The sequence below is a fragment of the Pseudoalteromonas sp. 31A1 genome (assembly GCF_011378815.1).
Taxonomy (GTDB): domain Bacteria; phylum Pseudomonadota; class Gammaproteobacteria; order Enterobacterales; family Alteromonadaceae; genus Pseudoalteromonas; species Pseudoalteromonas arctica.
The window spans coordinates 1-57,671 of the sequence record NZ_WTKY01000018.1; the positions used below are offsets into that span (position 1 = coordinate 1).

The following is a 57,671-nucleotide window of genomic DNA, read 5'->3' on the forward strand; positions in this document are numbered from 1 at the left end:
AGAAAACGGCCCAAAAGTAGGACCGTTCGAATTTCAAAAACTCGGTACACCATTAAGTCAAAACATGCTTAACTGAATGGTGTTAGCTAGTTAGCGGCTCTTTTTGTATTTACTATTTAAAGTATAGATTAACCAGCGGTTTGCGCTGTTGGTTGCTGTTTGTTTAGTTGTAAGTAACTTAGTAGCCACATACCCAAACCACCTAAAAATAATGCAGCTGCTACGTAACCTGTTTGATTAGGTGCAGCACCTTGCGCTATTGCAATTCCGCCGACCCACGGGCCTATAGCATTTGCGGTATTAAATGCGCACTGTACAAGAGCACCGATCATAGCGTGACCTTCTGGAGCAACATCCATTAATAGCGTTTGAATAAGTGTTGCCAAACCCACACTACAGCCAATAAAAAAGATGACAGCATAAAGCATCCAAATATTATGGCTTGCTGTTACATAAGCAAAAGCAAATACAATGGTGCATACAAGCGCAAGGCCAGTGGTTTTAATTGCAGATTTATCGGCAGCTTTACCCAGTACATAGTTACCGAGTGTACAACCAATACCAAACATCACCATAGCAATAGAAATAGTATAAGGCGCTGTTTTTGTTACTACTAAGATGGTGTCGGCAATGTAAGTATAAATACAAAACACCCCGCCAAAGCCAATAATTACAATACCCAAAATAGACCAAACCAGTTTGTTTTTAAGTACGCCAAACTCGTTTAGTAAGTTAGAAGGCTTAGCGTTATCTATATTTGGAACTACTTTGTAAACAAAAATAAAAGCAATAAATGCAAGCACTGCAGCGCCGGCTAAACAGTACCGCCAACTAAGGTTTTGACCCACAAGTGTTACAACAGGCACACCAACAATAGTGGCCACAGTTAAACCCATAAACACCTTAGACATAAAGCTAGCACGCTTACCTTTTGGGGCAATATCCGATGCTAATAAAATAGCCGCGCCAAAATATGCACCATGAGGTAAGCCACTTAAAAATCTAAATATTACAAGTTGCTCAAGCGACGTTGCCATCGCGCTTAATCCGTTTGAGACAAACATTAAGCTTATAAATATGAGCAATGCTTTGCGCTTTCTCATATTAGCAGTGGTAAGCATTAAAATAGGGGCACCCACTACAACACCAATGGCGTAAGCACTAATTGCATAGCCACTTTGTGATGGCGTTGAGCCAAATGTTTCGCTAATTAGTGGCAGCATAGGCATCATCGAAAACTCAGATAATCCTAAAATAAATGTGCCTAGCGCTAATACGAGTAAAATAGCGGTTCTGTTAAGTTGACTAGATGCCGACGTTACATCTGATGTCATAGATGATCCCTTAAGGTTTAATTTTAAAAATGAAACTGCACAATAGATCTTGAATAGGACATATTATGTGTATGCTTAAATTTTGGTGTGAGAGGGTAGTCTGTGAGGGCGCTATTTTAAGTTAAAAAAAGTACAGAGTCATGCATAAATTAGTGGTTTTATTAGGTTTTTAAAATGTTAATTAGAAGAAAATACTACTTAACATTTATAAAATAAAAAAACTATTTATAAAGCATATATATATAAGATATTAAATATTAGCCGAAAGGTTATTTAAAGCTTATATTTACAGTACAGCTACATATTGATATCACATTAATTTGCTAATTTTTGTACTAATTTACTCCTTAAGGTTTTTATATGTTTGGTATTTCTAAAAGAAACGCAAAAATTGAAGAAATGGAGCTTCAATTAATTCAAAAACAATCTATTTTATCGGCAATTAATAAGCACGTTGCTTATATAGAGTTTACACCTGATGGAATAATATTAGACGCAAACCAGTTGTTTTTAAAAACGATTGGGTATAGCAAAGAGAAAATAATTGGTAAGCATCATCGTATGTTTTGCGAACCTGAATATGCAAAGTCAAACGAATATAGTCAATTTTGGCAAGCATTGAAAGCAGGGAATTCTAAAGCAGGCTCGTTTTTAAGGTACAAAGCTAATGGCGATAAGCTTTGGCTTGAGGCAACTTACTTTCCTGTAGAAGAGCGCGGCGTAGTCACCAAAGTTATTAAAATAGCCTCTGATATTACAAACAGTTACATACAAAGAAAAGCGCAAGAAGCTATTGCAAATGCACTCGACAAAGCCTTGGCTACAATAGAGTTTACCCCAGAGGGTAATATTTTAAAGGCGAACCAAAACTTTTTAGCAACAATAGGTTATAGCTTAAAAGACATTGTAGGCAAGCATCATAAAATGTTTTGTACTAAATTGTTTTATGAGAAAAACCCACGCTTTTGGAGTGAATTAGCGCAGGGGCAGTTTAAGTCAGGAAAATTTAAACGTATTGCCGCCGACGGTTCAGAAATTTGGTTAGAAGCAACTTATAATCCAATTTTAGATAGCAAAGGTAATGTAATTAAAATAATTAAGTTTGCATCAAATATTACCGATCGAATTAACAATAATAGTGCAGTGACAGAAGCCGCTGCAATAGCACATGAATCGGCGGTAGCTACTGCTACAACCGCTAAAAAAGGCTCTGAAATACTACAAAGCTCTATAGCGAACTCCGACGCCATTGTAAGCCAAGTACTTAAATCGGTAGATTTAATAAAAAATCTTAATGAACAGTCTGCGGTCATAGGCTCCATTGTTTCGACAATTAGCAGCATTGCGGATCAAACTAATTTACTGGCACTTAATGCCGCAATAGAAGCAGCGCGTGCTGGTGATTATGGTCGAGGTTTTGCTGTAGTAGCTGATGAAGTAAGGCAGCTTGCAGCCAGCACGAGTCGCTCTACTAATGAAATAGCAAGTGTTGTTAAAAATAACCAAGAGCTCACTAATGATATATCAAAGCAAATAACGTCAGTTTCAGACTCATCAAAACAAGGAAGAGAGCTTATTGCTAATGTGTCTGAGGTCATTAAAGAGATTGAACGTGGAGCCGATATTGTTTCTCAAACGGTAGCTAAGTTAAATACTTAGTTAATTGCATGTTCCTATGTTTAAAGCTGCCTTCTTATGTGCTCAAACACACCTAACAACATTTTAAATTGATAAAGTGCGACAATATGTCGCGCTTTTGCTTTTACAACTCACACTATAATTACGCCAATTATTACAGTGGCATAAATTAACAATGGTTTATAAAAGCAAAACTCAAAAAACATATTTACTAACGCCTGTCGCACTTTTTATTAGTAGCGTGCTATCTCCTTTAGCATTTGCCGACGACACACCTTTAGAAGTGATAGAAGTTCACGGACATGCTCAAAATAAGCATTTAGCACTTGGTTCGTCAGAATCGTTATTAAGTGATTTAGGTGTCGATTTTTCAGCAGCGGGCGGCGTATCTAACTTACCTATTTTAAATGGTTTAATGGGCGACAGAGTTAAAGTGTTAGTTGATGGTGCAGATGTAACCGTTGCATGCGCTAATCATATGAACCCGCCACTTTCGTATATTTCGGCTAATCAAATTACGTCTTACAATGTGGTTGCAGGCGTGTCGCCAGTAAGCGCGGGCGGCGATAATATTGCGGGTGTAATAAGCGTTAATTCTATTTCACCACAGTATAGCGATAGCAATGAATTAGGTTGGCACTCAGGTTATGTGTCAGCAAAGTACAGTAGCGTTGATAACGGACGTAAACTTGGCGTTGGTGCACGTTTAGCAAGTGACACGTTTAGCCTTAATTATCAGGGTTCGTTTAGTGACGCAGATAGTTATGAAGACGGTAACGGCGATGTAGTATTAGATACATTGTATCGAGCACAAAATCATAGTTTAACCGCAGCTATGCGCGATGATAAGCAGCAATTAGTTATAAAGCTAACGCATCAAAAAATCCCGTATCAGGGATTTGCAAATCAGTATATGGATATGACCGATAACACCAGCTACGGTGCAATAGCTCAATACAAACGCTCCTTTGAAAACAGCGAGCTTGAAGGGCAAGTTAACTGGCATAGCGTAAAGCACGAAATGGGTTTTTTCAGTGAAGAAAAAACAGGCATGATGCGAATGAAAACCGATGCACAAGATATAAGTACGCAGCTTAAATGGCGTATCGCGCTTGATAAAAACAGCAGTATTTTACTCGGTCAAGAATATTACAATTACAGTATTGATGATTGGTGGCCAGGTATTGAAGGCTCAACCATGATGGGACCAGACAATTACGTAAATGTAAATAACGGTAAACGAGAGCGCATAGCGGCATTTGCAGAATTTGAGAGCCAAATAAATACAAAATTATGGTTAAACGCAGGCGTACGTATTGAAAGTATTAATACCCACGTTGGAGAGGTTCAATCTTACAACGATGACATGAGTATGATGGATATGGACGATATGAGCGATATGACCGATATGAGTAGTATGGAAAGTATGACCATGAGCGATACGTCTACAGATAATACCATCGCTGCACAGAACTTTAATGCTGGCGACAGAGATAAAACCGACACTATAGTTGATGCTAACTTATTAATTAACTACCAAATAACAAATTATGATGAGCTGCAATTTGGTCTTGCCCGTAAAAACCGAGCGCCTAATTTATACGAGCGATACAGTTGGGGTGTAAGTACCATGGCAACCACCATGATTGGTTGGTATGGCGATGGTAATGGTTATATTGGTAAGCCTGATTTAGACGTTGAAACAGCGCATACAATAAGTGCTACTTATATTAAATTGGCTAAAGATGACCGTTGGCGATTAAGCACCAATGTTTGGTATACAGATGTGAGTGACTATATTGATGCTGATATTGTAAGAAGCTTCAATAGTTATGATTTGGACAACACTGCGCGTAACATTTTTCAGTTTACTAATGTAGATGCTATTTTATATGGTGCAAAAATAGATTTAACAGCCAATATTTATGAATCTAAGGATTTAGGTAACTGGCAGTTACACGCTAATGTTGCTAATACGAGAGGCAAGCGCGACGATACTAATCAGCCACTTTATCAAATTAAACCACTGCAAACTCAGCTAGGTATTAGCCAGCAAATAGGTCGATTTGAAAATGCGTTATCTTGGCAGTGGGTCGATACTAAAAGCCGTGTAGATAATGATCGTTTTGAAAACCAAACAGACAGCTACAGCCTGGTTAATTTAAGCTCTAAAGCCACATGGGATTCATTAACGCTAAGTGCTGAAGTGAGTAACGTGTTTGATGAGTACTACCAACTCCCGCTTGGGGGGGTAAGTATTGCGGCACTTAAACAAGATAGCAGTAACGGGTTTGAACAACTTGCAGGGCAGGGTCGTTCATTTAATGTAAGCGTTAGTTACGCGTTTTAATTAACTTCATATTCAAATTTAAAAATAAAGCAAAAGCCATAACTGTGTTATGGCTTTTTTTGCGCTTTAATAATTAAGCCGTAAACTTATTTTTATGAAATGTTTGTATGCAAAAAGCGTTCTATTAAGCACGCTTGTATTAATTTACAGCGTTATTTTAAGGCAATGCAGTAAAAAGCAGTAACTTGTTCATCACCCAATGATTAGGAAATACAGTGTTTAAGCAATTTAAAAATAAAGTGATGGTGGCGCCAACAGCTATGGCCGGTTTAGCTTTGGGTATTGCTAGTATGGGATGGACATGGGAAAACGTTTTTAATTTAAACTCCCAAGGGCAATTTTTGGGAGCGGTACTAGCTGGCGTATTAGTTTTACTTTTGGCTGCTAAGTTTTTACTACACCCTCATTTATTAAAAGCCGATTTAGCACACCCAGTTGCAGGAAGTGTGATCCCTACATTTGCAATGGCTAATCTTGTTATTTCAAACTCAGTTGGGCAATTTAACTCATTAGCTGGCGACATTATGTGGGTTTTAGCTTTTGTGCTGCATCTCACATTTTTGGTGAGTTTTTTATACCAGCGAGCAAAAAAGTTTAACTTTGAGGATATGGCGCCCAGCTGGTTTGTGCCGCCAGTGGGGATAATTATTGCAGATGTTACTTTTTCGGGAAATCCGACATTAGCGTGGTTAGCTTATAGCGCACTGGTGATTGGTATATCAACGTACAGTATTATGCTGCCAATTATGTTTTATCGTTTTTTATTAGCATTAAAAAGTGACTACGAAATACAGCCAACACTTGCCATTTTAGCTGCGCCTGCCAGTTTAACATTAGCGGGGTATTTTCATATTGTAGCTAATCCATCACTTGTTATAGTGGGGGGATTATTTATATTAGCGATAATAAAAACACTGATTGTTTATGTGTTATTTATAAAGTTATTACGCAGACCTTTTACGCCGAGCTACGCTGCTTTTACATTTCCAATGGTTATTGGGGCAACTGCATTATTTAAAATGAAAGACTGGATGCAAAGTATAAACCTCGCAATGCCATATGTAGATACAGTTAATTACTTAGCTACGTTTGAACTTATAGTTGCCACGGCAGTAGTTGGTTATGTAAGTGGTCGGTACTTTTGCCACTTTAAATTATCAAAGCAACGGGTAGCGTAGAGTTACTCTTGGATTACCTCTGGCTCATTACTTTCTTGTTCAGCTAGTTTTTCGCGCTCAGCTTTTGACACATAACCAGGTTTGTTGCTTTTATGTAGTTTAGCGTTAGTGCGTTTATCTTTCTTTTGAAATTTAGTGACGATTTTTTTACGACGGTTCACAATTAAATACCCTGTTAATTTTAAGTCGCGCATTATACATTCATCCTCATAAAAGCTGCTATATAAATATTCAGCTTAAGTTACCTGTGTGTTTAGCGTAAAGAGCTATAAGTAAGCGCTTCATAGCGTTATAATTACCGCTCTTAGTTATTAATTAAATGGGAATTGTTTTGAAAAAGTTAGCTTTAGCCAGTATTGCTTTATTTGCGTTTGGTGCTCATGCGCAGTTAAATAAAAATATTGATAGCGTTGCCGATTACGCAGTAAATACCTACCAAAATGCTCAAATACACACACTAACTAACTTAGTGGCTTTTCCGACCGTTAATAAAAGCGACATTACAGCCCCTCAAAATCCCGATTTTATTGGCTTTAAAGCACTGTTAAAAATGAAAGCCGCAGAGCTTGGTTTTGACTACCAAGATTTAGGTTATACCGTATTAATAGGTATGGGCGAGCAAAACGAAAAAGTAACGGTAGTAACGCACGGCGACGTGCAACCTGCTAATGCTAGCAAATGGAAACAAAGCCCTTTTATTATTGATACGTCTGAACCTGGTAAATTAGTTGGTCGTGGTACTGAGGATGATAAAGGCGCAATAGCGACAGCGCTTTACGCCATGAAGGCAATTAAAGATAAAGGCATAACGCTTAATAACCGTATTGAGCTGATGATTTATCTTGCTGAGGAGTCTGATTGGGGTCCGCTAACTAAATTTATGAAAACGTATGAGCAACCAAAATATGCAGTAACGATTGATGCATCATATCCTGTAGTGGTTGCCGAGAAAGGCTGGAGCTTAATTGCTCCTACCTTTAATGCAACATCGCCACAAACGGGTTTATATGTAAAGGATGTAACTGGCGGTGCGTTTAGAAGCCAAATTCCAGAAGACGCCAGCTTAGTACTTCACAATGCAGACGCTGCACTTATTAATACATTAAAAGCAAAAGCCAAAACATTAAATAAAGTTGAGTTTAACTTTAGTGAAAAAAGTAATGGTTTAGCAATAAGCGTTAAAGGTATGTCGGCGCATTCATCAGAGCCGGAGTCGGGTATAAATGCGATTGCGTATTTAGCTGAGTTATTTAAAGGCGTGGAGCTTGAAAATAACAGTGACGGCGAGCTAATCGACTTTGTAAATCAGTTAATTGGTTTAGATATTCACGGTAAACAGTTTGGCGAAATAGCCTATAAGCACGACTTTATGGGCCCGATGACAGTGGCACCAACTGTTATTGAGCGCGATGGTAATGCGCTAACACTTGCTGTAAATGCACGTCGCCCTATGGGTAAAGACGAAGCTGTATTACAAAAGCAAATTGATGATGCGCTCGCTAATTGGCAAGCCACTAACAATGTAACGCTTGCCAACATAGAAACAATCATTGGCACACCTATGCTGCTTGATAGCGCGCCGCATGCGCAAAAGCTGCTTGATATTTTTAAGCATTTTACGGGCGACGAAAAAGCTGACTTTGTATCAATAGGTGGTGGCACTAACGCAAAGCTGTTTGATAATGCGGTATCGTTTGGTCCTTCAATGCCAGGCAAGCGCTACACCGGTCACTCAGAGCATGAATTTATGACACTTGAGCAACTTAAGCTTAATTTACGTATGTACACAGCGATGATGATCGAGCTGGGTAATATGTAGTTTAAAGTTGTTTAGAAAATGCCGCCTTGTTTAACTGAACTGACCCAGCAAGGCGGCTTTTTTGTGTTTATTAAAATTGGGCTACAAAGCTAAGATTATATACATCATAGTTATCATTATCAGTGTAATTAGCTGTGAAGTAGTAGCTATCATTAATAAAGTACTTACCTTCAATAACTAAATCAGAGTCGTTTGAGCCAATACCGACTGCAACATGTTTATTAAAGTAATAGTTTGCGAGCACATTAAAAACTGAGTCGTCGCCAACATCTAGGTAGTCAACATTTATAGCAAAATAACTGTCATCGTAAAGATGGGCAAAGTAACGTGATGATAGGTCCCATGACTCTGTTTCATCATCTGTTTCAACAGTAAAACCAATGTAGTCGGTGTCATTAATTTCATGATTATATTGAGCTTTAAATAAATAAACTGTATCGCTATATTCATAATCTAACATACGAACAGATACTTTTAGTGAATCAGCAAATAAGTAACCTAAACCAAGTGAATAGTTGTCGGCATCACCAATATTAGGTAGTTCAAAAGTTGCAAAAGCATTGCCGTAAAAGCCTTCTCCAAAAATACCTTTTCCACTATAACCATCTGAATTAAAATAATTTAAGCCTATATTACTATCTGTATCCAAGTAGCCATAATCATCCCACACACCTGAGTTTTGCTGTTCCTCAAAGTAATAGTGAGTTGATAACCCGTACACATTATCACTGTAATAATCAGAATCAATTTTTGCGTAGTTTATAGAGTTAAACCATTGTTTTGATTCTGACTGCTCGACGTTTGCAGACGCTGTACAGCTAAGTGCGAGTAAAGTGAGTGGCATTAAAAAGCGCATAAGTATCCCTTCTTATAATTAAGTAAATTTGTTACTAGAATGGGTATTATATTTATGAGGTTTTATAAGGCAATTAAATGATTGTAATAAAGTGTTTGGGTATTGTAGATTTTCCTAATTAAAAACGTAGGTTACCTCAGGCAAGTTTTCAAAGCTTGGTTTGGCAAATAAATACCCTTGCATAAGCTCAACACCTGCGTTTTTAAGCCATGTATATTCTTCTACTGTTTCAATCCCTTCAGCCAGTGCGATAATATTTAAATCGCGAAACATATTTAAGCAATGAGTTACTATTAATTGGCGTTTTTTGTCGTTGCTTATATCGCGTATTAGCGCCATATCCAGCTTAATAATATCTGTTTGAAAGTCAGCCAGTAGATTTAAACCAGAATAACCTGCACCAAAGTCATCGGTGGCGGTTTTAAATCCGAGAGACTGATAGTAATCAACAACGCGCTTTATGTGTGCGGTGTCTTCTATTTTTTCTACTTCAGTAAATTCAAACATAATATTTTGAATTGGGAAGTTATACTTTTTTGCCGCTTCTAGTGTGGTGCGTATACATCGCTCTGGTTTATAAATAGCATTAGGTAAAAAGTTAATGCTTAGCATTGATGTTATGCCCAGCTTTGAGGCTAGTTGAATGGCTTTAATACGACAAAGCTGATCAAATGCATAGCGGTTGTCTTCATTTACTTTTGAAATGATTGAATAAGCAGACTCGCCATTTAAACCCCTAACTAGTGCCTCATAGCCATAAATAAGATTAGTTTTACAGTTTATAATCGGTTGAAAAGCCATAGAAAAATCAAATTCGAGATCGTTAGCGTCAGCACAGTTACTACACGTAACTTTTTCACAATCTTTTGATTTTTCGCTCATTTAGCTCATCCTCTTATGTTTATTTGTTTAGGTTAGTTGAGATTAGATTCTAACACAAATAGATTAAAGTATTGTTTTTTATGTTTTTATACATAATAAATAACTATGTAATTAAATGAAAAGTGATGACTAATGTCAGATCACTTAGTGACATTTAGCAGGTGTGTACGTTGCTTATTAAAACAATAATAGCGACATACATTACTTGGAGAATATAAATGAGCAATACAGTGACATTAGGCAAAAAAATTAAAGGATACTTACTTTAACTTTGCTAAGCGTTATAAATTTACTAACTTCGCCTAGTTATATATGGGTAGTATGGCCAGCAATTGGGATGGGAATAGGGCTTGTAGTAAGTACTTTGAGTAGGAATAAACCTAAAAATACTTCTTTATAATAAGCAAGCCAAGTAATTACTTACTTGGCTTTTTAGTAAGGAACTGTCTAAACAGTTAAGTCTAAATAGTTAAGTCTAAATATTTAAAATGCTGATTGAAGTGTCGCATCTAGTGATATTTCGGTATTTAAGAGCTTGGAAATAGGGCAGCTCTTTTTGGTTTGCTCACATAAGGCTTGAAACTGCTCGTTTTGAATATCATCAATACGCGCTTTTACCTCAAGAGCAATATGCGTTACTGAAAAACCGTCATCTACTTCATCAAGGCTTACAGTGGCTTTAGTATCAATTTTATCTGCGGTAAAGCCTGCATCACCTAATGCAAGCGAAAGCGCCATACTAAAACATGCACTGTGCGCTGCACCTACTAATTCTTCAGGGTTTGAGCCTGCCTTATCTTCAAAGCGGGTATTAAAACCATAAGGTTGTTTGTTAAGCGCGCCACTTTGAGTTGATATGCTACCTTTGCCTGTTTTAATATCGCCAGACCATGTTGAACTAGCCGTTTTTTTAATAGTCATCATCTTCTCCTTGCTTGAGTGTAAGCTTTTCAGGTTAGCTAAGCGTTATTTACAAAATAAACTTATATAAAGCCTTAAAAGCACTAATTACTGATGATGTTGCAAAATAGACGCCAGTTAATTGTTACTCTTATTTATTACGCCTGCAGCGCTCTGAACAGAAAATAACGTTATCCCAGTCGCGCTGCCATTTTTTACGCCACGTAAAAGGTTTATTACAAATAGGGCATATTTTTTGAGGTAAGTTTAGTTTTTTGTGCGCCATGCTTACTCAGCCTTACTGTTACTTTTAGTATCCGTTTTACTTTTTGTTCGAGTAACTTTTTGAGTACCCCCAACGTGCTTTTTAAGAATCCTCCCTATGGCGCGTTTAACATCAGCTCGCTCACGGTATTGCCATAAGCGTTCGCGTGCTTCTTTTGAGGCTACTGTTAAATCAAGCATCGGTTCGGGATAATCCTCCCCTAACTTAAAGTCGTTAAAGAGTGCTTCCATTGGAGTTTGCTCCCAAGGCTGATGTAAATATTCAATAGGGAGTTTTTCAAGCTCGGGGCACCACTTTTTAATAAACGAACCTGTTGGGTCTTGATCTTCTGATTGTTTAATTGGGTTGTAGTGCCTAATGGTGTTAATGCCTGTTACCGAGGCTTGCATTTGAATTTGCGGATAGTGAATTGCGGGCTCAAAATCTAAAAAGTAATTAGCGAGAGGAAAGCTTGCTTGCTGCCAGCTTATATTTAAATGATGCGTTACAAAGCTTACAAGCATGGCGCGCATTCTAAAGTTTATATAGCCGGTGGCTTTTAAGCAGCGCATGCAAGCGTCAATAATGGGAATACCTGTTTGACCTTGCGCCCAGCGTTCAATATCGTTTTTAACATGTTCATCATCACGATACGGAAATACATGATAACCCGGATTAAGGGCTAAAAACTCCATAGAACATTCGCTCTCAAACTTTTGCATAAAGTGGCAGTGCCAATGCAAGCGCGATACAAACGCAGCAAGCGGGCGCTTCCAGCCTCTTTTGTTAGGGTGTTTTGAATGATATTCATCAATGGCCATTTGATACACTTGCCTAAGGCTAATATTCCCCCATGCTAGGTACGGCGAAAGTCGGGAGCAATGTGTTTGGCTTAAACTTGGGCTCGATATTCCTTTTTGATAACCTTTACCGCGCTCGGCAAAAAAGCTCTGCATTACAGTTCGCGCATGCAGCGGGCCACCTTGTTGAAAGCTGTCGTGATCTTGCGTGTAAGCGCTTGGCAGCTCAGGTGCTTGATAGTTATTGAGGGTAATTGTTTTTATACTCTTCCAATTAGGAACAGCAATAGGTGCTTGCATTGTTTGCTGCCAGCGTTCGTTCCAATTATTACGATTTTTTTTGCCGCGAATAACCGCGCCTGTTTGCGACTCTTGCCAGTTAATGTGGTTATGCTGGCACCATGCTTTTATTACTTTATCGCGCTCAAAGGTGTTGTTTAAGCCTATTTCTTGATGGCTAAAAATATTAACTATTTCAAACTGTGCCTTTAACGATTCAAGTAAATCGTTCATATTTAAATTAAATATATAAACACAGGCGTTAAAACGCGCTAGCTGATTATTTAACTCAACTATTGATTGATACACAAAGCGCCAGTGCCGCTCATTGTAGTGTGCATCTTCGAGCAATAATGGCTCAAAGTTATAAAGTAATAGGGTAGGTAAGCCATTACTGAATGCATTTTTTAATGGTTGATGATCGCTAAGACGCAAATCACGTTTAAACCACACGATGTTTATTTTCATATAATTTGTTTATTGCTTTAAATAGAGATAAAAATTAGCTTGTTATTTAACTGAGTCAGCCAAGCCTATACGTAACTAACTTGAATTAAGATTTAGTTTTAATGTATTAAAAGGAAAAGTATGTTTTTAGATTTAACTGTAAATAAAGAGCTTAATGTTTATTCGTATTTAGTTGGCGGGATCAGCCCTCGTCCAATTGCATGGATAAGTACATTAAGTAGCGACGGTGTGGCTAATATTGCTCCTTACTCATTTTTTACAGTAGCGAGTTGTAACCCACCAGTATTGAGTGTGACGCAAGTAAATCCACGCGATAAACCAAGTAAAGATACATTAATTAACTTATTAGCGACTAAAGAATGTGTGATTAACATTGTGAGCCATGAACTGGTTGAAAAAATGAATCAAAGCTGTGCTAATTATCCTAGTGATGTTAGTGAGTTTGATGCTGCAAATATAACTAAAATTGATAGCCAAATGGTCGCAGTGCCGAGTGTTGCTGATTCAAAAGTACGCTATGAGTGTAAGCTACGCGAAGTTATTACTATTTCAAGCGAGCCAGGTGGCGGGCAAATGATGTTACTAGACATAGTGGGTATTTGTGTTGACGATGAAGTGTTTGTTGACGGTTATATTGACCCAACACTTTTAGATGCGGTAGGTAGAATGGGTGGAGATTACTATGCAACCACTAAAGACAAATTTGTACTTAAACGACCACAAATCTAGTTTTATGTTTATTCTTCCTTAGTTTGTGCACAATGTTTGCACTTTTACTTGTTAACTTTGTTTTATTAAACGTTAAAGTAAAGGTTCAAGCATTGAAAACACTTTTTAAAACAAAAGCCTCTAATGTAACTAAGTTATTTGCGTTAAGTGCGCTTTGTATCGCTTTAAGCGCATGTAACAGCGATTCTACAAGTACTACAACAGACGGCGAGACAGTCAGTAATAGTGCTCCAACGGTTGACGCCGGTATTGACCAAACTGTTAATGCGGGCGATACCGTTTATTTAAGTTCAACAGTTGAAGATGATGGCGAAGTATCCGTTAGCTGGTCACAAACATCAGGCACTACCGTTAGCTTATCTTCAAGTACTGCAACGTCTACTGAGTTTGTTGCACCTGAAGTTTTAACCGATGAAGCACTTGTATTTGAAATCAGTGCAGATGACGGCACAAACGATGTCGTTGTAGATACCGTTATAGTTAATGTTATTGCTTCATCAGACTCAGATACTGGTGCAGTTGATAATAGTGCAAAACTTACCAGCTGGTTAATTAACAACGATACAACCTCCACTTATATACAAAACAATGGCGCAGTGGTTGAAGATGTTCAATCAGTTGAGGTTGTTACTGTTTCTGAGGAAGATGCTGACGTTGAATACATGTATGTGCAAACAACTGACATTCCTAAATATGGCGTAACGCTTACACAAGACCAAGTAGACGCGTTAAATAACCGCCCGCGTGCAGCTACCGATTTTTATAACGGTGTAACCTCAGCAGCAGTAGGGCAAACCATTTCGTTTGGTGAAGATATTGGCTATAACAGCAGCACTGAAAACTGTGATGACACAGGCGGCGCAGGCTATTGGCCTCCAGGACCAGGTTGCCCGACAGAACAAACAGTTGAGGCGTATTTTCCGATAACACCTACCGATTTATCTGACACTGAAACGTGTGAAACAGGTTTAGGTACAGTTGGCTTAATGGTTAATGGCACCAGTATATTTAACTGGGGCGATGGTATGAGCTACGGTAATAATATTTGGTATACATTAGCGCCCATTGCTGAGCAATACGATGTTGATGTGTGTGGCGGACATGCTGCTAACGGTGAATATCATCACCATTTTTATACTAGTTGCTTAGCTGATTTACTTGAAGATGATGGCGATGCGCATTCACCTATTTATGGGTTTGCAGCTGATGGCTATCCACTTTATGGTCCTTATGAAAGTAACGGTCAACTTGCATTAAGCGGCTGGGAAATGCGTGATTATGGCGCGTCAGAAAGTGAAGGTGGTTGTGGTACTGAAGGTGAGCGAAGCTGTACTTTAGTCGATCAATACGATGTTAGCCAAGGCACACAAACAAGTGATGCAGGTCCTGCTATTGGCGCAGAAGTAACGACGCTCTCTGGTAATACATTAAATGCCGACGATGGTTATTACTTTGAAGATTTCTACTACGCACAAAAAACAGTAACCGGTGCTCAATTAGATGAGCATAACGGCCACGATACTAACGATGGCAAGGGTTATCACTACCATATAACACTAACGTTAGACAGTGATGGTAAATTACAGCCTTCTTTTCCTTATCAAATAGGGCCTCGTTTTAAAGGTCAATTAGCCGATAATTCAATTGGTCGCTGTGATACGGGCGAAACAATGGGTCCACCACCGGGAATGTAAGGAGTAACTATGCGTTATTTTAAATACGCATTGATCCTAACTACTGCTGTGCTATTGAGCTTTAAGCTCTTTGCGCAGCAGGAAATGATGGATCATAGCCATATGCCTATAGCAGTGCCAAGTGATACGCCAATCCCGGCATTAAGCCTTAAGTTATTAAAAGATAGTATGTCGGGTTATAACTTAATTTTAGATACTCAGCGCTATGATTTATCTGTACCCCCTGAGGGCGCAATGAACATGCAGCAAATGATGAGCGTTACTACAAACGATGACACGGGCTTTTTACAAGGTCATGCCCATTTATATATAAATGGGGTTAAAATACAGCGAATTTACGGACATGCATTGCATTTACCTGCTAACTTATTTAAAAGTGGTATAAATACCGTATCGGTTACTTTAAATAATCATGGTCATATGTATTGGACCGCTCAGGGCAAAAAAATAGTTGCTACGCTGTATGTTAACGATCAAACCAAAGAGTTTATAACATACCGATTTGAAAGCTTTCCTAGCAAGGTTGAAAACACGCATTAATGAAAATTCATAATAAACTTTTTTTAATACTATTTAGTTTTACCTTTAGTGTTATTGCAGGGCTAGTAGTACTTATACAATGGAGTATAGGGCAAGGCGTAATTGATTTTGTTAATGCAAAAGAAGTAAAAGCGCTTGAACCACTTGTTGTGCAACTTGCAAAGCAATACGAAAAAACCCCCTCATGGGAACGTGTTGTTGGCAATGGCGAAAATTTTAGAAAACTTGTTGAATCTCAGCTAGAAAATAGCCAGTTTTTACCTAGGCCACCAGAAGGTCCAGGCCCCAGAGGGGGAATGATGCGACGGCCGCCACCCGATCATATTCGTTTAGGGGGAGAGCGCCGCCTACCACCTGAAAATATTGCTCACTACGCTTTGCTTGATGAAAATAAGCAGCGAGTAGTGGGTAGATACCTCAGCGATTTAAAATATATAACAACCCCAATTACAGTGAGCGATAAAACAGTGGGTTACTTAGCTGTATCTAAAAGAGATAGCTTGGTTGATGGTTATGAGCTTGATTTTTTACAGCAGCAAACTAACTACTTATGGTTTATTGCTTTAGCCGCTGTATTGCTTACATTGCTAGTTACCTTTTTATTGTCTCGTCACTTAGTTAGTCCAGTAAAGCAAATTGCTAATGGTATGCATCGCTTAACGCAAGGTAATTACGAGACCAAACTTACGCTTGAGCGAAAAGACGAATTAGGCCAATTAAGCGAAGATTTTAATATCCTTGCATTTACACTCGCTAAAGACGAGCAAGTGCGCAAACGCTGGCTTGCCAATATTTCTCACGAGCTTAGAACGCCAATGAGTATTTTACTCGGTGAACTTGAAGCTATGCTACTTGGTATACGTGAGCCTAATGCAAAAAATATTAACTCGGCTAACGACGAGGCATTGCATTTAAAACGCTTAATAGATGATTTGCATATGCTCAATAGCGCAGAGTTAGGGGGTATGCATTACACTATGCAACCTACTGATATGGCTTTATTATTAAATACTATTGAGCAAAAATATCAGGTTATACTTGAGCAGCACAATATAAAAATTTACTTACTCAATAGCGCTAAACACATAACTGTACAAGCAGATAAAACCCGACTTTTGCAGCTGCTCGATAATATTTTAATGAACGCGGTACACTATGCACAATGCACCACTATTTCATTAACGGCTAATAATATAAGCATTAAAGGGCAAACCTACTTAGAGCTTATAATTGAAGATAATGGCGTAGGTGTAGAGCAGTCGCATTTATCGCATTTGTTTGAGTATTTATATCGAGTAGATAGCTCTCGTAATCGCCAAGAGGGCGGTTCGGGCTTGGGCTTATCTATTTGCCAACATATAGTTAAAGGCCATAATGGTGAAATAGCTGCTGAAAAAGCCACTCTAGGCGGTCTTGCTATTATTATTAGGCTACCAACTATTTAGCTTTAGTTGATTCAGATAAAAAATACGTAACTTGAACTTTGTTTGATATGGTATTTTTATCTAAGTTTGGATTACTAATAACAGAGAACTCTATGAGCGAACAAATACTGATTGTGGAAGATGAGGTAAAGCTGGCTAACTTAATGAGTGACTTTTTAAGTAGCCATCATTTTGTTACTCATCAAATACATCACGGAAATGAAGTATTACCTTGGCTTGAAATTAATAGACCGAGCGTAATTTTGCTCGACATAATGCTACCTGGTCAAAGTGGTATAGAACTATGTAAAGCAATCAGGCGCTTTTCAAATGTGCCTATTATTATGGTATCGGCAAAAGTAGAAGAAATAGATAGGCTGCTTGGACTTGAGTTAGGTGCAGATGATTATATTTGTAAGCCGTTTAGTTATGCTGAGCTGGTGGCGCGAGTTAAAGCTATATTAAGGCGATTAAGTAGCGCAAGTGATGTTACAGAGTCAACAATGAAGCTTGACGAGAGTACCTACAGCGTAAAATACAAATCAAACAGCATAGAGCTTACGAACTTTGAATTTCAGCTATTTAAACCTTTGTTTAACAACCCAAATCGTATTTATTCGCGCGATAGTTTAATGGACACTATGTACGCCGATCAGCGTATTGTGAGCCATCGTACTATTGATAGCCATATTAAAAAGTTGCGTAAAAAACTAGATGAAGTGACACAAACTGAAAGTGTTATTCAGTCTGTTTATGGGGTTGGCTACCGATTTGTGCACCCGCAGTAAGAGGTATTAGTAAGCTATGACGATGAGCTATTCATCATCGTCAGCATTTTTAATTCGCTCTAAGCGGTCAAACTCTTCGTATTCGGCAGCTTGAATTTCATCAAGAATAGAATCTACATCGGCAAGTTCGTCACTGTCTTCAAATTCACCTGTAAGCGTTGAATTAGGCGTTAAATTGGCCTCTTCAAATAATGCCCACATTTCTTTAGCGTATTGAGTTTTTAGTATGCTTGGCGCAAATTCACCATAGTAGCGGCGTATGTTATTTACATCGCGTGCAAACATAGCTTGTGCACTGTTATTTGCTGAAGCGTTAACTGCTTGCGGTAAATCTATAATTACAGGGCCGTTATTATCTACAAGTACATTAAATTCAGATAAATCGCCGTGTATTATACCTGCGCAAAGCATAAGCTTAATGTAATGCATCATGAGTTTATGTTGCTCAATAGCTTGCTCTTCACTAAAAACGACATGTCCAAGTTGAGGGGCTACGTTACCATTCTCGTCCGACACAAGCTCCATAAGCAGCACGCCATCAATACAAAAGTAAGTATCAGGAACACGTACACCCACGCCAGCTAAACGAGATAACGCATCAACTTCGGCATTTTGCCAAATCTCTTCTTCTAATTGACGGCCATAGCTAGAACGTTTACCCATAGCACGCGCTTGGCGTCCACCACGTACTTTTCGGCCTTCTTGGTATTGTGCCGCTTTTTTAAAGCTACGTTTAACCGCGTCTTTATACACTTTCGCACAGCGAATGTGCTCACCACAGCGGACAATAAATACATCGGCTTCTTTACCGCTCATTAGTCGGCTTATAACTTCGTCAATAAGGCCATCATCAACAAGGGGTTGTAGGCGTTTAGGTATTTTCACAGATTGCCTGCTAAGTAGGGTTGGTTATTAATCATTATTTATGAAAGTGCTCTGTATTTGTTTGTTTAATTGGCTCAAGCAGTATATCAGCTTTGAGAATTAAGGGCAGTAACACTACTGCCTGAGAGTAATTAATCGTATTATTTTATTAGCTTATATATTGATTGCAAAGCAATCAACCAGAACTTTTTAAATAAGTATTTAGATTACTATTTTTTATTAAAATAATTTATTACTTCCTCATTATTTGCACATTGTTTGCGTTTTTAAAGCGTAAGCTTAGTTTAATTCTTAAATACGAGGTTATTACTATGAAGCATTTTTCAACTCTTGCCACTGTGGCAATATTATCTATTGCTTTTTCAGCTAATGTAGCTGCTCGAGGCGGTGACAATCCTCCTGAAAAACCTGACTTCTCAACTATTGATACTGATGGTGATGGCGTAATTAGCTTTGAAGAGTTTAGTGCTAAAAAACCGCCACACGGCGATGCACAAACAATTTTTGATTCTATAGATGCCGATGGTAATGGCGAAATTAGTGAACAAGAACTTAGCGATCATAAACCACCTCGTCGTGAACGCTGAAAGGATACTAAAATGATTAATAGTATTAACAGTAGTTCTGCGAGTTTTATGTCGCAACAAAGTAGTCAGGCTGCAAAACTAACAACAGAGCAAAGCGATTTTGTTAAAGAAACGCTTGCAGAGTTTGACGCTGAAAACTTAACCGAAGAAAACGCGCAAAGTATTCAAGCGGCATTTAAAGAACAAGGTATTGAACCAACAAAAGAGCTTGCTGATTTAATGAGCGAACTTGAGTTTGATGCTAAAAGCATTGGTGATGCAGGACGAGTGGAAGGCCAAAGACCGCCACCGCCGCCACAGAACTCATTAGAATCAGTAGATACAGACGAAGTAGTCAGCTACTTAGATGAGCTATTAACTGAGTATTCAAGCCAGTTGTCTGATGAAGATAAAGAATCAATCCTTGCATCAGTGCAAGAGAAGTTTGGTTTAAGTGAAGGCGATTCACTGCTAAATGTAACTGCTTAGGTGTTATAACTTAGAGTAAAGCTGACTGTTACTCGAAAGTCTTAAGTCCAAAGCCCAACGGTTAACTCTGTTGGGCTTTTTTATTGGCTTAATTTAAGCGTGTTTCTATTTTGCTGGTGCCATCTTCTTCGGTAAATTTAAATACAAAATCTTTTTTACCGTCTTGGTTTATGTCTACCAGAAGAATATCTTTATTATTTTTAGGCAGCGTTAGTTTTAATTTTTTACGTTTATCATTTAGCAGTGAGTCTTGCTCTCCGTAATAAATATACAGCGTTTTTTTACTGTATTTGTATACTGCGTCAATATAGCTGTCGCCGTTAATATCACCTAAATATAGGGCTGGCTCGGAATCATCGCCGTTCATTCCTACTTCCATTTCTAAATCAAGTTCGATACTCGATTTATTGGCAAATGAGCCGTCGGGTTGCTGCTTATAAATGTTCATTTCTACATCTACATCAGTACTGCCATCGCCCAATGCCATAGACGCAATAGTACCTAAGCCAATATCTAAATCCATTTTTTGTAAATCAATTAAGCCATCATTATTAAAATCAGTTTTGAGCAATAACTCACTAGGGCCTTGTGTTTCAAATAAGGTAATGGGCGTATTACTAAAGCCTTTAGCACTTCCTAGGTACAAAGTATGTGCTATTTTTATATCTAACGAATCCATACCTTGCGTTGGCTTAAACTGTCTAGTTGTAAAATCTAGAAATCCGTCGTTATTAATATCAATAATTTGCTTTATTTTGCGAGTTTCGCCATTGCTTAGCTCGCCTAATTCGATGTTAAAATCAATTGAGGTGAGCTTTTGCTCAAAGCCTTCTGAATTAGCAAGTAGTACATCTGCTCCAAAGTCATTTGAAAAAACCAAGTCGCTTAACCCGTCGTGGTTAAAATCAATAACAACGGGTTTATTGTTAATATTAACTTCTAGAGAAAGCCCTTTTCCTGAAAAGCTGCCTTCATACATAGGTGTTTGTTTAAATTTGTTAGGCTTAAAGCTGCCATCTTTATTTTGAATGTATAAAGTACTGCTTGCTAACCCAGGGATGAAAATATCGCTTAGACCGTCGTTGTTGGCATCGAAGACAAAGTCTACTTTTTCAAATTTATCTATTTTTAATTGATTTAGAACCGACTCATAATTAAACAATAGTGTTGGTTTACCAGCATGGGCTTTGTATACGCCATCACTTGTTAGTACGAGTGCTTGTTTATCGGTAATGTTAGCAAGTGTAGCCACATCAAACCCGATGGCATTTTTTGGTAAAGCAAGTTCACTACTTAGTGATGTGAGTAAATTGATGGCTTCTAATTGTTTTGATTCTTTATTATATGCAAATAAAATCTCTGAATCGGTTGATACTAATTCATCCGTTGTTTTTATTGCCATTGTTTGAGCTATAGCGCTAATGGGGGTAAGTAAAGTGATGAGTGAATAGCAAAGTGGTTTTATCATGCAAATCCCTTTTTTATATTTAGTTGTATCGTTACATTTTTATTATTCACTTATATAAGCAACATCAGCGCACAACTTAACGTAGGGTCCAGCGCTGGCGGTTTGCTAATTAGCGTAAATTTAAACGTAATACACTTATGTAAGTTGGTTTATATTTAGCCTACGCTAATAACTATGTACTGGGTGTAAGTAATTGTAAGATTATGTTTTAAGAAGGGCTTGTTGACCTTTCAGGATTGAACTTGTTCAACCCAAGGAAGATTTAATCGCGGCGCGAGGTTTGTAACCTAGTAACAAAGAGTCAATCTCCCCTAGGCAGAACCCTTCGGGCTGACGAATCCCCAAAACGTGACAGGCACAGCAATTTATGATCTTATGTAAATCACCACAACCTACATAAGTCACAACTGCTATGCCTGACACATTAGTTTGCCATAAGTACTTTAAACATGCATTAGCGCCATTCAATAATGCCAGAGTAAAAACATTACTAAGCTGCAGTAATGCATTAATTTCGGGCAATAAACTTACCTTAACTGAAATCGGCAGAAATTTGTCTGGCGCTGTGGATGTAAAACATAAAATAAAACGCGTTGATCGCTTCTTAAAAAATACTCACCTCTACAATGAAAGGGTCGCTATCTATAAAGCATTAGCTCATCCTATTATCGACTCTTTACCAATGCTTGCAATTGCCGTTGACTGGAGCGGTGCCTGTGGTCACGACTATCACTTACTGCGAGCAAGCTTACTTGTGGATGGGCGCTCTATCGTGATTTATAACATGATTGTTGAGCAGAAGAATTTTGATAGCCCAGCAACCAACAGCCTGTTTTTAGATGAACTTTATGAAGTGCTTGGACGACATCTTAGTGTCTATATTGTAACAGACGGCGGCTTTCTTACGCCTTGGTATAGTAAAGTACGCGAACTTGGTTGGCATATGATAGGTCGATTAAGAGGCTCAATGAAGTGTAAACTAGCCATGCAATCACAATGGCATACATTAAAACAACTTAGGGTTGGTGCCAGCGATATACCAAAGGCGTTAGGTCAAGCACGACTAACTCAGTCCAGCCCGACAGCATGCGATGCATTTTTACACGTATATCATGGAAAAAATAAAGGAAGAAAAGGAAAAAGCAGATTTACGAAAGATACAAAAATGTATCAAAACTTAGCGAAAGAGCCATGGTTACTCGCGACATCAGACAATACAATGACGAGTAAGCGAGTAGTTGGTTTATATAGTAAAAGAATGCAAATAGAGCAAAATTCCGCGATGACAAAAGTTTGAGATATGGTTTTTCGTGGCGTTTTAGTAAAAGCACCGGCATAAATAGAATAGGAATATTATGCTTGATAGCCACAATAGCGAGCACTGCGTTATGGTTTATAGGGTGTGAAGCAGAAAAAAGAAAGTGGCATATAAAATTTCAAGCAAATAGTGTTAAGAATCGCCGAGTTCTTTCATTTTTAACCTTAGCCAAGCAAGTCATAAAGCTATGTAAGAGACGTATTACACAAAGCTATATAGAAAAAAGTTTAAAAAACTTTATTTTTAATTATCAAAAAGAGGCCGCTGGATAAAGTGGGGATCCCTCAGCCCTTCGGGCAGCGAATGTTTGGCATTTATGCTGCGTTATCGCCTATTTATGGGGAATAACCACACTACATAGGCTCTGCATTGCCTAAATACCAAACAGTCTGCTGCAAATTTAACCTCGAAAGATAAACAAGCCCTAATAAGAAAGGTAGTGCAAAACTCATATGGCAGTTAAGCGCTTTTAGCGGGTTTTGGTTATCAACGGCACAGCTTATTTTGCTCATTTAAATAAGCATCTACAAAATCTACTTCCATCGGTTTTGAAAAGTAATAACCTTGCAGGTGAGATACACCAATATTAGTAAGCGTGTTTGCTTGTTCAATAGTTTCAACGCCTTCGGCAACAACAGTAAAATCTAAAGATGAGGCCATTTGTACAATTGCATGAATAATACTTAACCCTCTTTTATCCATATTTTGAATAAAACTTCTGTCTATTTTTACTATATCTACACCAATATCAAGCATGCTTGATAGTGATGAGTAGCCAGTTCCAAAATCATCAATTGAAATACAAAAGCCTTGTTTTTGTAGTGCTTTCACGGCTGTCAAAAATGTGAGTTTATCTTCGGCAAATACTGATTCGGTAATTTCTATATGCAGATCTTTAGGCTCTACTTGGTGATTGTTTACTATTTTTAATACCTTAGTTACAAAATTTGGATCTTGTAATTGTATTACCGATACGTTCACGCTTACTGCAATTTTTGTCGGTAAATGGTTGAATTTATTTGCTTGTATACATGCTTGTTCTATGACCCAGAGGCCCATTTGGGTTATTAAACCGTATTGCTCGGCAATAGTTATAAACTCATCAGGGAAAATATTTTCACCGTCTAGTTGCCAGCGTAATAATGATTCGAAAGAGGTTACTTTTGATGTTTTGCTATCTACAATTGGCTGAAATACTAGTCTTAAACTGTTTTCTTCTATGGCACTGGCTAGGCGTTGACTCAACAGGTACTCTCTTTCTTGTTTTAATTTGAGTGAATCGTTATAAATATTGATATTACCTTTAGCCATGCGTTTTTGGTGATACATTGCAATATCAGCAGAGCGAATTAAGGTATTTAAATCACTCCCGTGCTCAGGGTACATGGCCATTCCAATAGTTGCTGATACCCATTTTTGATATTTATATGTTTCATGCTCGGCGCTAATGCTTTGAAGCACTTTATTAGCAAACTCGATAAGCTCAGTTTGGCTTTGATACGTTGCTAAAATTAAAAACTCATCTCCGCCCCAACGGCATTTATAGAGTTGTTGGTTGCATACATTACTAATTCTCAGTGCTATTTCTTTTAATACTTTATCGCCTACTTTGTGACCCAACGAATCGTTGATTTGCTTAAAACCATCTAAATCTACAAATAATAAAGCAAAGGGTTCTTTAGGGTTATCTGCTAGTTGTTTGTTTGCATTTTTTAAAAATGCGGTGCGGTTTAATAGATTTGTGAGTGGATCGGTATTCGATAAGCGGTAAATTTCTTCAGTGCGTTGTTCGACCTTATTTTCCATTTCATTAAGCAGTTCTCTGTTTTGGTTTTTGAGCTTGATTGCACTGTGTGTAAATGTGGCTGATTTGTACGAAGAGGCAATCATGATTGTGGCAAAAGTTAAACCTAATAACCCCAATACGTGTTGGTAGTGATCGTTTGAAAGCGCTAGCAAAAAAGAGTAGGGCGCCAATAAAGTAAAACTATATAGAACAGCGGTAAAACGACTTCCAGACAGCAAATTTGCAGAGCCACCGGCAAGCGCCGATAAAATAGCAATGGTCGTAGTAACTTCCACCGTAGATGAAGTGCTATGAAACCAAAGAGCATAACCACACCAAGACACGGCTGTTGATATACAGCCAATAGCAAAGCGATTTAGATAAGAATGTGTGTTGTAAGGTTGGCGAGAATTTTGAGCTTTCAAAAAAAGCCCTACATCAATAATACGTAAAGTAAGCACGCACATCATTATGCCTAACCAGACTACTTTATCGTGGTTAGTTTTCTCATTAGTTATATCAAAAGCAAATACTAAAGCAACGCTGACTAGTACAGAGACTGCAATTCCGGAAATAGCATTCGAGTATAAAATTTTGAGCGCTTCTTTTCGCTCATTATTACTTAAATTGTTATATGGCACTAATTAAAACCTTTTTCAAAAACAACCCCTAGGAAATTAAGTAAACCATTTAGCAAATTACACTAATGCAATACTGGTAATACAAAGAGCTTAATAAGCCTTTACGCAGCTAAATAAAACTTTAATGTAAAGTAAATATAGTTTATGGGAGGGATAAAAAAAGTTTAAAAAGTAAAAAGGCCCAAAATAAATATTTATTTTGAGCCTTAAAATTATCAAGCAGGTTAAAGTGTTAACGACTTTACTTGCTGTTCTATAGATTTAACCTTCGAAATCGCTATCGTTATGGCGCTCTGCCATTTGCTCTTCTTCAGGGCCCCATGTGCGATTTACGCGACGACCACGCTTTACTGCGGGGCGCTCTGATATTTGCGTAGCCCAGCGTACAACATGGGTGTATGAGGCAACATCTAAAAACTCTGCTGCATCATATAAAGCTCCAAGCACTAACGATCCGTACCACGGCCAAATTGCAATATCGGCAATTGAGTATTCATCACCTGCCATGTATTCATTTTCGCTTAAATGGCGATTTAACACGTCAAGCTGGCGTTTAGTTTCCATGGTAAAACGGTCAATAGGGTATTGCATTTTACTTGGTGCGTAGCTATAAAAATGACCAAATCCGCCACCTAAGTAAGGCGCTGAGCCCATTTGCCAAAATAGCCAGTTACGACACTCAGTTTTAGCTTTTAAATCTTTAGGTATGAGTACATCAAATTTCTCAGCCAAATACTGTAAAATAGAACCAGATTCAAAGATGCGAGTAGGCGGCGTGGTTGAATGATCCATTAGCGCTGGGATTTTTGAGTTTGGATTAATATCAACAAAGTCAGATCCAAACTGATCGCCATCACCTATGTTTATTAAATATGCGTCATAGTCTGCATCGGTGCAACCAAGCTGTAAAAGCTCTTCAAACATGATTGTAGCTTTTTGGCCATTAGGTGTCGCAAGAGAATAAAGCTGAAATGCGTGCTCACCAATAGGTAGAGTTTTGTCATGAGTCGCGCCTGCGATTGGGCGGTTAATGCTGGCAAACTTACCGCCACTTTCACTTTCCCACGTCCATACTTTTGGTGGCGTGTATTCGTTTTTATCACTCATAAATAACCTCTGTTAGATGAAATACATATATGGTAAATGTGGCCATAAAAAATTAATTAAAGGCCCTAATACTTAATTTACCGACCTTTTAATTTATCGGCTTTTGCTAATCTATAACCTAAAAACAATCCGCTTAGCGCTCCAAATAAATGGCTTTCAAACGATACATGATAGCGCTGGGGTAAAACACCCCATATAAAACCGCTATAAAGTATAGCCACTACAACAGCAATTATAATTGATTTTAATGAGCGTCTTACTAAGCCGTAGCATAGAATAAAGCCCCATAAACCATATATAACACCGCTTAAACCAACATGTATGTTACTGCGCCCAAATGCCCAAACTAAGAGTCCACCGACTAGAGCGGTAAAAATAAATACGTTATAAAAACGTTTTACGCTGTACTGGCAAATTAGCCAGCTTAATACTACAAATGGGATCATATTACTGGCAAAGTGCCACCAGCTACCATGTAAAAAAGGTGCGCATAGTATGCCAATTAAGCCTTGGATACTGCGTGGATATATGCCTAAACCATTTAGGTTTATACCAGGTAGGCTATTGATCACTTGTAGTACGAAGCAAATAATAACAATACTAAAAATTGCGAAGCGGGTACTCGTTAGTAATGACAGTGTGGTTGGCTTGGTTGCCATATAATCACCCTAATTGACTTTAAGAGTTGCCAGTATAGGAATTGTATTTGCTAATGAAAAGCAATTAAAAAAGCACAACATAAAATGCTGTGCTTATTTTTAATTTTTACTCACTATTAAACTAGTTTGGTTAATAGTTTTTTGGCTGCTAGTTCAGAGCTTGCTGGGTTTTGGCCGGTAATTACTAAACCATCTACTAGCGCTAATACGCCCCAGTCGTCAGTTTTTTGATAATCGCCGCCTTTTTTAATTAGCTCGTCTTCAACTAAAAATGGCACGATATCGGTAAGTTGCACTGCAGCTTCTTCAGAGTTAGTAAAACCAGTTACTTTTTTACCCGCTACTAATGCATTGCCATCGGCATCTTTAACATTTAAAAATGCAGCACTTGCATGACATACCGCAGCAACAGGCTTTTGCTCTTTTACAAAGCTTTCGATAAGTGAGATTGAGTCAGTGTTATCAACTAAGTCCCATAATGGACCGTGACCGCCTGGGTAAAATACAGCGTCAAAATCGCTAGATTTTACTTCACTCAACACTTTAGTGTTTGCCATAAGGGTTTGCGCTGCGCTATCTGCGTCATAACGTTTTGTTGCATCTGTTTGAAAATCGACAAGCGTACTTGTCGGATCAATGGGTGGTTGACCGCCAGCTGGAGACGCTAATGTTACTTCAACGCCTGCATCAACAAATGCATAATAAGGGGCTGCAAATTCTTCTACCCAAAAACCTGTTTTTTCGCCAGTGTTACCAAGTTCTGCGTGAGATGTAAGAACCATAAGTATTTTTTTAGACATTGAATATATTCCTTCTGATGATTTGAATTAGTTTATCTTGCTTACCAATTACTATATGCACTAAAAGAGCTTTAAACAACGATGATAAATTTAACTTTATTGATTTAATAATTGATACAATAGAGGGGTTGAATTTAAAACACGCTACGGAGCACATATGAAGGTGTCGTTTGAGCAGTTAAAGAGCATGGTCGTATTTGCGCAAATTGTAGAGCAGGGCAGCTTAACCGCTGCGGCTAAACAGTTAGGATTTACGCGAGCAGTAGCAAGTTATCATTTAAAAAAGTTAGAAACCCAACTTGAAGTCACTTTATTAAATCGCTCAACTCGTACCATGGCGCTAACTGAGGCGGGCATTGCTTATTATGAGCGTTGTAGAATAATTACCGAACAAGCTAATGCAGCTAATCAGCAAATAGAAAATATAAAGAGTGAGCCACAAGGTTTACTTAAAATTAGCTGCCCTGTGAATGTGGGAATGCAGCTAATTGTGCCCGCAATAAATACGTTTAAGCGCCAATACCCTAAAATTAAAATAGACTTACAGCTTACTGACGATGTGGTTGATATTATTAAAAATGGGTTCGATTTTGCAATTAGGGGTGTGGCACTGAGTGACTCCAACTTGCAAGCAACCAAGCTGACGACAATGAGCACTTGTATTTGTGGCGCGCCGGATTACTTTACACATTTTGGTAAACCTAAAACTCCTTTAGAATTGGCAGATCATCAATGGGTGGTTTATCAGCTAGGAAGTAAAACGTTAACACTTTCAAAAGATGGCAAAAAACACGACATTGCAATGCAAGGCGCCTTAAGTACTAATAACGCAGCTGCACGTACTGCCTTTGTAGAAGCGGGGCATGGCATTGGGCGTATACCGCTTTACGATGCGTGGCCTAAAGTACAAGCTGGGCTACTTGAAATAATATTAGATGATTATAAAAGCAAAGATATTGAACTGTACGGAGTATTTCCGCCAGGGGCTGCGGGTTCTAAAAAACTACGATTATTTATTGATTACCTAAAAGCATATTTTGTAAAACAGCATACCGCCTTGGGTATGCTGAAAAGCGTTTAATTCTTTTCGCTTTTAAAATATTTATAAAGCATTTATAAAATACTTATAAAGTACGGCTAAATAATGCAACCGCTTGTTGATACATATTAATTGCAAGGGCTGCATCGTATCGCTCACCTTCATCACGCATAAAGGCATGCTGGGCGTTAACTTCTTGCCATTGGTAATTAATGCCAGTGCTTACGCATTGCTGGTATATTTTAGTGCGACCTTCTTGTGGCACATGCGGGTCTTGTTTACCCCATATAAAGTGAATTTCGCCTTGTATATCAGCCATGCGTTCAAATGAGTTATTACCTGATTTTGCCGGTAATGTGTCGCTGTGAATATCAGTCGCGTATAAGCAAAAAGCCGCTTTAATTTCAGGGTTAAGCGCCGCTCTATAAGCTAAATGCCCACCAATACATACGCCCATTGCGCCTACTGTACCTGTGCAATAGCTTTGTTGTTTTATAAAATCGATCATGGCTTGCGTGTCACTATCATGATGCTCAAGTGGCTTTGCCCACTTATCGGCATTGCCTTTGTCTTTACCTGTATCATCGTAAGCAAGCACAGTGCCTATAGGATTTAACTCGTGAAACACTTCAGGCACTAATACTACAAAGCCATGGCTTGCTAAAATAGCCGCGCTGCGTGCAATAGGTGCAGTTTGCTGAAATATTTCAGAATAAAAAATGATAGCAGGGAATTGCCCTTGCGCTTGAGGGCGATATACGGTTGTTCGCATTAAACCTGTAGGTGTTGGCAAGTCTGCATTATGTTGTTGAATTATCATAAAAGCGCTCAGTTAAATAAAATTATATATAATGATATGGTAACTGAGCGCGATAAAATAAACGACTTTTGTTGTCGAGTATTTAAATACTTGCAGGCATTTTATTACAACTAGCGTAATAACTTACGGTAGCCGGCCAATCTGAAAATATAGCCATTACACCCACGTCCTTTGCGAGTACATCAACGACCGTCATCATGTCGCCATCGTTATCTATAACATCAGCAATTGATTGATAGTAATAACCACCACCTTCATTAAGCGGACCTGAGCGCTCAAGGCTCCATGCAATAAGCTCTAAACCTGCTGCTTTTGCGTCAATGGCGTATTGTGATGGCACTATATTACTTTCGCTGTCTATTGTTAGCATCATCCAAATTGGAGGCGCTAAAATTTTAACGCCATCGGCAACAAGCTCATCCATGCTAGGTTGCCATGTTTGCGGGTTGTTTGGATCAAATCCTGCTTCGCTGTCGCGACCATCTAGGTATACGCTTTTATCTGCAAAATCAGGGTTGGTATTAATCCAGTATTTTACGTCATTAAGATTAAACGACTGCGGATAAACTTTTGAGGCTGGCACACCCATTTGTGTGTATTCGTCTAGCATTTTTTGCGCGTATTGCTCTTGGGTCATTCCATTAAATGGCATACTTACTTGCGGCGATTTAAGTTCTGGGGTCATTTTTACGCCCATCTCATTAAACAATGCAATACTTTGCTTATGAGTCATTAATGTCCCTTGGGTCGCATATAAGTCAGTGCGCCAATTGGGTGTACCATCCATGTAATCGGCAACGGTGGTTGCATTTGTGTTTGCACCATCCATTTTACCTTCAAGGGTTAAAAACTCCGCTAGACTTATATCACTGGTACAGCATTTAGCTGAAGCGGCAATACCATTAGTAGGGTCGGCTGGTGTAAATGGCACACTGCATTTAGCTGCAAGTTCAGGAGTGGCTAAAATATTAGTTGTGGTGTGTAAGTCGCATTGAGAGTGGCGACATACAAGCTCTTTGTCGTTTGTAAAAGTAACATCGCATTCAACAATACCTGCGCCCATTCTAGCAGCAGCAATGTAGGCTTCTTTAGTGTGTTCAGGGTACTGCATTGACGCACCGCGATGACCAATAGAAAAGTCAGTGCGGTAAAAAGGACCTTCACTACAAGATTCTAATTTTGTTTTTAAAGCGCTGTCGCTCATATCATTGACTAAATAATAAGGACGAGTGCCTAATTGAATATCTGGTGCATCACCGTTTGGTACTTCTACAATAACAGGCGTAGGTACTTCAACAATCTCAACTTCGGTGTTGGTAACAACCACTTCTTTTTCTATTATTTCTACATCGTCGTCGCAGCCAGCAAGTGTGGCTAACAATATACAGCCTGTAAGTAAGGTAATACGTTTCATTGTTTATCCTTAAAAAGTAAAATTTGTACTACCTTAATGATTATTAATGACAATTTAGCTACAAGTTTATTAATTTACTTTTTTATTAATAATTTGATTCACTATTAATGCACCTAACGTTATAGCTGCTCCAATACTTAGCCTAACAATGTCAGCGTCTCTGTTCCATATAAGAACATTAACTATAATACCAGCCGGAATAAGTAAGTTATTCATTACGGCTAAAGCTCCAACGTTGACGAGTGTTGCGCCTTTATTCCACATAAAGTAACCAAGGCCCGATGCAACAACTCCTAAATAAATCAGTATTCCCCACTGAGTAGAAGTGCTTGGTAATTTATTTGAATTACCAAATAATGCATAGCAAATTGTGGCAATAATAAGTGCGCCTATAAAAAACCATCCAAATATGGTTTTATCATCAAGCTGATTGTTCATCATTAAGCGTTTATAGGTTACTTGGCCTACAGCAAAACTTATGTTCGCACCTTGAACTAATAATAAGCCAATTATGAAATTGCTATTTAGATTTTCGTAACGAATGGTAATTGCACCAATTACAGCAATAAGTGCGACTATAAAAAAGCGTGGGTTAAAATGTTTGTTCAATGCATCATTTAGCATGGTAATGTACAAAGGAGTCATTACTGTAAATAGCAGTACTTCGGGGACGCTTAAAAATAAAAAGGAGTGGTAGTAAAAGCTATACATAACACCAAGTTGTATAGCGCCAATCAGCATGAGCTTTAAGGCTAAAGGTTTAGGTGTTTGTTTAAACTTTAAAAATGGTAAAAATACGAGGGTTGCTAGTGCTATGCGAATTAACACACTAAACCATGCATCAACCTGACCTGCTAAATACACGCCAATTAAACTAAATGAAAATGCCCAAAGTAAAGTTACTGCAAATAAGTACCGCATAGCCGTCGTCTTTAAATAATTAATGGCAGCAGTTTATCTGTTATAAATTAATGTATAAACAATAAAAGCCCGCAAGCGGGCTTTTATAAATTTAGTATATCAATAAATTAGTTTATTGATTACTCAACTAAACCACGGCGCTTAAGTAGTGCGTCGGTAGTTGGTTTCTGACCTCTAAACTCAATGTAGCTTTGCATTAAGTCGCGGCTGTTACCTTTTGATAGGATTTCTTTACGGAACTTATCACCATTTTTACGTGTTAAGCCGCCGTTGTTTTCCATATGTGCAAAGGCGTCTGCTGCAAACACTTCAGTCCATAGGTACGCGTAGTAACCCGCTGAATAACCACCTGCAAATGTGTGGCTAAAGAAGTTTGATTTGTAACGCGGTGGAACAGGGTAGTAAGCAATACCGTGTTTTTCTAGCGCGTCTTGCTCAAACTTTTGAACGTCAGCTACTTTTTTATCAGAACCAAATGAATGCCATTCCATATCAAGTAGTGCAGCGGCTAAGTATTCAGTAGTGCCGTAACCTTGGTTGAATTTTTGCGATTCAAGTACTTTATCAAGTAAAGCTTGTGGAATTGGCTCACCTGTCTTGTAATGCTTAGCATAGTTTGCAAGTACTGTTGGTTCAATCATCCAATCTTCATTTGCTTGCGACGGAAACTCAACAAAGTCACGCGCCGTTGCAGTACCCGCTAGGCTTGGGTATTTAACATCTGAGAATAAACCGTGAGCAGCATGACCAAATTCATGGAACATAGTAGACACTTCATCAAACGTCATTAGCGTTGGCTCGCCTGCAGCAGGTTTTGGAATGTTCTGCGCATTGTAAATAACAGGTTTGGTGCCTTTTAAGCCGCTTTCGCTAACGTATGCACTCATCCATGCGCCGCCACGTTTACCTTCACGTGCATATGGGTCTAAGTAAAATAAACCAATAGCGCTGCCATCAGCGTTAAATACTTCGTATACGGTTACATCTTCATGATAAACAGGAAGATCTTTACGTTCTTTAAACGTAATACCGTACAGTTTGTTCATTGCAAAGAATAAGCCATCGTGAATAACCGATTGCATTTCAAAGTATGGTTTAACAAGTGCTGGGTCTAAGTTGTACTTTTCTGCACGTACTTTTTCAGCATAAAAAGTCCAATCCCATGGTTTAAGCTCAAAGCTTTCGCCTGAATCGTTAATCACTTTTTGAATAGCGGCTGCTTCAATCTTTGCTTTTTCAACTGCTTTTGGTGCTAGGTCATCAAGGATGCCGTAAACGTTTTCAGTTGTTTGCGCCATACGCGACGTCATTACATAAGAAGCCCAATCTTTGTAGCCTAAAAGCTCTGCTTTTTGAGCGCGTAGGTTGGTTTCTTTAATAATAATAGGGCCGTTAGTTTTTGCTGCACGGTTTGCAGAGGCTTTAAAAATTCGCTCACGCAGGTCGCGGTTTTCAAGGCTACTTAAAATTGGTTGTTGCGTTGTATTTACCAAAGTGATCATGTAGCCGTCTTTGCCCGCTTTTTTAGCTGAAGCTGCAAGGCCTGCAATTTCGCCTTCAGAAAGACCTGCTAATTCACTTTTATCTGTAACTACAATAACGTCTTCTTTAAACGATTTTAAAATGTTTTGTGAAAACGCAGTAGATAGCTGAGCTAGCTCTGAGTTAATTTCACGCATTTTAGCTTTTTCAGCGTCATTTAATTTAGCACCTGCTTTTACAAACTGCTTGTAGTAAAAATCAACTAGGCGTTTATCTTCTGCGTTTAATTTATCTTGATTGTCGTAAATTGTTTGTACGCGCTTAAATAATTCACCGTTTAAGTAAATATCATCTGAGTGAGCAGATAATACAGGCGCCATTTTTTCATCAATACGCTGGTATTCAGCATCTGAAATTAAACCTGATAAGTTATAAAAAGCAGCCGATACGCGATTTAATAGCTCCCCTGACAATTCCATTTTAACTAATGTATTTTCAAATGTTGCTGGAGCAGGGTTGTTAGCAATGGCTTGTACTTGTGCCGTGTGTTGTGCGATACCTGCATCGAATGCAGCTTCGTAGTCTTTTGTACCAAATTTATCAAACTCTGGTGCCATATATTGCAATGGGCTTGGCTTAAATAAAACATTGTTTGCGTTCATGTCTTGCACTTGTGCTGCGCCTTCTTTTGCCATGTTTTGTGTATCGTTAGATGAACAGGCCGATAATATTAAGGCACTAGCAATAGTAGTGGCGATCAGGGTTTTACGCATAATAACTCCATAGAAAGATTAGCCGGAATAGGCTTTGCGAGTCGAAAAACCTAGTTAACTTATCAAATTTTGGCGTTTATACAATAAAGTTTATCGGTATTAAGGGGGATTTGAACGCAAATTAGCTAATATTTAGCTTTAAGGGAGGTAAAAGTAGCTCTAAAAGTAAACACCTGAGCTACTTAATAAGTCGTTGAGTCATAATTGCTTAGTTATATCCAAGTACAAATTTTCTCTCAGAGCCAAAGTTGCTAGGTTGTTGTTGGCCAAACTCTTTGTTGATAGATGCCAGTGTTTGCTCTTGTTCTGCAAGAAGGCACAAAATTTTATTTCGGTAATCCAGGCTGCTTTCAAATAAATGTAAGTCTACCTGCGGCTGCAAAGTAGCGAGTCTTTGATTTAAAGTTAGTTGTGACATAGTGATCTCCAGTGCTTGTACACTATTTATATAGCACTCGGTGCAATAAAGAGTTAATAAATTGTTCATAAAAAGTATATTGAACTTATTAACTTGGCGTTTTAGTTATATTATGACTGCTAAACTTACCCAACACTGAACCGCTTTCACTTTATAGCGATTTAAATTTAAAGCGCTCCTTTGCTTGTTTTGGAAAATAAATGACCTTAGAACACATAAACCAAATTCTTGCCTTTGTTGTATTTAGTTACAGCGATGTACACATTACCGTAGCGAAAATTATTAAAGTGCCTTTAATACTTTTCGCTATTTGGTTTATTGTGACGCGTATTGGCAAGCTAATAACAAAAACATTATTGGCAAAAAAGTTAAGCCAAGATGCCGTGCATTTATTTACACGTATCTACTTTATTTTAAGTATCGCTATTTTAATTTTTACATCTTTAGAAGTATTAAGCATACCGCTTACTGCGTTTGCTTTTGTTTCAGGTGCAATAGCCATTGGTGTAGGCTTTGGTGCTCAAAATATTATCAATAACTTTATTAGTGGCTGGATACTAATGTGGGAACGCCCAATACGTATTGGTGACTTTTTAGAGGTAGGCAATGCAAAAGGCGTGGTAGAAACAATTAATACTCGCTCAACGCGTATTCGCCGAAATGACGGCGTACATATGCTTATTCCTAATTCTCAATTGCTCGAAAATACAGTAACAAACTGGACGCTAATAGATGGCAACGCACGCTCATCGGTCAGTGTAGGTGTTGCGTATGGATCAGACGTGATACTGGTTAAAAAGCTTATTCAACAAGTGCTTGATGATCATGAAGCAATATTGGCTAATCCAAAGTCATCGGTGTTATTTGATGACTTTGCAGATAGCTCGCTCGTATTTAACGCTATTTTTTGGGTGTGCGCCGAGTCTGAAACCATGCTTAGAAAAGTACGCAGTGATATTCGTTTTAGTATTTACGCTGTATTTGAAAAGCATGATGTAGTGATTGCTTTTCCGCAGCGTGATATTCATATCGACGGTGAAATTGCATTTAAGCGCTCATAGTTCAAATATAGTAAATATTAAAAGTCGCTCTTGGGCGGCTTTTAATAAAAACACAGGTGTTTCTATTTTAGGTTAACATGTAAAACAATCCCTTCTTCCTACTCCATTTTATTAAACCCAATAAAGGACATATGTCCTTAATATTAGAATTTTGCATCTAAATAGTGATAAAAACACGTGATTTTGTAGTTAAATGTTGCAAAAAAGTTTCTAATTATGTCTATATTTATGCAGTAAAATTGTCACACAATGGTATAATCTTAATCGTTCGTTCAGCCTTATAACATCGTTTTTGTACTCTCGGTAATAAGGTCCGCGCGCATGACGCAAGTCGCGAAAAATTGAACGAGCCCGCAATGAATACATTGCGCAACACAAAAAACCGTTGAACAAGAGTGCACAAAAAAGGTTAAACCCAACATGAAAGCAATGAAAAGATCTACGTTAGCTACCCTAATCAATGCAACGTTGTTCTCTGCAGTAGCAGGTACTTCATTTTCTTCTTTAGCTGCTGAAGAAAAAACAGCTAAAAAAAGTAATCAACTAGAAGTTATTCAAGTAACAGCTCGTAAACGTGTAGAAAACGCTCAAGAAGTACCAGTAGCAGTATCTGCTCTACAAGGTGATAACCTTGATGCGTATAGCTCAGCTGGTATGGATATTCGTTTTTTAAATGCGAAAATTCCAAGTTTATCTATTGAATCTTCATTTGGTCGTTCATTCCCACGCTTTTACGTTCGTGGTTTAGGTAATACCGATTTCGATTTGAATGCATCACAACCAGTATCACTTGTTGTTGATGAAGTAGTTCAAGAAAATGCAATTTTAAAAGGCTTCCCAGTATTTGATGTTGAACGCGTAGAAGTATTACGTGGACCACAGGGAACTTTATTTGGGCGTAATACGCCAGCTGGCCTTGTTAAGTTTGACTCTGTTAAACCAAGCCAAGAATTTGATGGTTATGGCTCTGTTTCATACGGTAGCCGTGGCGCTGTAGACACAAGTGGTGCTGTAGGTGGTGCTTTAACTGACCGTTTATCTGCTCGTGTTTCATTATTATGGCAAGATAAAGACGATTACATTGATAACCAAGCTCCAGGCTTTGAAGCTAAAGACGAGCAAGGTGGTTACACTGAAAAAGCGGCACGTGTTCAGTTTTTATATGAAGGCGACGATTTTACTGCTTTATTAAACTATCACACACGTGATTTAGACGGCTCTCCAATTGCCTTTCGTGCAAACGTAATTAAACCTGGCACAAATGAGCTTGTAGATAACTTTGAAAATGATGTTGTTTATCAAGATGCCGCATCACGTTCTACTCAACAAGTAGAATCTGAAGGTGCAAGCTTAAAGCTTGAGTGGGAACTTAAAAACCACACAATCACTTCAATTTCTGCATGGGAAAGCGCTGAAATATATTCTCGCGCTGACATCGATGGTGGTTACGGCGGTTTTGACGCTGCACCAGAAAGCGGTCCTGAAATTATTTTCTTTTCTTCAGAAAGTGCTGATGGCATTCCAGAACACGACCAATTAACGCAAGAGCTACGTTTATCGAGTAACTTTGATGGTGATTTAAATTATCAAGTAGGTGTATTTTACTTTGATGAAGAGCTAACTATTGAAAACTTTAGTTATGACACTGAGAAAGGCGGTGTTTTAAATGGTTATGTTCGCCAGCAACAAGATACAACAGCTTGGGCTGTATTTGGTTCTGTAGATTATACTTTTTCAGATGATTTAAAAGTAACTGCAGGCCTTCGCTACTCTGACGATGATAAAGATTTTGTAGCAGACCGTACAATTAGCCCGATCGGCGGTGGTGCTTTACTTGTAGAACGTGATGTTAGTGACAACCATGTTAGCTGGGACTTATCTGCAAATTATAAAGTAAACGATGATGTTAACTGGTATGGCCGTGTAGCAAATAGCTTCCGAGCACCTAGTTTACAAGGTCGTATTTTGTTTGGTGATGATGTAACAACAGCTGAATCAGAAACGGTAACATCGTACGAAACAGGTATTAAATCAGACGTGCTAGACGGCCAAGGCCGTGTTAATGCCACTGTGTTTTATTACACAATGGATGACCAGCAACTTACCGCTGTTGGTGGTGGTGCTAACTTTAACCGTTTAGTTAATGCTGATAAAACGACTGGCTATGGTTTTGAGTTAGATACACAGTGGGTATTAAGTGACGAATTTAATGCAACATTTAACTTAAGCTACAACAAAACTGAAATCAAAGATAACGATTTAGCTGTGGCTGTTTGTGCACAATGTACGGTTACAGATCCGACTTTCCAAGTAGCTGGTGCATTTGGTCCTGAAGACCGTGCAATACTTGATGGTAACAGCTTACCGCATGCTCCTGAGTGGATCTCTAACTTTACGCTTCGCTATACTAAAGAACTTGCCGATGGTAACTTCTTCGCTAGTGGTGATATTTCTTACCGTAGTAAAATCAATATGTTCCTTTACGAATCAGTAGAGTTTGAAGGTAAAGAGCTTATTGAAACAGGTTTGCGTACAGGTTACACATGGTCTGAAGGCGATTACGAATACGAAGTAGCCGCTTTTGTTCGTAACTTATTTGACGAGCAACAAGTAATTGGAGCTGTAGACTTTAATAACAATACGGGTATTGTTAACGAAGAACGTTACGTAGGTGCTGAGTTTAAAGTTAGATTTTTCTAACTAATAGCTAAAAGTATTTACTTTAAAAGCCTGCATTGCGCAGGCTTTTTTATTTGTATAACCCCTTTTAGAGCTGCTAAAGTAGCGCCTAATTGGTTTATTTAAAGAGAAGAGCAATGGCTGGATTTTGGAATTACCGTGTAATTTTTTGTGAAGCAACGAAAGACGAAGCAGCGCAATATCAAATACACGAAGTAGAATATAACCTGAACGGTAAAGTGACTAACTGGTCAGAAACAGGCGCAGCCCCTTTTGGTACAACACTTGATGAGTTGAAAGATGACTCAGATCGTTTAAAAACAGCATTTGAAAAGCCTGTACTTAAAGTTATGCGTAAAACGCGTGGCTATGAGCTTGTTGATGTTGATACGGGTGAAGAAGCAACGGGTGAGCCACCAGCAGGCTTAACGCAATAACAACAATTTAATAAAAGGTGCTTAAGGCGCCTTTTTTATTGTCAAAATTTGGCTTAGGTTAAATAAGGAATGAGGATGACATTAGAAGCAGTATTATTTGATATGGATGGCACATTAGTTGATTCAGAAAGCATGCACTTTGTATGTTGGAATAAACTACTTAAGCCTTATGGTGTTAGTTATTTAGAAAATGATTTTTGTCAGCGCTTTTCAGGACGACCCACTTTAGAAGCTGCAATCGAAATTAAGCAAGAGCATAACTTATCAGTAAGCGCACAGTTTTTAGCGGATGAAAAATACCGTTTATTTGGCGAATATGTAATAACACATTTACCACCACTAATGCCGTTTACAGAGCAAACGTTAAAAGCTGTAAAAGCGAGTGGCTTAAAAATGGCGCTAGTAACGGGCAGTGCTAAAAGTGAAGCTATGCCAATACTTAAAGGTTTAGGATTTTATGAGCTGTTTGACACGGTGGTAACAAAAGACGATGTAACTAATCCTAAACCTGCTGGAGACCCATATTTACTGGCACTTAAGCAGATAAATATACAGGCAGGCAATGCAATTGCTGTCGAGGATACATTTACCGGCGTTACGGCGGCCAACAACGCCTTGTTACCTGTTATAGCCATTGCTAATAGCCACACAAAAGATCACGATTTTAGCCAAGCTACCTATAAAATGAGTAACTTAGATGAGTTTTGGCAATGGGTGCAATCTCAACTATAGTTTAAGCCAACTTTTACTTGCTTGGATGCGCTAATGTTTACTATTAAACACCTGCTTTTAATTGTTGTTGTACTTTTTACGCAATGTATAAGTGCAGCACAACCCTCTGTTTTACTGGCTAAAGTATATAACGAAACTAAACATTACGATGTAAGTAAGTATTTAGTCAGTGAAAAATATGATGGCGTAAGAGCTATATGGACCGGCACGCAGTTTGTTACTCGCAAGGGCAATATTATCAATGCGCCGAGTTGGTTTACAGCGCCATTGCCAAATGTATGGCTTGATGGTGAGCTATGGACCAAGCGTGAGCACTTTTCTGCGCTTAGTGGCATAGTAAGAACTAAAAAACCTAATAATCATGATTGGCAAACTATTACTTATAAAATATTTGATATGCCAGATGAAAATCTGCCTTTTAGCACTCGTTATAAAAACTATAATGAGCTTATTACTAGCCTAAACTCGCCGCATATTAGCGTTGTAGTTCAATATAGCTTTACTAATAATGAGCAGCTCACAGAGTATTTTGAAAACATAACTAAGCAGGGTGGCGAGGGCGTAATGCTTCATTTGGCCAGTGCTAAGCACAGCAATGGTCGAAGCAGTGCATTACTAAAATTAAAACCTTATTTAGATGCAGAAGCGGTTGTGATTGCGCATTTACCAGGTAAAGGAAAATACCAAGGTATGTTAGGGGCATTAAGGGTAAAAACAGCACAAGGGCAGGTGTTTTCTATTGGTACTGGGTTTAGTGATGCAGAGCGCTCCACGGCGCCTGAGATAGGTAGCACTGTAACGTACCGATTTCATGGATTAACAAAAAACGGTTTACCGCGTTTTGCTAGTTTTTTACGAGTAAGAGATAGTTTATAACATTTATAATTTTTACAAAGTGTGCTAAATTGCGCGGCCTTTTTGGTAATGTGTGGTGAAGTATGTTTGTAGGTTTTGATTACGGTAGTTCTAATTGTGCTATGGGTGTAATGAGCGAGGGTAATGTTCAATTAGTACCGCTAGAGCAAGGAAAACATTACTTACCGTCTACACTTTACACTCATCACAGTGCCTTGGTTGTTGACTTTGTTGCTAAGCATTTACATGGCACAGCCCATGAGCATGACTTTTTAACACAGCGCCAAGCATTATTAAATACCTTACCTCGTATTAAGTCAGACCTTGATTTACAGCCTTCAGATGAAACCCTATTTATTGGTCGTGAAGCGATTAGCGAGTACGTGCAGTTCCCTGAAGAAGGCTACTTTGTTAAGTCCCCTAAATCATTTTTTGGCGCAACAGGTTTAAAGCAAGGTCAAATTAACTTTTTTGAAGATATCGCAACCGCGATGATCTTAAAAATTAAGCAACGCGCTGAGCTCTCTTTAGGTAAAACACTTACACAAACAGTGATTGGTCGCCCAGTAAACTTCCAAGCTGTGGGTGGTGAGCAATCAAATCAACAAGCGGTCGGTATTTTAGAACGCGCTGCTAAACGGGCTGGTTTTAAAGATGTAGAGTTTTTATATGAGCCACTTGCTGCGGGTATCGATTACGAGAGTGATTTAACTCAGGATCAAAAAGTACTCGTTATTGATATTGGTGGTGGTACAAGTGACTGCTCGTTTGTACAAATGGGCCCGAGTTTTAGAGGAAATAGCCAGCGCGATGGCGATTTTTTATCTCACAGTGGTAAACGTGTTGGCGGAAACGATTTAGATATTGCTTTGAGCTTTCATGGTTTAATGCCGTTATTGGGTTTAGGCAGTACGTTTAAATCAGGTCTACCTTTGCCTAATCAAGCGTTTTGGCAAGCGTGTAAAATTAACGATGTAAACTTACAAAGCCAATTCTATAGTGAAAGCCATACCCGAGAGCTAAATGCACAATTACGTGATGTAAGTGCACCTGATCTTTATAAGCGTTTAATACATTTACAGCAAAACAAGCAAGGTCATCAGTTAGTACAACAAGGTGAAGCGGCTAAAATAGCACTTTCATCAGCTAGTGCGTTTGATTGTGATTTAAGCTTTTTAGATAGTGGGCTGAATAAAAATGTATCGGTAAGCGATTTAGCTGTTGCCGTTGAGAGTAGTATTAGCCAAATAGTTACTTTAGCAAAACAAGCAATCAGCGACGCTGCGACCACGCCAGACATTATTTACTTAACAGGCGGTAGTGCACAGTCACCATTGATTAAAGCGGCTTTAAGTGAGCACTTAGGTAATATAAAAATGGTTAACGGGGACCACTTTGGTAGTGTAACTGCTGGCCTGACTAAATGGGCCAGCATGCTTTATAAATAACCTAGATTACAATTGAGGTTTAAAGATCTATTTGTCGGGTTGCGAGGTATTTTTCGTAATCTGGCAATGTACGTTCAAGCTCTACATCCATAAGCGGTGAGCTTAATAACATATCTGCACTCACTTCATTACACGCCACCGGAATATTCCAAACAGCGGCTAAACGCAGCAGTGCTTTAACATCAGGGTCATGAGGCTGTGATGCTAATGGGTCCCAAAAAAATATTAAAACATGTATCTCATGTTCAGCTATTTTAGCGCCAAGTTGTTGATCGCCGCCCATAGGACCACTTAAAAGCTGAACTACATCAAGTCCCGTGGTTTTTTGAATTAAATGCCCGGTAGTACCTGTGCCATATAAAGTGTGCTTACTTAGTATTTCTTTGTGCTTTTCACACCATAATTTTAATGCTGCTTTTTTACCGTCGTGGGCAACTAAAGCAATATTTTTTTGTGCGGGAAGAGATTGTGTTTTTTGTTCCATGCTGATTCTTTTTTATTAGTTAGCTTAAACTCTGGGTAATAAATCTCTTAACCAAAGTGCAGGTTAGTTAAAATAATAGATTGATAGCAAGGGCTATAAATACAATGCCGGTGATCCTATCAATCCAAAGTTGGCTATTTGGGTTACGTCTAAAAAACTGTGCAATTTTGTCGCCAAAATAAATATACGTGCAGTCAATCGGAAAAGCAAAAATAGGGTAAAGCAAGCCAAAAAAAGCGAGTTGAAAAGTAGCAGATGAAAGCGTTGGATCTACAAATTGCGGAATAAATGCAATAAAAAACAGCGCCACTTTAGGGTTTAGCACTTCAGTCATCATGGCTTGAAACATGACATTACTTTTTTTACTGGTACTTATATGCGGTTTATCGGTTTGCTTGCCTTCAGATATAGGCTCTGGCTGCTTTAGCGTGCCTTTAATCATCATAAACCCCAAATAACATAAGTATGCTGCGCCTGCATATTGCACTGCGGCATAGGCACTTGGGGAAGCTTTTAGGACTGCGCTTAGGCCTACAACAGCAAATAGAGTATGAATAACCCCACCTAATGCAAAACCAAAAGCACTTTGCATACCGGCGCTTCGACCATTAGCAAATGTTTGTGCCATCAAAAATGCATTTGATGGCCCAGGTGCTACAGCCATTAAAAAGCTGGCTAATAAAAACGAGACTAAAAAATCAGGATTGATCATTGAGCGCTTTTAGTTGGGTGTAAAGTATGAGCTTTTTTGCTCATTAAAATAAGCCAAAGCGGAACTAGCAATAATAAGTGAAAAGCAATTAACCACGGTGTACTTAACCCTAAATATTGGGTTAAAACAACGAGTATACTCGCGCCACTCATTTGCATAGCACCAAGTAATGCCGAGGCTGTGCCTGCTTGTTTAGGAAAGCTCGACAGAGCCATACCTGCAGCTGAGCCTAAACTTAGAGCAAAGCCTAATGCTGCAATTAAGATAGGTAACATAAGCGCAAATGCCGTTTCTATACTGCTAAGGGCTAGCATTAAAACGCCTGAAAAAACCAGTACACTCACACCGACACGCAAAGCACGTTGGCTATTTCGTTTAATGTACGTTGGTAAAATAAAACTAGCGACAATACTTATTACGGCATTTAACGTAAACCAAAAAGTAAAGTCGGCTACAGTGCCGCCTAAATGCGTAATAAGCCAGCCTGGAGCTAGCGTCACATAAACTAATATTGCCGACATTGAGACCATGCAAATTAGGCTATTAAACAAAAATACCGGTGTTTTTATAATAGGTGTAAAGCGACGTAAATCTAAAATATGCCCCTGATAATGGCTATCAGCAGGACGAGTTTCTCTAAAAAAGAATAGCGTAACAACAAGCCCTACAATGGCAAACGCGGTTAAAAACATAAAGTTCATACGCCAGCCAAATTGTACGGTAAGCCAAGCTCCTAAAATAGGTGCCATTGCCGGAATAAAGCACACAATCCCGTTAAGGTAAGTGATCATTTGTCCACTTCGTTCGCTCCCATATTTGTCACGTACTATCGCAAATGCGACAACAAATGTGGCACAGGCTCCAAAACCTTGAAGGGCACGTGCAATCATCAATACTTCAAAAGAAGGCGAGTAATAGGCAAGTAATGCTGAGCCTGCATATAAACTTATACCCACTATAGCCACTGGCTTTCGGCCAAACCTATCGGCCAAAGGCCCCGCAATTAATTGGCCTAAACCTACTGTTAGCATAAAAATAGCAACGGTTTGCTGAACTTGTTGTTCTGTAACTGCAAATTGTTCTGCAATAGTAGGAAAAGCGGGTAAGTAAATATCGATTGCCATAGGGCAAAATATAACGAGTAACGCTAGGATAAGTAACAAAGTCATATTAGGTTTAGCGGGCTGTGTTTGCATTGAGTCTCCTTTTGCCGAGTATTTTAGGTGGGCACTCGTAAAAAAGAAAGGGCTTATGACCCCTGCATAGGTTGTCATTTTTATTTTTTGATTGGATTAAGCTAAAAAGGCAGTGTAAATGCACTTTTTAAAACTGGTCTGATGTGTTAATTTGAAAAAAGTAACTGTTGATGGAAAATAATAATGAGTAATAAATCTGCACTTGTACAAACATGGCATAAATTTAAGCGCCTACCTTTTGGGAATTGGCTTTTTACTAAAGCTGTTTGCTTTAAAGCGCCATATTTTGGTTCAATGAAACCTTACGTGCTCGACCTTCGAGAAGGGCATTGTAGTGCGTTGGTTAAAAATCGTCGCAGCGTTCATAATCATATTGGAACTATTCATGCTATTGCGCAGTGTAACTTAGCTGAATTGTGTGCAGGTGTAATGGTTGATGCAACAGTGCCAGTTAAAACGCATCGTTGGATCCCAAAAGGCATGACAGTTAGGTATTTGGCTAAAGTAGATACAGATGTAAGAGCAGTCGCTGAAATTGATTTACCGCATAAGTGGATTGATAAAGAAGACTTAGTAGTACCGGTTAAACTGTATAATACCCGCAATGAGCTTGTTTTCACTGCAGATATTACAATGTATATTACTGAAAAAAGGTAGCTTACGTTAAGCTGATTCTACTTAGTTTTTATCAGCGGCTTGTTTATTTACAAACGATAAGTCGCTGCCATCTTCCTTCAACAATGCTTTAACTTCTTTTGCGGGTTTAAGCTCTTTCGAAATTAGTTCAGGCTCTTCTTTTTCAAAGCGTTGCTTTAAACTGCCTTCAATTACTGCACCTGCATCAATACTCAATGTATCGTGAAACACATCGCCATGAACATGAGCGCCACTTTGTACCTTTACTTCACTAGCATTAATTGACCCAATAACTTTGCCTTTAACAATAACGCTTTTAGCTTCAACAATACCTTCAACAACACCCGTTGAGCCAATAACTAAATGCTCCACTTTTATATCGCCATCAATACGGCCATCAAGCTGTACTTCACCTTGGCTAACTAAAGTGCCTGTAAGGCGTACGTCTTCAGAAATAATAGACGGCGTGTGATTCACTCTTTTTAAATTAGAGCTAACTGTTTTTTGTTTTTTTCTACCAAACACGAGAAAGCGCCTTTGTTATTTTTAGAGGATTGACTTGTTTATCATTAAGTAATACTTCGTAGTGTAAATGAGTACCTGTACTTCTGCCGGTACTGCCCATTAGGCCGATTACATCATGTTTAGTGATTGATTGACCTTTCTTTACTTTAATTTTATTTAAGTGTCCAAATCGAGTTACTAAGCCATTTTTATGTTCAAGCTCAATAAAGTTACCATAACCACCATTACGACCGGCACGAAGCACTACAGCGTCTGCTGGGGCAAATATCTCGGTTTTATGCCAACCTGCTAAATCAATCCCTTTATGAAAAGCATGATTACTATTCATAGGATCTTTTCTAAGGCCAAAATTACTCGAAATATAGTATTTAGCTTTAGCTAAAGGCAGGGTGTTTGGTAGCTCAGTTAAAAAGTTTTCTAAATTATTTAATATTAATAACTTATCAACGATGGCTAAAAAGTGGCTTGGAATTTTTGTTTCGTTAAATGTATCAAGTGGGCCACCTTGTGCGGTTGTTTGGGCGCTTAATATTAGGTGTTGCTCAAGCGCAGACTCAATTCCTGCGCCTTTGACCATAGCTAAAATGGCTTGGTGACGTTCACTAATTTGGTTATCTAAATAGGTAAAGCTTTGCTCATAATGATTATTTAAGTTGGCCACTCTTGTTGCGAATGTAATTGGAGCGATTAACTGCGCTTGTTTACCTTTTTGATTTTCATCGACTAATGGCTCATGAAACTCATTGCCATTTTCATTGATTGGTACGTCAAGTTCTGTATCAAGCTTAATGACATCTTTGCTAATTGAAGCGGGAAGGGATTCTATCATGCTTTGCAGTAGTGCCTGCTTTTGCTCAAGTATCGCAAGTTGTTCTAGCTGCGTTGCTTGAAGAGCTTGCTGTTCACTGACTTTTTGTTGCCAAAGTGTTTGCTCGTTTATTTGACTTTGTTCTATGTCAGAAATTTTATTTGTTTGTGTGTAAACACGAAAGCTAGAAATACTCAGCCAAGTGAAAGTGACTAAAATAAGCAATGCTACAAGAAGTTGAAACCAAGGTGCTAAAACAACGTGCTTAACTTCGCCATTTTGACGAATAAGTAGCTGTCGGGCTGGGAAAAATTTATGATAAAAAGACTTTATAAATACTGACATGGCATATAAACACTGGCTATTAACCGAATTAAGATAGCAATTTGAGTTAAAAAAGCTAGAAAAAAATTGTAACTGTTCAAAAATTAATAAAAAAGGGCTGCTTTTCACAAGCGGCCCTTTTGTATTTAATTTATGGAAATGTATTACTTTGTAGGTAGTACAGTGCTCTCTACTGAGCCAAAACCTATACGTACATAACCTTCTTTTTCACACCAGCCACGCATAATAACGTTATCGCCATCTTCTAAAAAGCTACGTTGTTCGCCATTGCTTAACGTAATTTTTTCTTTACCGCCACGAGATAGTTCAAGTAAAGAACCCGCTTCTTCGTGCGTTGGACCAGACTGAGTGCCCGAACCTAACATGTCACCTGGCATAAAGTTACAGCCATTTACTGTGTGGTGAGTAACCATTTGTGCCACAGTCCAGTAAGAGTGCTTAAAGCTAGATGTTGATACACGCGTTGGGTTATGGCCTTCGCTACGCATTTTTTGCGTTTGAATTTTAACATCCATTTGAATATCAAAAGCACCTTGGTCGCGATTCGCTTTTGATTCTAAATAGTCCATAGGCTGCGGATCGTTTTCATCACGCGTCCAGCTTGTTCTATAAGGCGCTAGCGCTTCGGTTGTAACAATCCAAGGCGATACAGTTGAAGCAAAGTTTTTAGCTAAAAATGGACCAAGCGGTTGGTATTCCCACGCTTGCAAGTCACGTGCTGACCAATCGTTAAATACACAAAAGCCAAATACGTGGTTTTCAGCATTTTCAATCGCGATTGCATCGCCCAGTGCATTGCCTTTACCTAAGTAAATACCCAGCTCTAGTTCGTAATCAAGGCGCTTACAAGGACCGAATGATGGCACTTCTGCATCAGGCGCTTTAGTTTGGCCTTTAGGGCGATGAAATGTTTGACCTGATACGTCAATAGATGAAGAACGACCATGATAACCAATAGGTACCCATTTATAGTTAGGTAGTAATGGGTTATCAGGGCGAAACAAACTACCCACAGCAGTAGCATGATAAATAGAAGTGTAAAAGTCGGTGTAATCGCCGATACGACAAGGCAAAGAAAACTCTATATCAGATTGTGCTACAAGCGTATCGCTAAGCGCTTGTTGGTGCTCAGAGCCTGCTCGTAGTGCTTTTGAAAGCGCTAAACGCAGTGCTGACCAATACTGCCCCCCTAAACCCATAAATGTATTTAGAGTTGCTTCACTTGCTGCATCAGCGGCTGTTTTTGCGTCATCTTTTAAAACGTTTAATTTGCTCAGTTTTGCTAAATCAATTACTTGGTCGCCAATTGCAACACCACCACGAAAGGCCTCATCAGACCCTTTACGACGAAACTCTGCAAACGGTAAGTTTTGAATAGGGAAGTCACAATTATCAACATTAGCTGACTCTACCCAGCTGGTTAAATTAATATCATGGGTTTCGTTAATTAGGCTCATTACATTTCCTTTGGATTTTACTGTATGGCGACAAGGTATAGTTTATTTAATCATACTTGTACTCAGCGCAATACTTTTTAAATATTAAAACGACAAAAAGCAGCGAAGTTCGCTGCTTTTAATTTACTCAAATATTTTATAAAACGCCGCGACGCTCTTGGTCGCGTTCGATTGATTCAAATAATGCTTGGAAGTTACCTTCACCAAAGCCACCATCATCAACGCGTTGGATCATTTCTATAAAGATTGGACCGAATAAGTTTTTAGAGAAAATTTGTAATAAATAACAATTTTCACTTTGGCTATCTACGAGTATCTGGTGCTTACGAATTTTTTCTTTATCTTCAGCTACCCAAGGTACTCGGTCAAAAATAGTATCGTAGTACTCTGGGATAATATCGAGCGTTGCAATTGTTGATTTATCAAGCTTATCAAGAGAACTTACTAGGTCATCTGTTAAAAACGCTAAATGTTGAACGCCTGGGCCGTTGTACTCACCAAGGTATTCATCAATTTGGTTGTTATCGTTACCTTTACCTTCGTTTATTGGAATAGAGAAGGTGCCACAAGGTGATTTTAGTGCATACGAAATAAGCGCTGTTTTTTGACCTTTAATGTCAAAGTAGCGTACTTCTGTAAAACCAAATACGTCTTTATAAAAGTTAGCCCATTTTTCCATGGTGCCTTTATAAACGTTATTGGTTAAATGATCGATTCGGATAAAGCCTTTATCTTCTACAACATTTTGCGTTTCTAAATCTTCAAAATCACTTTCGTAAATAGTGCCTTTGTCGCCAAAATTTTCAATAAAGTAAATTAGGCTGTCGCCAATGCCATAAATTGCAGGGTAAGGCATGTTTTTATGTGTTGAATCAGTAGCTGGTTTTGCACCACGCTCTACTGCAGTTTCAAATGCTTTTTGCGCATTCTCAACACGCCAACCCATTGAACAAATAGCAGGACCATGGCTTTTAGCAAATTCTGCAGAAAAACCTTCACGCTCGTTATTCAGTAAAAAATGAATATCGTTTTGGTTGTAATAAACAATGTCTTTACCTTTGAATTTTTTAAGCTTAGAGAAGCCAAAATCAGTAAATACTTTATCCATATAATCAGCATCAGGTGTTGCGTACTCGGTAAATTCAATACCGACTAAACCTAAATAGTTATTTACTTCACTCATTATTATTACTCCCGCAATTAAGCACTGCGATTATGTGTTGTTGTCATATTGCAGTAGATAATCAACCAGATTTTTGATTTGGGGAAGGGGGAGACACTATTTAGTGTGTAGTGTATGTGTAAATTTTATAGGACGGTTATTATAAAGTTACGTGTTTGTAATACAGTTAAATAAAATGAAGTTATACGCCATAGGATTGAATAGTGGTTTTCATTCTTAATATGTTGTTTTTAAATAACAAAAAGGAGGGTTCACCTGCGTGAAGCCTCCTTTTAGAATGAACAAGCAAAAGCTTAGTTGTATTTAATTATTTACACTTTTAGAGTTGCTACCAAAGAACTTGTTACGTTGCTCAATCCATTGGTTTGTTTTTATCGCTGGCGCAGCTTGATAGTGACGTTCAATCGTTTGATTTAACACTCGCGTCGGTTGCTCAAAGGACAACTTTTGTTGTGCGCCGCCCATACTTTTAATTTCACCGCGAGTCATAGCACGACCAGCATAGAGTAATGCATTTAAGTAACCAGGTCGGGTTTCGTAGTTGTTATCTGTAAATAACAGGATTGTTTTATCAAGTGCCCATCGACGGTTTATCTCACCTTCTTCTTTAACACCTTCGAGTTCACCATCTACGTATATTTCAAATACGCCATTTGTTGGTGCGGCATAAAATACAAAGGCAATACGATGCCAGTTACCTGGTTCAGTATCGCCAAAGTATCCACTATTGCTGGTTGCTTCACCGTACCCACCGTCTGGGCTTGCGAATATATCTGCGTCATCTGTATCGTAGTTTTCGGTATCGGCTTGGATTATTGCGCGGTAAATGTCGTTTGTTTCCAATGGCCAGTTTATATCCATAACTATTGTGTAGTCAGACACTAACCCGTCATCTTTAAAATCACCATTTGCAGCTGTGTTTAACGTAATTAATAGGCCTTCTGTTGGGGAGTGACGAGTAAAAGCCATTACACCAGAAGGACCATCAGTTAAATCGGCAATATTAAGATCAGTGGTTGTCTCATAGCGTGTATCTTCTGGGCCCCAACCGTCATTTTCTGGGTCAAAGTAGCTTAAAACAGATGGGCCTGAGTCTGGAGTTAGTGGGTTTGTTGGATCGTCAAAGTTCCAAGTTGTTATATTTGCAACATCTTGGCAAGCATTAAGCTGTGTGTCTGTATCAAGGTGAAGACATTGAGTTGTTCTAAAGCGCGCGTATTGATCAAGTAGCCACCATGCTTCGGCAATTGGCTTTAGATCATTAAAAGTAACACTGCTAAAAAATAAATCTGGATTAAGTGCCGGACCTTTAAATAAAGCGACATTATAATTTGTCGTTACTTGAATATCTTCTGGCTTTAACACAAACCAATCGGGTTGGCTGGCAATCATTGTGTTTAAATCAGTGCCTGTAACGGTTACTTGATACAGTGAATTAAAGCCAGGTGTGTTTGAAGGCTGTCTTTCAACATAAAATGCTTTGTGAAAATCTTCTTGTGTAACAGTGCCTGGCGTCCATCTTTTTTGTACAAGTTCAGGGTTAAGCAGCGCTGCGTTAATTGAGCTTGAATGTTTAGTTGCAAGTGCAGTAATACCCGCAACTTCAAAATCACTCGGATAGTTTTCTGAAATGGCAATTTCTGTATCAGCATCGGGTGCATATCGGCCCATTATTTCATCGATGGCTAGCTTGGTTTCTTCGTCAGGTTCTATAGATGTTCGCGTATCTACATGTTGATAATCGTAACGACTTAGTGCTTTATCTGCAGTATTAAATACTAAATTTAAATCGGTGACTCCACGAGCATAAAATTCTGGTTGAATGACTAAAGCATTATTTTCAAGCTCTATAAAGTCTTCACCACCATGAGTATGCCCACCAAGCACTAAATCTATACCGGGCACATTGGTTGCTATCTCAACGTCAGTTCCTTTACCTAAGTGGCTTAGCATTATCATGTAATCAACATCACCGTTGTATTGGCTTACAATACTTTGTGCGATTTGTTGCCACTTCCAACTCATTTTAAATTGTTTTATAAAGTCAGGAATAGGGTCATCTTCAATTGGCTCGTCAAGTTCATCCCATGGTACTGACGTCATCCCAAACACACCCAATGTTATGCAGCCAACCTGTACTTTAGCAAAGTCCACACCGCCAAAGCTCTTATTTTGCTCTCCCTCAAAGCGGGTATTACTTGCAAGTACAATGGCATTATCGTCTTGTGAAAACTCAAGTAGCTTTTCAGGACCCCATGCATAGTCATGATTCCCTAAAACACGTAAATCAAAAGCCATTAGCTTTACGGTTTCATCAGAGGCTAAGCCTTGTGATATTTGCTCTGCAACGGTCCCTTTTTCGTAATCATCGCCACCATCGGTAAATAATGTATGCGAAGATTCGCTTAGCGCTTTTTTATAATAAGCTTTAATGCGGCTAAAATATTGTTCCTGATACCCAAAGCGAGCATGCATGTCGGCAACGTGAACAAATCGTATAGATTGCTCTGTTGCATTTGCATCACATGTAGGGCCAATATCAGAAAATGCGACAGTACGTTGCATTTCTATTGCATAGCTACCTAGTTGGTCTACTTGTGCGCTAACAAAGCCTTGCGATACCGTTGAATTAGTAATACTTGACCAAGAATTGCCGCTCAAACGAGCAATAGTTAATTGGCCTCCTAATACATAGTCGTCAGGTATTTTTATGGTGATTGTCATTGGGCTAGAAAGTTGAAGTGTATTCGGGGTAAGCGTATGTATATCTGAAATGATATTTTTTGCTTGATTATTCTCATCAAGGACTAATTTTTCGTAGGTTATTTCAGTATCGCTAGCCACTATTTCCCCAGGGGCATTGATAGTAAAGTTACCTTCATCTAATGACGTTTGTAAGCCATTAGCATTGGTAATAATTAAGCCACTAGGCTCAGGCTCTACAGGATCATTTGGATTTACTGTAATTTGATCTTCGGCCCCACCACAGGCAGATAAAAAAATAAGGAGAAATGCTATTAGAGTGGCACGTAATAATGTTAATGAATGCATATACTGCTGTCCCTGAGTCTATTCAATAATCAATCAGGACATAATATCAGTTAACGAGAGTGGGGCAAAGTTGAATAAAAAATTCCCCCATAGACGCTATGGAGGAATGTATCGGTTATGTTGTTATATTAAAAATAAACAACAATTAAGAGACTTTCTCTTCTAACCCTTGTTTTTCCCATACTTTAGCTTTAAAGGTCATTAGTACTAAAACAACACCAACACCAATGCTAAATAATGCAATTTGTAAGTATAAGTTAGGGATTTCATCAACATTGTTCGGATCGAAATTACCAGCAAGTAAACCCGCAATAATATTACCAATCGAGTAAGTTAATACAAATACACCCATCATTTGACCAGTGTAACGTTTAGGCGATAACTTACTTACAGCACTTAATGCTACAGGGCTTAAACAAAGCTCACCCACTGTATGTAAAAAGTACGTAGTAACAAGCCAGTAAGGCGCTACTTTTAAGCCTTCAGCTGCGTAATGAGCCGCCATAAACATAACTAAAAAGCCTGATGCCATGATAATTAAACCAATTGCACACTTAACGCTATAGCTAGGTGATACTAAGCTTTTAGATAAGTTAATCCAAAGCGCTGCAAAAAATGGCGATAAAGCAATAATAAACAGTGAGTTTAATGATTGAAACCACGTTGTAGGGATTTCAAAAGTACCAATAAGGCGGTCAGTATAATCGCGAGCAAATAGGTTTAATGAAGAACCAGCTTGTTCAAAGCCAGACCAAAAACATGCAGATGCAATACAGACTAAAAATAGTGCCCACATTCTTTGTTTTTCGGCATCTGTTAATTTACCTGTAAAGTAAATAACACCAAAATAAACAAAAAAGATAATAGTAAATACAACAGCTACGTACCCTGCAACCACTGTTGGATTGATTACAATTGCGCCGGTCATTGCAGCCGTAGTAACTGCAGCCGCTGCAATTACAAACGCAGCAATACCAACCCATGCGCGAGAAGTGCCTTTAGGACCTAATGGATTTGCTGGTAAAGCGCTATGCTCTGGTAAGTTATTAAGTGAGCGCTTATATTGCACCAAACCAATAGCCATACCAACAGCTGCTGCACCAAACGCCCAGTGCCAACCTACGTTTTCCATAAAGTAACCACAAACGTAGTAACCAATTAAAGAACCTAAGTTAATACCCATGTAGTAAATAGCGTAACCGCCATCACGACGCTCATCAGCATCACTGTATAGTTGGCCTACCATTGCGCTGATATTTGGTTTTAGCAAACCAGTACCTGTCGCTACAAATATCAAGCCAATGAAGAAAGAATAATCATGTGGAATAGCCAAAATGATATGACCAATCATAATGATTATACCGCCATACCATACTGCTTTTTGACCACCAAACAATCTATCTGCTAGCCAGCCACCTGGTAAACCTAAAAAGTATACCGCACCTGTGTATAAACCATAAATTGCAGCAGCTGAGGCAACAGTAAAGGCTAAACCTTCTTCTTGTAAGCTTGCTGTCATGAATAATACGAGCATAGCTCGCATACCGTAATAACTCATTCGTTCCCACATTTCAGTGAAGAACAATGTTGAAAGTCCTTTAGGGTGGCCAAACCAGCCACTATCTGGAGCTGAACTCATATTTACTTCCTAACTTTAAGTATTGTTATGATGGCCTTATAATTTTTTGCTTTAGCTATTTTAGAATTTGTAATCACTAAAATGCTCGACCATCAGTATATTATTTGTAGCTAAGATAATGATTTGCTATATGGCAGTAACACCACAAGGTAAGAGACACACCCTTATCCTAGTTACAATTGCGCTCAAGTATACATATACCTTAGTGCTAGGGGAAGTGTTCGCGGTGTATCACCTTATGCCAAGTTAAAACTCAGCATAAGGAACAATAGGGGTGCCTGGAAACTCAAGTGTTCCGTACACAGGATTAAAGTAGTAACGTATATAAAGCTGACCAAAATTTGGTTCGTAAAAGTCAGAACGATCGATGGCTAAGTAACCACCAAAGAACCAATTCGGCGTTATTCTATACTCAAAACTACCTTCAAGATTATATGAAACACCAGAACTTGTTTCACCTTCAAATACAGGATCAACACCTGTTATTGACTCTCTATCATATGCAGCTATTTGCAAATCGCCATCATTAGGGAAGAAATCAATAGATTGAGTTTTTGTTTGCGAGTACGAAACACCTGTTTTTAATCGATAAACAAAATCATCGCCCCAACGCGCGTCATAAGTGAGTGGCACAGATAAACCTACATAGTTTTGTGGGCTGTAATAACCACCATGGCCCCATGTTTCTTCACTTAAATTATACTTGTATGCCCAATGTAATAAGCTAGCGCCTGCGGTAAATTCACGCTCTTGATTGCTAATTACACGGTAATAAGTACCGCCCATCATACGATAGCGTTGGTTGTCTTTTACATTTTGGCCTTTATATAGGGTAAAGTCGGCGCTTGACCAAAAACCCCATTTTCCGCCTAAGTCGTGTGATACATTAGCCGTTAGGCCTGTAGAGCGTACACCACCCCAAACTTCACCTGTTTTTACATCTTTAAGACCTGCATAAGAAAGTACCGAACTTGTAACTGGGCGTTTTTCAAGTTCTAGGCTGTATCCAAAATCGCCAAAACTGTCTGCGTAATTTACACCCCATACAATATCTTCAATTAAAAAGCCAAGTGGAGTTGTACCTACATCTACACGCCAGTTTTCGTTTTGCCAACCAATACCTACATCTACACCACTTTCCTCAGGTGTCACTTCATCGATTGAACAAGTGAAAATACATAAAGCACCTTGTCCATAGCGGCTGCCAGCAAATTGCTCATCAAAGCGCGTTGTTTGTGCGCTAATAGTAGTTGGGTCTACTTTAATAAACCCTTGGCCTTGCCAAAGCGGAAAGTAAGCTTCAATCGGGACTAAGCCCGCACCAAGTGTTGCTTCGCTTTCGGTGCTTGTTTGCCCACTAAAGTTAACACCAATAGCAATGTATGCTTGGTTTTTGTTTTGCTCGTTTATTAGCTCTCTTTTAGCACCGTTTACATACCATTCATCGTTTTCGTCTATTTTTGAAAGCGCTCCGTAAAGCTCTTTTTCATTTAATGTACGATTAGGAAATAGGGTTTGCGCGTACCAAGATTGTGCTTGTTCGGTTTCGTTGAATTTGCTGGCTACTTGAGCGCCTAGATAACGTAATTCTTGATCGTTGGGTGACTTTTCAACAAGTTGCTTAGCTAAATAAAGTGCATCCCCTGAGTAATTAAACTCATTGAGAGATGACATGATTTGGCGTTGCAAATAACCTTCTTGCGATGTGGTTTGCGTAATCGCTTTTTGCGTAACTTCTTTTGCTTGAAAGTCGTCCCCAAGTTCTATGTATGCATTAGCAATAGCGAGTAGTGCTTGAGGCTCTATGGTTTGTTTATTTTGCACTTTTTGCTGATACAAAATAACGGCCGCTTCGCGCTGTTCAAGTGCTAAATTTGCATTAATAAGGGCAGTAGTTGTTGCTGGAGTATTTTTATATTTTTGATCCAGCTGGTTAAGCTTAGCGATTAAATCACTACCATTGTAATACTGAGTAATATAGCTATTTTGTAGTTGTACATATTGAGTTGTTTCGTTTTCAGTTGCGCTCTCTGGTAATACGTACTTTTCAAACCATTGCTTCGTTTTATTTTCATCACCTTGCTCTAAAAGCCACTCACCATAAAGTGTATGCCAATAAGCAGAAAGAGAAGGCTCAGCTTCCAGTGCTTTGTTTATAAGTTTTATAGCGTGTTTTTTTTCATTAATTCGATACCAGCTTCGCGATAACTCTGCCTGCATAGCGGGTGTTAAATTTTGTGCCTCTAGGTTGCTTAAATGATAGATTGCAGTGGCTTTATCTTTAGCATCAAGGTGGCGCTCACTTTGTGTTAAAGACTCATTAAGTTGCAGCTGCTGTTCAAGCGCAATAATGTCTTTATCTCTGGATTTAAATGGAATGTACTGCAATGTTTTAATAGCACCTTGATAATCATCAAGGGATCGTAAAAAAAGCGCGTGGCTGTAACGAATCTGAGGGTTTAACGGAAATTGCCACAGCACATTATTAAATAAAGCGCGGGCCTCTTCTGTCAGCCCCTTTTGTTGGTATATAAAGGCTAAATCGTAGTATAACCAAGGCTGTTCTGGCGCTATTTCAATAGCGTCTTTTAATACTTTTTCGGCTTGCTCTAAATCTCCCGACTGTGCAAACGTATTTGCCTTTGCGCGGTACTGACTACTTAAAGATACAGAATAAGATTCTTTAATTAGTTTCTTTTGATTAAACGATAAGCTGTTATAAAAAGAGGTTAGGGCTTTTTCATTTTGCTCTAATTCAGCTATTTCAAGTAGGCCTATTAAAGCGCTGCTATTAAGTGGATCACTTCTTAAAACAATTTGATATGTAAGCGCAGCCTGTGAATATTGCCCTTGAGCAAATTGTAATAAACCTTTGTTATATATTACTGTATTAGTTTCTTGTTCTAAGGTGGATGCTAAATCAAGCTTAAGCTTAGCCGTTTTAAATTCTTTATTATTAATGGCATTTTTAGCTTCGCGTATATAAAGCCAAAGCTTAGCTGTTTTTGCTAATTCTTGTAGTGTTTCACGTTCAGCGAACTCAGTTGTGTACTTTTGTGCACGAGTAAAATATTGATACGACTTTTGGTTTTCACCAAGGCGTAAATAGAGTGTGCCAAGGCTTCGCATTATAGCGCCGTCTTGCGGTCGGCCTCTTAAAGCTTTTAAAAGTAAAGGCTCTGCGGCAGCAAGTTTATTTTTCTCAAGTAATTTATCGCCTCTTACCCAAAGTTGATAGGCGGGGTCGGCAAGAAGTGTTTGACGTTTTTTATAATCTTTTAGAAAATCTTGGTATTGTAATTCACCTTTACTACTAAAAGGATAAAGAGTGAAATAGCGCTGATACTGCTTAACTGTATCATCCGTTAAGGGCATTTCTAGCAAAGCACTAAGCCAAATATATTCTACTTCATTAATAAAAGTAGGGCCTGCGCCATATTTACTTAAAATATCAATCGCTTTTTTATCTGTCAGATTACGTCTAAGTAGGTGACGGGCATAAGCAATTTCTATCTGCGCAATACTTGGGTAGCTTTGAGCTAATTTATTATAGCCTTTTTTAACACTTTCCCATTGGGAGCTATCTTGTCCATACCAGCTTAAATGCTCAAGCTCGTAATCTAATGTAGGATAGACGTTTTTAAAAATATTATTATAGATTTCGCGAGCTTGTTCATAACGACCCGCGCGAGCCAATAATTTAGCTTGCTGAATTGAAGATTTGTCTTTTCCTTCAGTACGAGAAAGGACTTTTAGCTTTTCAACGCACGGAGCCTGTTTGGTAAGCCCATTATCTATTTTACTTAGTAATTGGTTGGCTTTCGCTGATTCGCCATTGGCAAAATCATAACGCGCTACTGCGCACTGTGTTTCTATGCGGGCAGGGGCAATAG

General features: G+C 38.6%; 49 protein-coding genes (1 of these 49 running past the window's edge). 21 read left to right on the forward strand and 28 right to left on the reverse strand.

Translation table 11 applies throughout. From position 1 onward, the window contains the following. Nucleotides 1–128 precede the first annotated feature (128 nt). Nucleotides 129–1,334 carry an MFS transporter gene (locus tag GQR52_RS15380; RefSeq protein ID WP_165729015.1) on the reverse strand — a complete coding sequence of 402 codons (1,206 nt, stop codon included), beginning with the start codon at nucleotides 1,332–1,334 and terminating at the stop codon, nucleotides 129–131. Nucleotides 1,335–1,694: 360 nt separating this feature from the next. Here GQR52_RS15380 and GQR52_RS15385 point away from each other — a divergent pair, with 360 nt between their 5' ends. The 3 genes from GQR52_RS15385 (at nucleotide 1,695) to GQR52_RS15395 (ending at nucleotide 6,500) form a co-directional block, all read left to right on the forward strand. Further along, complete coding sequence (locus GQR52_RS15385) at nucleotides 1,695–2,993, forward strand: PAS domain-containing methyl-accepting chemotaxis protein (RefSeq protein WP_165726424.1); 1,299 nt, start codon at nucleotides 1,695–1,697, stop codon at nucleotides 2,991–2,993. Nucleotides 2,994–3,147: 154 nt separating this feature from the next. Then, on the forward strand, nucleotides 3,148–5,322 hold the full coding sequence (locus GQR52_RS15390) for a TonB-dependent receptor (RefSeq protein WP_165729016.1): 2,175 nt from the start codon (nucleotides 3,148–3,150) through the stop codon (nucleotides 5,320–5,322). Between the two features lie 215 nt (nucleotides 5,323–5,537). Next, nucleotides 5,538–6,500, forward strand: a complete 963-nt coding sequence (locus tag GQR52_RS15395) for a TDT family transporter (RefSeq protein ID WP_165729017.1) — start codon at nucleotides 5,538–5,540, stop codon at nucleotides 6,498–6,500. Nucleotides 6,501–6,502: 2 nt separating this feature from the next. Here the strand turns inward: GQR52_RS15395 and GQR52_RS15400 are convergent, their stop codons facing one another. Next, entirely contained in the window at nucleotides 6,503–6,694 is a 192-nt protein-coding gene (locus GQR52_RS15400; protein WP_008169531.1) for a DUF2986 domain-containing protein, read from the reverse strand. Between the two features lie 137 nt (nucleotides 6,695–6,831). On the opposite strand from GQR52_RS15400, the gene GQR52_RS15405 reads away from it, so the two are divergent. Beyond that, a complete protein-coding gene (locus GQR52_RS15405; protein ID WP_165729018.1) occupies nucleotides 6,832–8,319 on the forward strand; it encodes a dipeptidase in 1,488 nt (495 codons plus the stop codon). 70 nt (nucleotides 8,320–8,389) lie between these two features. Here the strand turns inward: GQR52_RS15405 and GQR52_RS15410 are convergent, their stop codons facing one another. Together GQR52_RS15410 and GQR52_RS15415 are read right to left on the reverse strand one after the other, a co-directional pair. Then, nucleotides 8,390–9,175, reverse strand: a complete 786-nt coding sequence (locus GQR52_RS15410; RefSeq protein ID WP_008136988.1) for a putative porin — start codon at nucleotides 9,173–9,175, stop codon at nucleotides 8,390–8,392. Nucleotides 9,176–9,289: 114 nt separating this feature from the next. Then, entirely contained in the window at nucleotides 9,290–10,057 is a 768-nt protein-coding gene (locus tag GQR52_RS15415; RefSeq protein ID WP_008136989.1) for an EAL domain-containing protein, read from the reverse strand. A gap of 271 nt (nucleotides 10,058–10,328) precedes the next feature. On the opposite strand from GQR52_RS15415, the gene GQR52_RS20700 reads away from it, so the two are divergent. Further along, on the forward strand, nucleotides 10,329–10,457 hold the full coding sequence (locus tag GQR52_RS20700) for a 2TM domain-containing protein (RefSeq protein ID WP_346774285.1): 129 nt from the start codon (nucleotides 10,329–10,331) through the stop codon (nucleotides 10,455–10,457). An 83-nt stretch (nucleotides 10,458–10,540) separates the two neighbouring features. Here the strand turns inward: GQR52_RS20700 and GQR52_RS15420 are convergent, their stop codons facing one another. The 3 genes from GQR52_RS15420 to GQR52_RS15430 form a co-directional block, all read right to left on the reverse strand. Then, on the reverse strand, nucleotides 10,541–10,978 hold the full coding sequence (locus GQR52_RS15420; protein WP_039487188.1) for an OsmC family protein: 438 nt from the start codon (nucleotides 10,976–10,978) through the stop codon (nucleotides 10,541–10,543). Between the two features lie 130 nt (nucleotides 10,979–11,108). Continuing rightward, a complete protein-coding gene (locus GQR52_RS15425) occupies nucleotides 11,109–11,243 on the reverse strand; it encodes a DUF2256 domain-containing protein (protein WP_076916399.1) in 135 nt (44 codons plus the stop codon). A 2-nt stretch (nucleotides 11,244–11,245) separates the two neighbouring features. Then, entirely contained in the window at nucleotides 11,246–12,769 is a 1,524-nt protein-coding gene (locus GQR52_RS15430) for a deoxyribodipyrimidine photo-lyase (protein WP_165729019.1), read from the reverse strand. 120 nt (nucleotides 12,770–12,889) lie between these two features. Here GQR52_RS15430 and GQR52_RS15435 point away from each other — a divergent pair, with 120 nt between their 5' ends. The 5 genes from GQR52_RS15435 (at nucleotide 12,890) to GQR52_RS15455 (ending at nucleotide 17,944) form a co-directional block, all read left to right on the forward strand. Continuing rightward, a complete protein-coding gene (locus GQR52_RS15435) occupies nucleotides 12,890–13,498 on the forward strand; it encodes a flavin reductase family protein (protein ID WP_149594224.1) in 609 nt (202 codons plus the stop codon). A 32-nt stretch (nucleotides 13,499–13,530) separates the two neighbouring features. Beyond that, entirely contained in the window at nucleotides 13,531–15,192 is a 1,662-nt protein-coding gene (locus tag GQR52_RS15440) for a YHYH protein (RefSeq protein WP_165729020.1), read from the forward strand. Nucleotides 15,193–15,201: 9 nt separating this feature from the next. After that, nucleotides 15,202–15,732, forward strand: coding sequence for a hypothetical protein (locus tag GQR52_RS15445; protein ID WP_165729021.1), 531 nt, complete (start codon nucleotides 15,202–15,204; stop codon nucleotides 15,730–15,732). Continuing rightward, complete coding sequence (locus tag GQR52_RS15450) at nucleotides 15,732–17,177, forward strand: ATP-binding protein (protein WP_165729022.1); 1,446 nt, start codon at nucleotides 15,732–15,734, stop codon at nucleotides 17,175–17,177. Before GQR52_RS15445 ends, GQR52_RS15450 begins: the two co-directional genes overlap by 1 nt. A 92-nt stretch (nucleotides 17,178–17,269) precedes the next feature. Then, complete coding sequence (locus GQR52_RS15455) at nucleotides 17,270–17,944, forward strand: response regulator (protein WP_007581275.1); 675 nt, start codon at nucleotides 17,270–17,272, stop codon at nucleotides 17,942–17,944. Between the two features lie 27 nt (nucleotides 17,945–17,971). On the opposite strand, the gene GQR52_RS15460 is transcribed toward GQR52_RS15455, so the two are convergent. After that, entirely contained in the window at nucleotides 17,972–18,829 is an 858-nt protein-coding gene (locus GQR52_RS15460; RefSeq protein ID WP_010555357.1) for a PA4780 family RIO1-like protein kinase, read from the reverse strand. A 311-nt stretch (nucleotides 18,830–19,140) separates the two neighbouring features. Between GQR52_RS15460 and GQR52_RS15465 the strand changes: the two genes are divergently transcribed. Next, entirely contained in the window at nucleotides 19,141–19,416 is a 276-nt protein-coding gene (locus tag GQR52_RS15465; protein ID WP_007581281.1) for an EF-hand domain-containing protein, read from the forward strand. Between the two features lie 12 nt (nucleotides 19,417–19,428). Further along, on the forward strand, nucleotides 19,429–19,884 hold the full coding sequence (locus tag GQR52_RS15470; RefSeq protein WP_165729023.1) for a hypothetical protein: 456 nt from the start codon (nucleotides 19,429–19,431) through the stop codon (nucleotides 19,882–19,884). An 88-nt stretch (nucleotides 19,885–19,972) separates the two neighbouring features. Here the strand turns inward: GQR52_RS15470 and GQR52_RS15475 are convergent, their stop codons facing one another. Continuing rightward, on the reverse strand, nucleotides 19,973–21,352 hold the full coding sequence (locus GQR52_RS15475) for a VCBS repeat-containing protein (protein WP_165729024.1): 1,380 nt from the start codon (nucleotides 21,350–21,352) through the stop codon (nucleotides 19,973–19,975). A 412-nt stretch (nucleotides 21,353–21,764) separates the two neighbouring features. On the opposite strand from GQR52_RS15475, the gene GQR52_RS15480 reads away from it, so the two are divergent. Continuing rightward, nucleotides 21,765–22,649: an IS4 family transposase gene (locus tag GQR52_RS15480; protein ID WP_165729025.1), complete on the forward strand. Its 885-nt coding sequence runs from the start codon at nucleotides 21,765–21,767 to the stop codon at nucleotides 22,647–22,649. Between the two features lie 507 nt (nucleotides 22,650–23,156). On the opposite strand, the gene GQR52_RS15485 is transcribed toward GQR52_RS15480, so the two are convergent. The 4 genes from GQR52_RS15485 to GQR52_RS15500 all read right to left on the reverse strand — a co-directional run bounded on the left by GQR52_RS15485 (nucleotide 23,157) and on the right by GQR52_RS15500 (nucleotide 27,663). After that, nucleotides 23,157–25,097, reverse strand: a complete 1,941-nt coding sequence (locus GQR52_RS15485) for an EAL domain-containing protein (protein ID WP_165729026.1) — start codon at nucleotides 25,095–25,097, stop codon at nucleotides 23,157–23,159. A 261-nt stretch (nucleotides 25,098–25,358) separates the two neighbouring features. Beyond that, on the reverse strand, nucleotides 25,359–26,204 hold the full coding sequence (gene yghU, locus GQR52_RS15490) for a glutathione-dependent disulfide-bond oxidoreductase (RefSeq protein ID WP_007581288.1): 846 nt from the start codon (nucleotides 26,202–26,204) through the stop codon (nucleotides 25,359–25,361). Between the two features lie 77 nt (nucleotides 26,205–26,281). After that, nucleotides 26,282–26,863: a rhomboid family intramembrane serine protease gene (locus GQR52_RS15495; RefSeq protein ID WP_165729027.1), complete on the reverse strand. Its 582-nt coding sequence runs from the start codon at nucleotides 26,861–26,863 to the stop codon at nucleotides 26,282–26,284. A gap of 116 nt (nucleotides 26,864–26,979) precedes the next feature. Further along, nucleotides 26,980–27,663, reverse strand: a complete 684-nt coding sequence (locus GQR52_RS15500; protein WP_165729028.1) for a type 1 glutamine amidotransferase domain-containing protein — start codon at nucleotides 27,661–27,663, stop codon at nucleotides 26,980–26,982. A 157-nt stretch (nucleotides 27,664–27,820) separates the two neighbouring features. Between GQR52_RS15500 and GQR52_RS15505 the strand changes: the two genes are divergently transcribed. Continuing rightward, nucleotides 27,821–28,744, forward strand: a complete 924-nt coding sequence (locus GQR52_RS15505) for a LysR family transcriptional regulator (protein WP_165729029.1) — start codon at nucleotides 27,821–27,823, stop codon at nucleotides 28,742–28,744. A 43-nt stretch (nucleotides 28,745–28,787) separates the two neighbouring features. Here GQR52_RS15505 and GQR52_RS15510 read toward each other — a convergent pair whose 3' ends face one another. The 5 genes from GQR52_RS15510 to GQR52_RS15530 all read right to left on the reverse strand — a co-directional run bounded on the left by GQR52_RS15510 (nucleotide 28,788) and on the right by GQR52_RS15530 (nucleotide 34,530). Then, a complete protein-coding gene (locus GQR52_RS15510) occupies nucleotides 28,788–29,522 on the reverse strand; it encodes a dienelactone hydrolase family protein (protein WP_165729030.1) in 735 nt (244 codons plus the stop codon). An 82-nt stretch (nucleotides 29,523–29,604) separates the two neighbouring features. Next, a complete protein-coding gene (locus GQR52_RS15515; protein ID WP_165729031.1) occupies nucleotides 29,605–30,936 on the reverse strand; it encodes a glycerophosphodiester phosphodiesterase family protein in 1,332 nt (443 codons plus the stop codon). A gap of 69 nt (nucleotides 30,937–31,005) precedes the next feature. Continuing rightward, nucleotides 31,006–31,857 carry a carboxylate/amino acid/amine transporter gene (locus tag GQR52_RS15520; protein ID WP_165729032.1) on the reverse strand — a complete coding sequence of 284 codons (852 nt, stop codon included), beginning with the start codon at nucleotides 31,855–31,857 and terminating at the stop codon, nucleotides 31,006–31,008. A 119-nt stretch (nucleotides 31,858–31,976) separates the two neighbouring features. Continuing rightward, nucleotides 31,977–34,112, reverse strand: a complete 2,136-nt coding sequence (locus GQR52_RS15525) for a M3 family metallopeptidase (protein ID WP_007581300.1) — start codon at nucleotides 34,110–34,112, stop codon at nucleotides 31,977–31,979. 208 nt (nucleotides 34,113–34,320) lie between these two features. Beyond that, a complete protein-coding gene (locus tag GQR52_RS15530; RefSeq protein ID WP_165729033.1) occupies nucleotides 34,321–34,530 on the reverse strand; it encodes a hypothetical protein in 210 nt (69 codons plus the stop codon). A 200-nt stretch (nucleotides 34,531–34,730) separates the two neighbouring features. On the opposite strand from GQR52_RS15530, the gene GQR52_RS15535 reads away from it, so the two are divergent. The 6 genes from GQR52_RS15535 to yegD all read left to right on the forward strand — a co-directional run bounded on the left by GQR52_RS15535 (nucleotide 34,731) and on the right by yegD (nucleotide 41,742). Further along, nucleotides 34,731–35,591 (forward strand): mechanosensitive ion channel domain-containing protein, encoded by an 861-nt coding sequence (locus GQR52_RS15535; RefSeq protein WP_007581304.1) that lies wholly within the window; start codon nucleotides 34,731–34,733, stop codon nucleotides 35,589–35,591. A gap of 420 nt (nucleotides 35,592–36,011) precedes the next feature. Further along, the gene (locus GQR52_RS15540) at nucleotides 36,012–38,291 is read left to right on the forward strand and encodes a TonB-dependent receptor (protein WP_165729034.1); all 2,280 of its coding nucleotides are present in this window, start codon (nucleotides 36,012–36,014) and stop codon (nucleotides 38,289–38,291) included. A 116-nt stretch (nucleotides 38,292–38,407) separates the two neighbouring features. Next, nucleotides 38,408–38,707 (forward strand): hypothetical protein, encoded by a 300-nt coding sequence (locus tag GQR52_RS15545; RefSeq protein ID WP_007581307.1) that lies wholly within the window; start codon nucleotides 38,408–38,410, stop codon nucleotides 38,705–38,707. 75 nt (nucleotides 38,708–38,782) lie between these two features. Beyond that, the gene (locus tag GQR52_RS15550) at nucleotides 38,783–39,439 is read left to right on the forward strand and encodes an HAD family phosphatase (protein WP_165729035.1); all 657 of its coding nucleotides are present in this window, start codon (nucleotides 38,783–38,785) and stop codon (nucleotides 39,437–39,439) included. Nucleotides 39,440–39,472: 33 nt separating this feature from the next. Next, on the forward strand, nucleotides 39,473–40,315 hold the full coding sequence (locus GQR52_RS15555; protein ID WP_024593562.1) for a DNA ligase: 843 nt from the start codon (nucleotides 39,473–39,475) through the stop codon (nucleotides 40,313–40,315). A 62-nt stretch (nucleotides 40,316–40,377) separates the two neighbouring features. Then, entirely contained in the window at nucleotides 40,378–41,742 is a 1,365-nt protein-coding gene (gene yegD / locus GQR52_RS15560; RefSeq protein WP_165729036.1) for a molecular chaperone, read from the forward strand. 19 nt (nucleotides 41,743–41,761) lie between these two features. Here the strand turns inward: yegD and GQR52_RS15565 are convergent, their stop codons facing one another. The 3 genes from GQR52_RS15565 to GQR52_RS15575 all read right to left on the reverse strand — a co-directional run bounded on the left by GQR52_RS15565 (nucleotide 41,762) and on the right by GQR52_RS15575 (nucleotide 44,134). Beyond that, on the reverse strand, nucleotides 41,762–42,226 hold the full coding sequence (locus tag GQR52_RS15565; RefSeq protein ID WP_002958191.1) for a methylglyoxal synthase: 465 nt from the start codon (nucleotides 42,224–42,226) through the stop codon (nucleotides 41,762–41,764). A gap of 67 nt (nucleotides 42,227–42,293) precedes the next feature. After that, complete coding sequence (locus tag GQR52_RS15570; RefSeq protein WP_165729037.1) at nucleotides 42,294–42,938, reverse strand: LysE family translocator; 645 nt, start codon at nucleotides 42,936–42,938, stop codon at nucleotides 42,294–42,296. Next, complete coding sequence (locus GQR52_RS15575) at nucleotides 42,935–44,134, reverse strand: multidrug effflux MFS transporter (protein ID WP_165729038.1); 1,200 nt, start codon at nucleotides 44,132–44,134, stop codon at nucleotides 42,935–42,937. Before GQR52_RS15575 ends, GQR52_RS15570 begins: the two co-directional genes overlap by 4 nt. A 183-nt stretch (nucleotides 44,135–44,317) precedes the next feature. On the opposite strand from GQR52_RS15575, the gene GQR52_RS15580 reads away from it, so the two are divergent. Further along, entirely contained in the window at nucleotides 44,318–44,791 is a 474-nt protein-coding gene (locus tag GQR52_RS15580; RefSeq protein WP_007581322.1) for a hotdog fold domain-containing protein, read from the forward strand. Between the two features lie 21 nt (nucleotides 44,792–44,812). On the opposite strand, the gene GQR52_RS15585 is transcribed toward GQR52_RS15580, so the two are convergent. From GQR52_RS15585 to GQR52_RS15615, 7 genes are all read right to left on the reverse strand, one after another. Next, complete coding sequence (locus tag GQR52_RS15585) at nucleotides 44,813–45,295, reverse strand: polymer-forming cytoskeletal protein (protein WP_007581324.1); 483 nt, start codon at nucleotides 45,293–45,295, stop codon at nucleotides 44,813–44,815. Continuing rightward, the gene (locus GQR52_RS15590; protein ID WP_165729039.1) at nucleotides 45,285–46,448 is read right to left on the reverse strand and encodes a M23 family metallopeptidase; all 1,164 of its coding nucleotides are present in this window, start codon (nucleotides 46,446–46,448) and stop codon (nucleotides 45,285–45,287) included. Before GQR52_RS15590 ends, GQR52_RS15585 begins: the two co-directional genes overlap by 11 nt. Before the next feature lie 143 nt (nucleotides 46,449–46,591). Further along, nucleotides 46,592–47,905: a fumarylacetoacetase gene (gene fahA / locus GQR52_RS15595; protein ID WP_165729040.1), complete on the reverse strand. Its 1,314-nt coding sequence runs from the start codon at nucleotides 47,903–47,905 to the stop codon at nucleotides 46,592–46,594. Nucleotides 47,906–48,041: 136 nt separating this feature from the next. Further along, complete coding sequence (hppD, locus tag GQR52_RS15600; RefSeq protein WP_010555129.1) at nucleotides 48,042–49,088, reverse strand: 4-hydroxyphenylpyruvate dioxygenase; 1,047 nt, start codon at nucleotides 49,086–49,088, stop codon at nucleotides 48,042–48,044. A 303-nt stretch (nucleotides 49,089–49,391) separates the two neighbouring features. Then, entirely contained in the window at nucleotides 49,392–52,139 is a 2,748-nt protein-coding gene (locus tag GQR52_RS15605; RefSeq protein ID WP_165729041.1) for a metallophosphoesterase, read from the reverse strand. 145 nt (nucleotides 52,140–52,284) lie between these two features. Then, nucleotides 52,285–53,778, reverse strand: a complete 1,494-nt coding sequence (locus GQR52_RS15610) for a peptide MFS transporter (RefSeq protein ID WP_165729042.1) — start codon at nucleotides 53,776–53,778, stop codon at nucleotides 52,285–52,287. 246 nt (nucleotides 53,779–54,024) lie between these two features. Continuing rightward, nucleotides 54,025–57,671: the 3' portion of a cellulose synthase subunit BcsC-related outer membrane protein gene (locus GQR52_RS15615; RefSeq protein WP_165729043.1), read on the reverse strand. 172 nt of this gene lie beyond the right edge of the window; only the last 3,647 of its 3,819 coding nucleotides appear in the window; the start codon falls outside the window, past its right edge — the gene reads right to left on this strand; it ends in the stop codon at nucleotides 54,025–54,027.

Excerpts from the sequence above, each read along its gene's own strand:
- GQR52_RS15380 (WP_165729015.1), bottom strand. The coding sequence starts at position 1,334 with ATGACATCAGATGTAACGTCGGCATCTAGTCAACTTAACAGAACCGCT.
- GQR52_RS15385 (WP_165726424.1), top strand. The coding sequence starts at position 1,695 with ATGTTTGGTATTTCTAAAAGAAACGCAAAAATTGAAGAAATGGAGCTT.
- GQR52_RS15390 (WP_165729016.1), top strand. The coding sequence starts at position 3,148 with ATGGTTTATAAAAGCAAAACTCAAAAAACATATTTACTAACGCCTGTC.
- GQR52_RS15400 (WP_008169531.1), bottom strand. The coding sequence starts at position 6,694 with ATGCGCGACTTAAAATTAACAGGGTATTTAATTGTGAACCGTCGTAAA.
- GQR52_RS15410 (WP_008136988.1), bottom strand. The coding sequence starts at position 9,175 with ATGCGCTTTTTAATGCCACTCACTTTACTCGCACTTAGCTGTACAGCG.
- GQR52_RS15415 (WP_008136989.1), bottom strand. The coding sequence starts at position 10,057 with ATGAGCGAAAAATCAAAAGATTGTGAAAAAGTTACGTGTAGTAACTGT.
- GQR52_RS15420 (WP_039487188.1), bottom strand. The coding sequence starts at position 10,978 with ATGACTATTAAAAAAACGGCTAGTTCAACATGGTCTGGCGATATTAAA.
- GQR52_RS15425 (WP_076916399.1), bottom strand. The coding sequence starts at position 11,243 with ATGGCGCACAAAAAACTAAACTTACCTCAAAAAATATGCCCTATTTGT.
- GQR52_RS15430 (WP_165729019.1), bottom strand. The coding sequence starts at position 12,769 with ATGAAAATAAACATCGTGTGGTTTAAACGTGATTTGCGTCTTAGCGAT.
- GQR52_RS15435 (WP_149594224.1), top strand. The coding sequence starts at position 12,890 with ATGTTTTTAGATTTAACTGTAAATAAAGAGCTTAATGTTTATTCGTAT.
- GQR52_RS15440 (WP_165729020.1), top strand. The coding sequence starts at position 13,531 with ATGTTTGCACTTTTACTTGTTAACTTTGTTTTATTAAACGTTAAAGTA.
- GQR52_RS15445 (WP_165729021.1), top strand. The coding sequence starts at position 15,202 with ATGCGTTATTTTAAATACGCATTGATCCTAACTACTGCTGTGCTATTG.
- GQR52_RS15450 (WP_165729022.1), top strand. The coding sequence starts at position 15,732 with ATGAAAATTCATAATAAACTTTTTTTAATACTATTTAGTTTTACCTTT.
- GQR52_RS15455 (WP_007581275.1), top strand. The coding sequence starts at position 17,270 with ATGAGCGAACAAATACTGATTGTGGAAGATGAGGTAAAGCTGGCTAAC.
- GQR52_RS15465 (WP_007581281.1), top strand. The coding sequence starts at position 19,141 with ATGAAGCATTTTTCAACTCTTGCCACTGTGGCAATATTATCTATTGCT.
- GQR52_RS15470 (WP_165729023.1), top strand. The coding sequence starts at position 19,429 with ATGATTAATAGTATTAACAGTAGTTCTGCGAGTTTTATGTCGCAACAA.
- GQR52_RS15475 (WP_165729024.1), bottom strand. The coding sequence starts at position 21,352 with ATGATAAAACCACTTTGCTATTCACTCATCACTTTACTTACCCCCATT.
- GQR52_RS15480 (WP_165729025.1), top strand. The coding sequence starts at position 21,765 with ATGCCTGACACATTAGTTTGCCATAAGTACTTTAAACATGCATTAGCG.
- yghU (WP_007581288.1), bottom strand. The coding sequence starts at position 26,204 with ATGAGTGATAAAAACGAATACACGCCACCAAAAGTATGGACGTGGGAA.
- GQR52_RS15495 (WP_165729027.1), bottom strand. The coding sequence starts at position 26,863 with ATGGCAACCAAGCCAACCACACTGTCATTACTAACGAGTACCCGCTTC.
- GQR52_RS15500 (WP_165729028.1), bottom strand. The coding sequence starts at position 27,663 with ATGTCTAAAAAAATACTTATGGTTCTTACATCTCACGCAGAACTTGGT.
- GQR52_RS15505 (WP_165729029.1), top strand. The coding sequence starts at position 27,821 with ATGAAGGTGTCGTTTGAGCAGTTAAAGAGCATGGTCGTATTTGCGCAA.
- GQR52_RS15510 (WP_165729030.1), bottom strand. The coding sequence starts at position 29,522 with ATGATAATTCAACAACATAATGCAGACTTGCCAACACCTACAGGTTTA.
- GQR52_RS15515 (WP_165729031.1), bottom strand. The coding sequence starts at position 30,936 with ATGAAACGTATTACCTTACTTACAGGCTGTATATTGTTAGCCACACTT.
- GQR52_RS15520 (WP_165729032.1), bottom strand. The coding sequence starts at position 31,857 with ATGCGGTACTTATTTGCAGTAACTTTACTTTGGGCATTTTCATTTAGT.
- GQR52_RS15525 (WP_007581300.1), bottom strand. The coding sequence starts at position 34,112 with ATGCGTAAAACCCTGATCGCCACTACTATTGCTAGTGCCTTAATATTA.
- GQR52_RS15530 (WP_165729033.1), bottom strand. The coding sequence starts at position 34,530 with ATGTCACAACTAACTTTAAATCAAAGACTCGCTACTTTGCAGCCGCAG.
- GQR52_RS15535 (WP_007581304.1), top strand. The coding sequence starts at position 34,731 with ATGACCTTAGAACACATAAACCAAATTCTTGCCTTTGTTGTATTTAGT.
- GQR52_RS15540 (WP_165729034.1), top strand. The coding sequence starts at position 36,012 with ATGAAAGCAATGAAAAGATCTACGTTAGCTACCCTAATCAATGCAACG.
- GQR52_RS15545 (WP_007581307.1), top strand. The coding sequence starts at position 38,408 with ATGGCTGGATTTTGGAATTACCGTGTAATTTTTTGTGAAGCAACGAAA.
- GQR52_RS15550 (WP_165729035.1), top strand. The coding sequence starts at position 38,783 with ATGACATTAGAAGCAGTATTATTTGATATGGATGGCACATTAGTTGAT.
- GQR52_RS15555 (WP_024593562.1), top strand. The coding sequence starts at position 39,473 with ATGTTTACTATTAAACACCTGCTTTTAATTGTTGTTGTACTTTTTACG.
- yegD (WP_165729036.1), top strand. The coding sequence starts at position 40,378 with ATGTTTGTAGGTTTTGATTACGGTAGTTCTAATTGTGCTATGGGTGTA.
- GQR52_RS15565 (WP_002958191.1), bottom strand. The coding sequence starts at position 42,226 with ATGGAACAAAAAACACAATCTCTTCCCGCACAAAAAAATATTGCTTTA.
- GQR52_RS15570 (WP_165729037.1), bottom strand. The coding sequence starts at position 42,938 with ATGATCAATCCTGATTTTTTAGTCTCGTTTTTATTAGCCAGCTTTTTA.
- GQR52_RS15575 (WP_165729038.1), bottom strand. The coding sequence starts at position 44,134 with ATGCAAACACAGCCCGCTAAACCTAATATGACTTTGTTACTTATCCTA.
- GQR52_RS15580 (WP_007581322.1), top strand. The coding sequence starts at position 44,318 with ATGAGTAATAAATCTGCACTTGTACAAACATGGCATAAATTTAAGCGC.
- GQR52_RS15590 (WP_165729039.1), bottom strand. The coding sequence starts at position 46,448 with ATGTCAGTATTTATAAAGTCTTTTTATCATAAATTTTTCCCAGCCCGA.
- fahA (WP_165729040.1), bottom strand. The coding sequence starts at position 47,905 with ATGAGCCTAATTAACGAAACCCATGATATTAATTTAACCAGCTGGGTA.
- hppD (WP_010555129.1), bottom strand. The coding sequence starts at position 49,088 with ATGAGTGAAGTAAATAACTATTTAGGTTTAGTCGGTATTGAATTTACC.
- GQR52_RS15605 (WP_165729041.1), bottom strand. The coding sequence starts at position 52,139 with ATGCATTCATTAACATTATTACGTGCCACTCTAATAGCATTTCTCCTT.
- GQR52_RS15610 (WP_165729042.1), bottom strand. The coding sequence starts at position 53,778 with ATGAGTTCAGCTCCAGATAGTGGCTGGTTTGGCCACCCTAAAGGACTT.